General features: G+C 72.2%; 53 protein-coding genes, 1 tRNA gene and 1 pseudogene (2 of these 55 cut by a window edge). 36 read left to right on the forward strand and 19 right to left on the reverse strand.

The genetic code is table 11. The features are described 5' to 3' along the window. Positions 1-825: the 3' portion of a folate-binding protein YgfZ gene (locus tag M8H82_RS08195; RefSeq protein WP_250071821.1), read on the forward strand. It extends 141 nt beyond the left edge of the window; 825 of the gene's 966 nt are visible here — the last part of the coding sequence; the start codon falls outside the window, past its left edge; its stop codon occupies positions 823-825. Positions 826-872: 47 nt separating this feature from the next. On the opposite strand, the gene dtd is transcribed toward M8H82_RS08195, so the two are convergent. Next, positions 873-1,298, reverse strand: a complete 426-nt coding sequence (gene dtd, locus M8H82_RS08200; protein ID WP_250071822.1) for a D-aminoacyl-tRNA deacylase — start codon at positions 1,296-1,298, stop codon at positions 873-875. A gap of 159 nt (positions 1,299-1,457) precedes the next feature. Here dtd and M8H82_RS08205 point away from each other — a divergent pair, with 159 nt between their 5' ends. The 3 genes from M8H82_RS08205 (at position 1,458) to M8H82_RS08215 (ending at position 4,573) form a co-directional block, all read left to right on the forward strand. Then, positions 1,458-2,069 (forward strand): aerial mycelium formation protein, encoded by a 612-nt coding sequence (locus M8H82_RS08205; RefSeq protein ID WP_250071823.1) that lies wholly within the window; start codon positions 1,458-1,460, stop codon positions 2,067-2,069. A gap of 74 nt (positions 2,070-2,143) precedes the next feature. Then, positions 2,144-3,388: a GNAT family N-acetyltransferase gene (locus M8H82_RS08210; protein WP_250071824.1), complete on the forward strand. Its 1,245-nt coding sequence runs from the start codon at positions 2,144-2,146 to the stop codon at positions 3,386-3,388. A gap of 282 nt (positions 3,389-3,670) precedes the next feature. Then, entirely contained in the window at positions 3,671-4,573 is a 903-nt protein-coding gene (locus M8H82_RS08215; RefSeq protein WP_374211631.1) for a winged helix-turn-helix domain-containing protein, read from the forward strand. A 36-nt stretch (positions 4,574-4,609) separates the two neighbouring features. On the opposite strand, the gene M8H82_RS08220 is transcribed toward M8H82_RS08215, so the two are convergent. Next, positions 4,610-4,798 (reverse strand): hypothetical protein, encoded by a 189-nt coding sequence (locus M8H82_RS08220; protein WP_250071825.1) that lies wholly within the window; start codon positions 4,796-4,798, stop codon positions 4,610-4,612. A gap of 151 nt (positions 4,799-4,949) precedes the next feature. Here M8H82_RS08220 and M8H82_RS08225 point away from each other — a divergent pair, with 151 nt between their 5' ends. The 6 genes from M8H82_RS08225 (at position 4,950) to M8H82_RS08250 (ending at position 12,143) form a co-directional block, all read left to right on the forward strand. Further along, on the forward strand, positions 4,950-5,828 hold the full coding sequence (locus tag M8H82_RS08225; protein WP_250072046.1) for a GntR family transcriptional regulator: 879 nt from the start codon (positions 4,950-4,952) through the stop codon (positions 5,826-5,828). After that, entirely contained in the window at positions 5,828-6,574 is a 747-nt protein-coding gene (locus M8H82_RS08230) for an HAD family hydrolase (RefSeq protein ID WP_250071826.1), read from the forward strand. The genes M8H82_RS08225 and M8H82_RS08230 overlap by 1 nt, the downstream gene beginning before the upstream one ends. 178 nt (positions 6,575-6,752) lie before the next feature. Then, positions 6,753-8,921, forward strand: coding sequence for an aminoglycoside phosphotransferase family protein (locus M8H82_RS08235; protein WP_250071827.1), 2,169 nt, complete (start codon positions 6,753-6,755; stop codon positions 8,919-8,921). Between the two features lie 29 nt (positions 8,922-8,950). Beyond that, positions 8,951-9,568: a TetR family transcriptional regulator gene (locus M8H82_RS08240; protein WP_250071828.1), complete on the forward strand. Its 618-nt coding sequence runs from the start codon at positions 8,951-8,953 to the stop codon at positions 9,566-9,568. Between the two features lie 41 nt (positions 9,569-9,609). Next, positions 9,610-11,616, forward strand: a complete 2,007-nt coding sequence (locus M8H82_RS08245; protein WP_250071829.1) for an ATP-binding domain-containing protein — start codon at positions 9,610-9,612, stop codon at positions 11,614-11,616. 32 nt (positions 11,617-11,648) lie between these two features. Continuing rightward, positions 11,649-12,143, forward strand: a complete 495-nt coding sequence (locus M8H82_RS08250; protein ID WP_250072047.1) for an HAD domain-containing protein — start codon at positions 11,649-11,651, stop codon at positions 12,141-12,143. On the opposite strand, the gene M8H82_RS08255 is transcribed toward M8H82_RS08250, so the two are convergent. Further along, the gene (locus M8H82_RS08255; protein WP_250071830.1) at positions 12,112-13,005 is read right to left on the reverse strand and encodes an NAD(P)-dependent oxidoreductase; all 894 of its coding nucleotides are present in this window, start codon (positions 13,003-13,005) and stop codon (positions 12,112-12,114) included. The genes M8H82_RS08250 and M8H82_RS08255 overlap by 32 nt on opposite strands. Before the next feature lie 42 nt (positions 13,006-13,047). Here M8H82_RS08255 and M8H82_RS08260 point away from each other — a divergent pair, with 42 nt between their 5' ends. From M8H82_RS08260 to M8H82_RS08290, 7 genes are all read left to right on the forward strand, one after another. Next, complete coding sequence (locus M8H82_RS08260) at positions 13,048-13,386, forward strand: helix-turn-helix domain-containing protein (RefSeq protein ID WP_250071831.1); 339 nt, start codon at positions 13,048-13,050, stop codon at positions 13,384-13,386. 144 nt (positions 13,387-13,530) lie between these two features. Further along, complete coding sequence (locus tag M8H82_RS08265; RefSeq protein ID WP_250071832.1) at positions 13,531-14,454, forward strand: RNA polymerase sigma-70 factor; 924 nt, start codon at positions 13,531-13,533, stop codon at positions 14,452-14,454. Positions 14,455-14,583: 129 nt separating this feature from the next. Next, positions 14,584-15,732, forward strand: coding sequence for an NAD(P)/FAD-dependent oxidoreductase (locus M8H82_RS08270; RefSeq protein WP_374211637.1), 1,149 nt, complete (start codon positions 14,584-14,586; stop codon positions 15,730-15,732). Positions 15,733-15,761: 29 nt separating this feature from the next. Continuing rightward, complete coding sequence (locus tag M8H82_RS08275; RefSeq protein WP_250071833.1) at positions 15,762-16,658, forward strand: RNA polymerase sigma-70 factor; 897 nt, start codon at positions 15,762-15,764, stop codon at positions 16,656-16,658. An 84-nt stretch (positions 16,659-16,742) separates the two neighbouring features. Next, on the forward strand, positions 16,743-17,249 hold the full coding sequence (locus M8H82_RS08280; RefSeq protein ID WP_250071834.1) for a helix-turn-helix domain-containing protein: 507 nt from the start codon (positions 16,743-16,745) through the stop codon (positions 17,247-17,249). Between the two features lie 84 nt (positions 17,250-17,333). Further along, a complete protein-coding gene (locus M8H82_RS08285; protein WP_250071835.1) occupies positions 17,334-17,996 on the forward strand; it encodes a hypothetical protein in 663 nt (220 codons plus the stop codon). Positions 17,997-18,128: 132 nt separating this feature from the next. Further along, entirely contained in the window at positions 18,129-18,464 is a 336-nt protein-coding gene (locus M8H82_RS08290; protein WP_250071836.1) for a DUF2516 family protein, read from the forward strand. Between the two features lie 24 nt (positions 18,465-18,488). Here M8H82_RS08290 and M8H82_RS08295 read toward each other — a convergent pair whose 3' ends face one another. The 3 genes from M8H82_RS08295 to M8H82_RS08305 form a co-directional block, all read right to left on the reverse strand. Continuing rightward, a complete protein-coding gene (locus M8H82_RS08295) occupies positions 18,489-19,835 on the reverse strand; it encodes a PP2C family protein-serine/threonine phosphatase (RefSeq protein ID WP_250071837.1) in 1,347 nt (448 codons plus the stop codon). A gap of 282 nt (positions 19,836-20,117) precedes the next feature. Next, complete coding sequence (locus tag M8H82_RS08300; protein ID WP_250071838.1) at positions 20,118-21,197, reverse strand: C40 family peptidase; 1,080 nt, start codon at positions 21,195-21,197, stop codon at positions 20,118-20,120. 251 nt (positions 21,198-21,448) lie between these two features. Beyond that, positions 21,449-22,261 (reverse strand): class I SAM-dependent methyltransferase, encoded by an 813-nt coding sequence (locus tag M8H82_RS08305; protein WP_250071839.1) that lies wholly within the window; start codon positions 22,259-22,261, stop codon positions 21,449-21,451. Between the two features lie 206 nt (positions 22,262-22,467). On the opposite strand from M8H82_RS08305, the gene mshA reads away from it, so the two are divergent. The 3 genes from mshA to M8H82_RS08320 are packed head-to-tail and all read left to right on the forward strand — an operon-like array spanning position 22,468 to position 25,137. Further along, positions 22,468-23,805, forward strand: a complete 1,338-nt coding sequence (gene mshA, locus M8H82_RS08310; RefSeq protein WP_250071840.1) for a D-inositol-3-phosphate glycosyltransferase — start codon at positions 22,468-22,470, stop codon at positions 23,803-23,805. After that, the gene (locus tag M8H82_RS08315; RefSeq protein WP_250071841.1) at positions 23,798-24,289 is read left to right on the forward strand and encodes a YbjN domain-containing protein; all 492 of its coding nucleotides are present in this window, start codon (positions 23,798-23,800) and stop codon (positions 24,287-24,289) included. Before mshA ends, M8H82_RS08315 begins: the two co-directional genes overlap by 8 nt. A gap of 56 nt (positions 24,290-24,345) precedes the next feature. Next, on the forward strand, positions 24,346-25,137 hold the full coding sequence (locus M8H82_RS08320) for a hypothetical protein (protein ID WP_250071842.1): 792 nt from the start codon (positions 24,346-24,348) through the stop codon (positions 25,135-25,137). Between the two features lie 27 nt (positions 25,138-25,164). On the opposite strand, the pseudogene M8H82_RS08325 reads toward M8H82_RS08320, so the two are convergent. Next, positions 25,165-25,953, reverse strand: a pseudogene (locus M8H82_RS08325) (AraC family transcriptional regulator); the annotation flags it as partial. Positions 25,954-26,002: 49 nt separating this feature from the next. Here M8H82_RS08325 and M8H82_RS08330 point away from each other — a divergent pair. Then, entirely contained in the window at positions 26,003-26,446 is a 444-nt protein-coding gene (locus M8H82_RS08330) for a DUF2000 domain-containing protein (RefSeq protein WP_308293237.1), read from the forward strand. Between the two features lie 16 nt (positions 26,447-26,462). On the opposite strand, the gene M8H82_RS08335 is transcribed toward M8H82_RS08330, so the two are convergent. Further along, a complete protein-coding gene (locus M8H82_RS08335) occupies positions 26,463-27,719 on the reverse strand; it encodes an MFS transporter (protein ID WP_250071844.1) in 1,257 nt (418 codons plus the stop codon). 151 nt (positions 27,720-27,870) lie between these two features. Between M8H82_RS08335 and M8H82_RS08340 the strand changes: the two genes are divergently transcribed. Next, entirely contained in the window at positions 27,871-28,632 is a 762-nt protein-coding gene (locus tag M8H82_RS08340; protein WP_250071845.1) for a phosphoglyceromutase, read from the forward strand. Positions 28,633-28,692: 60 nt separating this feature from the next. On the opposite strand, the gene M8H82_RS08345 is transcribed toward M8H82_RS08340, so the two are convergent. The 3 genes from M8H82_RS08345 to phoU form a co-directional block, all read right to left on the reverse strand. Further along, complete coding sequence (locus M8H82_RS08345) at positions 28,693-28,941, reverse strand: SCO4226 family nickel-binding protein (protein ID WP_250071846.1); 249 nt, start codon at positions 28,939-28,941, stop codon at positions 28,693-28,695. 112 nt (positions 28,942-29,053) lie between these two features. Then, complete coding sequence (locus tag M8H82_RS08350) at positions 29,054-29,218, reverse strand: hypothetical protein (protein ID WP_250071847.1); 165 nt, start codon at positions 29,216-29,218, stop codon at positions 29,054-29,056. 102 nt (positions 29,219-29,320) lie between these two features. Further along, positions 29,321-30,010, reverse strand: a complete 690-nt coding sequence (gene phoU, locus M8H82_RS08355) for a phosphate signaling complex protein PhoU (protein WP_250071848.1) — start codon at positions 30,008-30,010, stop codon at positions 29,321-29,323. 232 nt (positions 30,011-30,242) lie between these two features. On the opposite strand from phoU, the gene M8H82_RS08360 reads away from it, so the two are divergent. Both M8H82_RS08360 and M8H82_RS08365 read left to right on the forward strand, forming a co-directional pair. Then, positions 30,243-31,520 carry a cell wall metabolism sensor histidine kinase WalK gene (locus M8H82_RS08360; protein ID WP_250071849.1) on the forward strand — a complete coding sequence of 426 codons (1,278 nt, stop codon included), beginning with the start codon at positions 30,243-30,245 and terminating at the stop codon, positions 31,518-31,520. Next, on the forward strand, positions 31,517-32,197 hold the full coding sequence (locus M8H82_RS08365; RefSeq protein ID WP_127179272.1) for a response regulator transcription factor: 681 nt from the start codon (positions 31,517-31,519) through the stop codon (positions 32,195-32,197). The genes M8H82_RS08360 and M8H82_RS08365 overlap by 4 nt, the downstream gene beginning before the upstream one ends. A gap of 71 nt (positions 32,198-32,268) precedes the next feature. Here M8H82_RS08365 and M8H82_RS08370 read toward each other — a convergent pair whose 3' ends face one another. Beyond that, a complete protein-coding gene (locus M8H82_RS08370) occupies positions 32,269-32,949 on the reverse strand; it encodes a DUF461 domain-containing protein (RefSeq protein WP_250071850.1) in 681 nt (226 codons plus the stop codon). Between the two features lie 636 nt (positions 32,950-33,585). Here M8H82_RS08370 and M8H82_RS08375 point away from each other — a divergent pair. From M8H82_RS08375 to M8H82_RS08400, 6 genes are all read left to right on the forward strand, one after another. Next, the gene (locus M8H82_RS08375) at positions 33,586-34,068 is read left to right on the forward strand and encodes a CarD family transcriptional regulator (RefSeq protein WP_003953493.1); all 483 of its coding nucleotides are present in this window, start codon (positions 33,586-33,588) and stop codon (positions 34,066-34,068) included. Between the two features lie 270 nt (positions 34,069-34,338). Beyond that, positions 34,339-35,100, forward strand: coding sequence for a 2-C-methyl-D-erythritol 4-phosphate cytidylyltransferase (ispD, locus tag M8H82_RS08380; protein WP_250071851.1), 762 nt, complete (start codon positions 34,339-34,341; stop codon positions 35,098-35,100). Beyond that, positions 35,090-35,587 carry a 2-C-methyl-D-erythritol 2,4-cyclodiphosphate synthase gene (ispF, locus tag M8H82_RS08385; protein WP_250071852.1) on the forward strand — a complete coding sequence of 166 codons (498 nt, stop codon included), beginning with the start codon at positions 35,090-35,092 and terminating at the stop codon, positions 35,585-35,587. Before ispD ends, ispF begins: the two co-directional genes overlap by 11 nt. Positions 35,588-35,639: 52 nt before the next feature. After that, a complete protein-coding gene (gene cysS / locus M8H82_RS08390) occupies positions 35,640-37,040 on the forward strand; it encodes a cysteine--tRNA ligase (RefSeq protein WP_250071853.1) in 1,401 nt (466 codons plus the stop codon). Between the two features lie 88 nt (positions 37,041-37,128). Further along, positions 37,129-38,070 (forward strand): 23S rRNA (guanosine(2251)-2'-O)-methyltransferase RlmB, encoded by a 942-nt coding sequence (rlmB, locus tag M8H82_RS08395; protein WP_250071854.1) that lies wholly within the window; start codon positions 37,129-37,131, stop codon positions 38,068-38,070. 117 nt (positions 38,071-38,187) lie between these two features. After that, positions 38,188-39,798 (forward strand): DoxX family protein, encoded by a 1,611-nt coding sequence (locus M8H82_RS08400; protein WP_250071855.1) that lies wholly within the window; start codon positions 38,188-38,190, stop codon positions 39,796-39,798. 106 nt (positions 39,799-39,904) lie between these two features. On the opposite strand, the gene M8H82_RS08405 is transcribed toward M8H82_RS08400, so the two are convergent. The 3 genes from M8H82_RS08405 to M8H82_RS08415 all read right to left on the reverse strand — a co-directional run bounded on the left by M8H82_RS08405 (position 39,905) and on the right by M8H82_RS08415 (position 42,567). Continuing rightward, positions 39,905-40,636, reverse strand: a complete 732-nt coding sequence (locus M8H82_RS08405; RefSeq protein ID WP_250071856.1) for a nucleotidyltransferase family protein — start codon at positions 40,634-40,636, stop codon at positions 39,905-39,907. A gap of 106 nt (positions 40,637-40,742) precedes the next feature. Continuing rightward, a complete protein-coding gene (locus M8H82_RS08410) occupies positions 40,743-41,198 on the reverse strand; it encodes a hypothetical protein (protein ID WP_250071857.1) in 456 nt (151 codons plus the stop codon). A gap of 232 nt (positions 41,199-41,430) precedes the next feature. Next, the gene (locus M8H82_RS08415; protein WP_250071858.1) at positions 41,431-42,567 is read right to left on the reverse strand and encodes an ABC transporter ATP-binding protein; all 1,137 of its coding nucleotides are present in this window, start codon (positions 42,565-42,567) and stop codon (positions 41,431-41,433) included. A gap of 205 nt (positions 42,568-42,772) precedes the next feature. Between M8H82_RS08415 and M8H82_RS08420 the strand changes: the two genes are divergently transcribed. The 3 genes from M8H82_RS08420 to fxsT all read left to right on the forward strand — a co-directional run bounded on the left by M8H82_RS08420 (position 42,773) and on the right by fxsT (position 48,681). After that, positions 42,773-42,846: transfer RNA gene (locus M8H82_RS08420), tRNA-Thr, on the forward strand. A gap of 124 nt (positions 42,847-42,970) precedes the next feature. After that, positions 42,971-44,392 carry a hypothetical protein gene (locus M8H82_RS08425; protein WP_250071859.1) on the forward strand — a complete coding sequence of 474 codons (1,422 nt, stop codon included), beginning with the start codon at positions 42,971-42,973 and terminating at the stop codon, positions 44,390-44,392. Between the two features lie 419 nt (positions 44,393-44,811). Continuing rightward, positions 44,812-48,681, forward strand: a complete 3,870-nt coding sequence (fxsT, locus tag M8H82_RS08430) for an FxSxx-COOH system tetratricopeptide repeat protein (RefSeq protein ID WP_250071860.1) — start codon at positions 44,812-44,814, stop codon at positions 48,679-48,681. Positions 48,682-48,688: 7 nt separating this feature from the next. Here the strand turns inward: fxsT and M8H82_RS08435 are convergent, their stop codons facing one another. Both M8H82_RS08435 and M8H82_RS08440 read right to left on the reverse strand, forming a co-directional pair. Beyond that, complete coding sequence (locus tag M8H82_RS08435) at positions 48,689-50,470, reverse strand: HEXXH motif domain-containing protein (RefSeq protein ID WP_250071861.1); 1,782 nt, start codon at positions 50,468-50,470, stop codon at positions 48,689-48,691. 316 nt (positions 50,471-50,786) lie between these two features. Then, positions 50,787-51,713, reverse strand: a complete 927-nt coding sequence (locus M8H82_RS08440; RefSeq protein WP_250071862.1) for a trypsin-like peptidase domain-containing protein — start codon at positions 51,711-51,713, stop codon at positions 50,787-50,789. A 179-nt stretch (positions 51,714-51,892) separates the two neighbouring features. On the opposite strand from M8H82_RS08440, the gene M8H82_RS08445 reads away from it, so the two are divergent. Both M8H82_RS08445 and M8H82_RS08450 read left to right on the forward strand, forming a co-directional pair. Further along, entirely contained in the window at positions 51,893-52,069 is a 177-nt protein-coding gene (locus tag M8H82_RS08445) for a hypothetical protein (RefSeq protein WP_250071863.1), read from the forward strand. Further along, on the forward strand, positions 52,066-53,727 hold the full coding sequence (locus M8H82_RS08450) for an HEXXH motif domain-containing protein (RefSeq protein WP_250071864.1): 1,662 nt from the start codon (positions 52,066-52,068) through the stop codon (positions 53,725-53,727). The genes M8H82_RS08445 and M8H82_RS08450 overlap by 4 nt, the downstream gene beginning before the upstream one ends. On the opposite strand, the gene M8H82_RS08455 is transcribed toward M8H82_RS08450, so the two are convergent. Together M8H82_RS08455 and M8H82_RS08460 are read right to left on the reverse strand one after the other, a co-directional pair. Further along, a complete protein-coding gene (locus tag M8H82_RS08455) occupies positions 53,711-54,184 on the reverse strand; it encodes a GNAT family N-acetyltransferase (protein ID WP_250071865.1) in 474 nt (157 codons plus the stop codon). The two genes, M8H82_RS08450 and M8H82_RS08455, sit on opposite strands and share 17 nt — an antisense overlap. A gap of 9 nt (positions 54,185-54,193) precedes the next feature. Further along, entirely contained in the window at positions 54,194-55,000 is an 807-nt protein-coding gene (locus M8H82_RS08460; RefSeq protein WP_250071866.1) for an aminoglycoside phosphotransferase family protein, read from the reverse strand. Between the two features lie 96 nt (positions 55,001-55,096). Between M8H82_RS08460 and M8H82_RS08465 the strand changes: the two genes are divergently transcribed. After that, on the forward strand, positions 55,097-56,249 hold the 5' portion of the coding sequence (locus tag M8H82_RS08465; RefSeq protein WP_250071867.1) for an FAD-binding oxidoreductase. Its footprint extends 251 nt past the window's final position; only the first 1,153 of its 1,404 coding nucleotides appear in the window; it begins with the start codon at positions 55,097-55,099; its stop codon lies off the right edge, out of view.

Genomic DNA, 56,249 nt, shown 5'->3' on the forward strand with positions numbered 1-56,249 from the left:
GGGGTCGTCGCCGTGACCGGAGCGGACCGGCTGAGCTGGCTGCACCTGCTGCTCACCCAGCACGTCAGCGAGCTGCCCGCGGGCGAGGCCACCGAGGCGCTGATCCTCTCCGCGCACGGCCACATCGAGCACGCGCTGTACCTGGTCGACGACGGCACCACGGTGTGGGCCCACGTGGAGCCCGGCACCCAGGACGCGCTGATCGCGTACCTGGAGTCGATGAAGTTCTTCTACCGGGTCGAGGTCACCGACCGGACCGCCGACATCGCCGTGGTGCACCTGCCCGCCGGGTCCATCGCCGAGGTCCCGGACGGTGTCGTCGTCCGCGAGACGGCGTACGGCCGTGATCTGTTCCTGCCGCGCGCGGACCTGGAGACGTACGCCGGGAAGGCCGGTCCCGCGGCCGGGCTGCTCGCCTACGAGGCCCTGCGCGTCGAGCGCCACCGCCCGCGCCTCGGCTTCGAGACCGACCACCGCACCATCCCGCACGAGCTGGGCTGGATCGGCACCGCGGTCCACCTCCAGAAGGGCTGCTACCGGGGCCAGGAGACGGTCGCCCGGGTCCACAACCTCGGCAAGCCGCCCCGCCGGCTGGTCTTCCTGCACCTCGATGGCAGTGACGTCCACCTGCCGCCCGTGGGCACGGAGATCCGGCTCGCGGAGGAAGGGCCCGACGGCCGCAAGATCGGCTTCATCACGACGTCGGTACGCCACCACGAACTGGGCCCGGTCGCGCTCGCGCTGGTGAAGCGGAACGTGCCGACGGACGCGCCGCTGGTGGCCGGGGACACGGCCGCGGCACAGGAAGTCGTCGTAGAACCCTAGAACCCGGAACCCGGAACGCCGACGGGGCCTGAACTGTCCAGCCGGGGCTAGATCTCCAGCAGGACGGTGAACGGGCCGTCGTTGGTGAGGGAGACGCGCATCCGGGCGCCGAAGCGGCCCGTCGCCACCGTCGCGCCGAGGGCGCGCAGTTGGGCGACGACCTCCTCGACCAGCGGCTCGGCCACCTCGCCGGGGGCGGCGGCGTTCCAGGTGGGGCGGCGGCCCTTGCGAGCGTCGCCATAGAGCGTGAACTGGCTGATGACCAGGAGCGGGGCGTCGATGTCGCTGCACGACTTCTCGTCGTGCAGCATGCGGATCGACCAGAGCTTGCGGGCCAGTTGGGCCGCCTTCTCCTTGGTGTCCTCGTGGGTGACCCCCACCAGGACGCACAGGCCCTCCCCCTCGATCTCCCCGACGGTCCGTCCCTCGACCACGACGCTCGCGCCGTCCACCCTCTGCACCACTGCACGCATGGGCCCCATCATGCCGTGCGGCCGGAAGCGGTCCGCGAAGGGCTTCTTTTTTTGCTCTTAACCCCCCATCTGGGGCCGATCGGGGGCACTCGGTCACATAGCGGCCACTTGGGGTGGCACGATGCTTCCACACGCCGGTCGAGGGGACGGTAGAGGCACATGAGCACACCGAGTACGGGACAGCCCCCCGGGGTTGTCTCTTTGACCCACACAGGCGCCCGGAGCCGGCTCCGGCCGCCCGCCCAGCGCACCGCGGCGGAACAGCAGCCGCGGGCGGCCGCCGATCCGCCCGTGCGCGATCTGACGCCGCTGAGCCTGCCCGAACTGCGCGCCCTGCGCCGGGACGCCCAGCGCGACGAGGCCGACCTGAGCTATGTACGGAGGCTGCTCCAGGGGCGGATCGACATCCTGCGCGCGGAACTGGCCCGGCGTTCCCCGCTGGGCGCGGCGTCCGTCGTGGACCGGCTCGCGGAGATCCTCCGGGACGCCCCGGCCCGCCACCGCTCCTCGGCCCGCCACGTCACGCTGGGCACGCCGCACAGCGAGGAGTACCGGCGGCTGGCCGCGGAGATGCTGGGGGAGGTCGAACTGTCCGACCTCGGCGCCCGCACCGACCTGGAGCTGACCGAGGCGATGGCCCGGCTGGTGCGGTACGAGCAGCAGGTCTCCCTGCGCCGCCACGTCCTGCAGCGCACGGCGGACGACTGCAGCGGGGAGATCGCCCGCCGGTACCGGGAGGGGGAGGCGCAGGTGGACGATCTGCTGGTGTGAGTCGTGCGCGGGGGGCGAGGGGGGCCGGCGAAATCGCCGCGACACCCTCACCGGCCCCCGCCTACCGTGAAGGCATGACCCGCGCCGCTGACATCGACGTCCGACCGATCACCGAGGCCGAGTTCCCCGACTGGAACCGGGCCGTGAACATCGGCTTCCTGCGCGAACCCACCCTCACCGAGGACCAACTCGCCACCCGGGAGCCCTGGTTCGTTCCCGGCAGGCTCCTCGGCGCCTTCGACGGCGACCGGTGCGTCGCCACCTTCCGCTCCTTCGACCAGCAGCTCACCGCCGTCGGCGGCGCCGCCGTCCGGGCCGACGCCGTCACCAACGTCACCGTCTCCCCCACCCACCGCCGCCGCGGCATCCTCGGCCGGATGATGGAGCGCGACCTGGCCGCCGCCAAGGAGCGCGGGGACGTCGTCGCCACCCTCATCGCCGCCGAGTACCCGATCTACGGCCGCTACGGCTTCGGCCCCGCCACCACCGCGGCCGAGTGGACGATCGACGTGCCCCGCACCGGCCTCGACCCCCGCTGGTCAGGACCCGACGACGGCGGCCGGATCGACCTCGTCGACGCCCCCGACGTCCGCAAGCTCGGCCCCGAGCTCCACGACCGCCTGCGCCGCGTCCAGCCCGGTGCCGTCAGCCGCGACGACCTGTGGTGGCAGATCACCACCGGCACCGTCCAGTTCTTCCACGCCTTCGTCGAACCCCACTACGCCGTCTACCGCTCACCGGCGGGCGAGGTGGAGGGCATGGTCGCGTACACGTCCGACGACCGCTGGGGCGACGGCAAGCAGCCGCTGAACACGGCGAAGGTGAAGTGGCTGATGGCGGTCTCACCGGCCGCCGAACGGGCGCTGTGGCGGTATCTGTGCTCGATCGACTGGATCACCGCCGTCAGGACCGGCTGGCGGGCCCCCGACGACCTGGTCCCGCACCTGTTCCCCGACCCCCGGGCCGCCCGCATCACCGGCCAGGCCAACTGGCTGTGGGTGCGGATCCTCGACGTGGTCCGGGCCATGGAGGCGCGCACCTACGCGGGAGCGGGGTCGCTGGTGCTCGACGTCGTCGACGGCGGCGGGCGGTACCGGGTGGAGGCGGACGCCGACGGCGCCGGGGCCTGCGCGGCCACCACCGACAGCGCCGACCTCACGATCACCCTCTCCGACCTCGCCACGCTCTGGCTCGGCGACGAGTCCGCCGTACGGCTCACCGCGCTCGGCCGGGCCGTGGAAGAACGAGCGGGCGCCGCCCGGGTGGCCGACGCCCTGCTGCGTACGTCCAGGCGGCCTTGGTGCCCGGACGTGTTCTGAGCTCCTCCCGCCGGTGACAGGCCCTGTCCTGCGTGCTCATCCGTAGCGTGCTCTTCGGTTGTGGTTGTTGATCGGTGGAGCCGGCTGCCCGGGCTCCCGGCTCCCCTCCGGAGGGGAGCCCGGCCGGCCGATACGGATCTCCGGATCGCCAACCCCGTGAACGTGCAACCATGTTGCTCAAGTTGGCGACCAACTTCACTGTACTTATCACCGTATGGAAGCGGCTCATAACCACCTTCCGCCGAACTGCCCAAAGATGGCGGGAAGTTGTACTGTTTGGTCGTGGACCCGAAACCCGCCTCCGCCAATGGGCGGAAGAGGTCGCCTCGGCCACAGACGTCACATCATGAGGTGGCCGACGAGCTGCGCGCCCGGATCAGGTCCGGCGCACTGCGGCCCGGCCAGCGCATGCCCACCCAGGCCCAGCTGGCGGACGAGTTCGGCGTGGAGCGGGGAGCCGTACGGCAGGCGCTGCGGACCCTCCAGTCGGAGCGGCTGCTCACCAACGTCTCCAAGGGCAGCCCGGCCACCGTCGCCCCCGACCTCGGCAGCGCACTGACCGGCCCCGGAGCCCCGCCGCTGCCCACTACGGTGGCCCTCGGGCCCCGGACGACGGCCGCCTTCGCCGCCCCCCACGTGGAGATCGACGCCCTCTGTCTGACCGCCGTCTCCCTCACCCTCGCCATCGGTGAACCACTGCGCCAGATCCACGCCGGACGGCTGAAACCGGCCAAGGTCGACGTCCGCGTCCTGCTGCCGAGCCGCCATATCGCGCTCGCCTTCCCGAGCCCCGTCGACGCCTCGGCCGCGGGCCGGCTGCGCCGCCACTGGCTCGCCCAGCGCAACGCCCAGGGCCAGGTCCTCCGGCACAATCTGCTGGCCCTGCGGGCGACGCACGGCATCGACGTGCGGGTCACCTTCCGCGCGCTGCCCTTCACCCCGCCGGTCAAGCTGTATCTGCTCAACGGCGCGGAGGCGCTCTTCGCGTACTACACGGTGACGCGCCGCGAGGAGGAGATCGACCACGAATCCCTGGAGCTGTACGACGCCGAGGGCACCCGGTCCATGCTGTTCGCCTTCGAGCAGGGCGCCGGGCTGCGCGACACCACGTTCGTGGAGCAGTCCCATCTGTGGTTCGACTCACTGTGGGAGACGATCAGTTCGGAGCTGGAGCTCACGAGCTGATCGTCCCCCGCGGTGTGTGACCCGGGTGCGGTGCGGTCATAGGGCGGGCCCCGAGACCAGCAGGGCGAGCACCACGGCTCCGGCGGAGCTGACGGCCGGGCTCTTGGCCTTGATGCCGATGGTGAGCAGGAGCAGTCCGACGATGCCGGTGGTGCCGTACTTGACTTCGATAGTCTGTTCGATGCCGACGATCACGATTGCGGCGAGGAGAGCGAGGACTGGCACGATGGTTCCCCCTTCTGGTGTCCCAACCTGAGGTAAAGCTTCCGCCAACTCGGCCAAGTTGGTACCAACTCTGCTTATGTTGTCCCCACTTGGTTACCACTCATAAACAAGTCGCCCTCAACTCCAGCCAGGTAAAGCGGAGTTGTAGCGTCTGGTCGTGACTCAGGAGAACGTGGCAGTGAACGGCAGCAGAAGGCTCTCGCCCCAGGAGATCGCCGACATCCTGCGGGAACGGATCCACGCCGGAGAACTCAGGGCGGGCGACCGGCTGCCCACCCAGGCCGAACTCGCCGGGGAGTTCGGCGTGGAGCGCGGCACCGTCCGCCAGGCCCTGCGCTCACTCCAGGAGGACGGCCTGCTCAGCAACGTCAGCAAGGGCAGCCCGCCGCGGATCGCCGCCCCGGACCCGGTCAGCGGCGGCCCCCAGCCGACGATGGTCGGACTCGCCCCGCGCCTGGTGGAGGCGTTCGCCGCCCGGCATGTGCGGGTGGACGTGGTCTGCCACTCCGCCGAGACGCTGATGCTGGCCCTCGGCGACCCGCTGCGCCGGATCCACGAGGGCACCCTGCGCCCGGAGTCGATCGACGTGCGCATCCTGCTGCCGTCCCGGGACATCACACTCGCCTTCCCGGTCCTGATCGAGGGCGACGCCGACGACGACTCCCTGCACCGGCGCTGGCTGGGCATCCGCAACGCCCAGGCACAGGTCCTGCGCCACAACCTCCAGGCGGTGCGCGCCACCCACGGCATCGACGTGCACGTCACCTTCCGCGCCCTGCCCTTCACCCCGCCGCTGAAGCTGTACCTGCTCAACAACGAGGAGGCGCTGATCGGCTACTACGTGGTCACCGAGCGGGAGGAGGAGTACGAGAGCCGGACCCTGGAGATGTACGACGCGGTCGGCGCCCAGTCACTGCTGTTCTCCTTCGCCAGGCGTGCCGCGGAGCGCGACGAGGCCTTCGTGGAGGAATCGCAGAAGTGGTTCGACGCCCTCTGGGAAACCATCACCAAGGACCTGACACTCTCCTAGTGACCTCTGAGACGCGGACTGAAGCGGTGACCGAGCGGCCCGAGCAGGACCCCGGCGCACTCCGGGACCTGATCGGCAAGGCCCGTGTGGTGCTCTGGGACTTCGACGGCCCTGTCTGCGGGCTGTTCGCCCGGCACAAGGCGGAGCGGGTGGCGACGGAGCTGGTGGAGTGGCTCGAGGGGCGCGGTCTGCGCGATCTGCTGACCCAGGAGGAACGCAGGACCCTCGACCCGCAGATCGTCCTGCGCGCCGTGGACCGCCGGCACCCCAACAGCGACCTGGTCATCGATCTGGAGGAACGTTTGACCAATGAGGAGCTGAAGGCCACCTCCACCGCGATGCCGACCCCGTACGCGGACCCCCTGATCCGCACCTGGACCGCCGTCGGCGCCCGGCTCGCCATCACCACCAACAACTCCGCGCGGGTGGTGCGCACCTATCTCGCGAGCCGGGACCTCACGCTGTGCTTCAGCCCGCACATCTACGGCCGCACCCAGGAGCTGAACCTCCTCAAGCCCGATCCGCACTGCCTCGGCCGCGCCCTGAACGCGATCGGCGCGGCGCCCGGGTCGGCGCTGATGATCGGCGACGCCCCCACGGACTTCCTCGCCGCGCGGGCGGCGGGCGTTCCGTTCCTGGGTTACGCGCGTAACGAGCGCAAGGCGGGCCTGCTGCGGGAGGCCGGGGCGTCGGTGATCGTCGACTCGCTGGAGCCGGTGCTGCGGGCCGTGAAGCAGCAGGGCTGACCCCCGGCGTGCGCTAGGCTGCGCGCACCGCTGAGCGAACACTCTCCGACCGGTGTTGCGTGAACAGCCGCAAACCACCCGATGCGGTTACTCCAGCCCGCCTCCGGTCGTGCCTGCTACAACCCGCACTTACCGTTTGCCATACCTCCCGTGTCCTGCGCGAATTCCGGAGCGGCCCGTGGGCGCACCACCTCTTCCCGGTCCCTTCTCCGGGGAACGCGCAGCGAACGCCGCCGTCCGGGCCTTCGTGGCGCAGGCCGCCCGGCGGGGCCGCGCCACCAGCGGCCACCACAACCGGAACTACGTCCTGCCGCTCACCGAGGACATGGCCCGCAGACTCGGCCGCCCGGCCGGCACCCAGGTGACCGTGCGGATGCGGCGGCCCGGGGCGCTGCCCGTGGTGATCAGGACCTGGCAGGACGAGACGGAGATCCTCGGCGCCGTGGGCCGGCTGCTGCCGCATGTCCCGCAATGCCTCGCGAGGGGACCCGGCTTCGCGATCCACAGCTATGTGGAAGGCACCGCGTTGTCGACCGTGTGCGCGGACGACAAGCCGCTCGACACCCTGCTCGTGAAGGCGCTGGCCGACGTGTTCGCCCGGATGGCGCAGGTGCGCCGGGAGGCCCTGCCCCGCCTCCCCGCCTGCTGGCCGCGCAACGACAAGGACAGCCAGGGCTTCCTGCGGACGCTGGCCCATCTCGCGGACCAGCAGATCCACCGGCGGAACCGGCAGGAGTTCGGCGGCCTGTTCGCCGCCCTCGGCATCCCCGAGGACGCCCTGCTCCGGTTCGCGGAGCGGGTCCCGTCGATGGCCAGGCGGCCGTACGCCCTGCTCCACACGGATCTGCACCGCGCGAACCTGATCCTGCCGTTCAGCCCCGAGCCGCCGCTGTTCTGCGTCGACTGGGAGCTGGCCGGCTACGGCGATCCGCTGCACGACCTCGCCACGCATCTGGTGCGGATGCGCTACCCCTCCCATCAGTGGGAGGAGGTCGTCGAGGCGTGGGCCGAGGCGATGCGGCCGGTGCGGCCCGCCGCCGTCAACGGCCTCGCCAAGGACCTCGGCCACTACATCGCCTTCGAGCGGGCGCAGTCCCTCTACCCGGACGTCCTGCGCGCCGCGGCCTCGCTGCGGGACCTGACCGACGAGCGGAGCCTGCACGCGGCGGCGGCGCGGGTGCACGGGGCGCTGCGGAGGGCGGCCCGGCCGCTGGGGCTCAGGGACATCCCGGGCGAACCGGAGATCGGGCGGATCCTGTTCCGCTGGCGGGAGGCCAGGACCGGCGGGCACGGGCTGCACGCCCGGATCCGGGACTGGGACCCGGTGCACCGGATCGCCGAGCATCCCCGGTTCCCCCGCTCGGCCGTCCGCGAGGCCCTGTACGCGGAGGGCGCGGCGCCCGCCGGGCGGGTCTTCAAGGGCACCGGGCATCTGAACTCGGTCGTGCGGGTGCCCGGGGTGGACTTCGCGGTGGTCGTGCGGCGCAAGGTGGCGAACGTCTGCCGGCGGGAGCGCGGCTTCCTGAGCGAGCATGCCGTGCTGCGAGCCATCGAGCGGTCGCGGGTCGAGGTGGCGGCGCCGAGGTTCCTGGCCCTGGGCGCGAGTTATCAGGGGGAACCTTTCGCCATTCACACCTACGAGGGCCCGCGGGACATCGGGCGGCCACCCGGGCACCCCGTGCACGGGCTGCGGCCGCACGAGGCGGACCGGCTCGTCGACCAGCTCGGGGCGCTGACCCGGGTGAACTACCGGGAGGTCGACCCGGCCGCGGGCGAGGGGCTCTTCCACTCCTGGCTCTGCGAGCAGCTGGTCCTGCTGGTGGCCGAGCTGCCGAAGGAGTCCCAGCGGCTCGCCCGGCTGCTGGGCCTGCCCGACGCCCCGCGCCTGCGCCAGATCCTCGCCCGCCACCGGGTGGGCGAACGCCGGCCCGCCCTGCTCCACGGCGACCTCAACCCGTGGAACCTGGTGCGCCGCTCCGACGAGCTCGCGCTGACCCTCATCGACTGGGAGATGGCGGTCGTCGGTGATCCGCTGTACGACCTGGTCCGGCACATGCATCTCACGCCGACGCGGCCGGAGATCCGCGACCGGATGTTCCGGCGCTGGGCGCAGCGGCTGGACCCGGAGTTCACGGCCGACTGGCAGCGGGACTGGCGGGTCTACCGGTGGATCGAGATCGTGCGCTCCGCCTACATCGACCTCGACCGCCTGGTGACCGGGGAGAGTCTGGACGCGCCCAACGTCCGGCGCGCGGTCGACTCGTACGCCATGACCCTCGCCTCCGCCATCGGTTCCCTCGGCCTGCCCCACCGCCCGAACCCGCACCTGCCCCGTGCCCTGACCTGAGGGGGCGAGGGCCTGCGTAGGCTCGACCCATGAGCGAGGGCGGGCTGCGGGAGCGGAAGAAGCGGCGGATGTACGAGGCCGTGTCGGAGGTGGCGATCCGGCTGTTCCTGGAGAAGGGCTTCGACGCGGTGTCGGTCGCGGAGGTGGCCGCCGCGGCGGAGATCTCCAAGCCGACGCTCTTCCGGTACTTCCCGGCGAAGGAGGACCTCGTCCTGCACCGGATCTCCGATCACGAGGACGAGGCGGCGCGGGTGGTCGCGGAGGCGGCGGGACCGCCCGTGGACGCGCTGCGGCGGCACTTCCTCGACGGGCTCGAGCGGTGCGACCCGGTCACCGGGCTCAATGACGATCCGCAGGTGCTCGCCTTCCACTCGCTGCTGTACGGGACGCCCTCGCTGGTCGCCCGCGCGTACACCCATCAGCAGCGGGCCGAGGCCGCGCTCGCCGAGGTGCTCGGCGGCGACCTGGACGCGCGGCTCGCCGCGGGGCAGATCATCGCCGTACAGCGGATCCTCGCGCTGGAGAACTGGCGCCGGATCGCGGCGGGGGAGCGGCTGGAGGACGTGCGGGGGGATGCGGTGGCGGCGGCCGAGCGGGCGTTCGGGCTGCTGGCGACGGGGCTGCCGCCGATGGGTGAGTCTCGGTAATAAATTTAACTCGGTTACGTTTTTCGCGTACGCTCGGTGGCATGACGTCCGCCGAGCCCGCCCTCACCGACCTCCTCCAAAGCGAACGCGCTCACCACGACCGCTGCCGTGCCGCCCTCGACGCGATGGTCGCCGGGGCCGGGGAGCAGGTCGTCGCGGGCGAGGACGTCTCCGCCTCCGGCGCCGATGCCGAAGCGCTCGGGTACCGGCTGCGCAGCCGGGCGAAGGAGATGCGGGAACTGCCCGAAGGGCCCCTGTTCTTCGGGCGGCTGGACTTCGGCGACGGCCCACACGCGGGGCAGGGCTATCACGTCGGCCGGATGCGGATCACCGAGCATCCGGCCGCCCCGCCGCTCGTCGTCGACTGGCGCGCGCCCGTCTCCCGCGCCTTCTACCAGGCGAGCGCGCGTGATCCCCAGGGCGTGGCCGTACGGCGGCGGTTCGGGTGGGCGCCGGGCAGCCGGGGCGACTCCGCCGACCTCACCGGACTGGAGGACGAACACCTCGGGCGGGGGGAGTCGCGGGTCAGCGGGATCGTCGCGCGGGAGATCGAACGGCCCCGGGTCGGACCGATGCGGGACATCGCCGCGACCATCCAGCCCGAGCAGGACGACCTGGTCCGGGCCGACCTCGCCGTCTCCCTCTGTGTGCAGGGCGCCCCGGGCACCGGAAAGACCGCGGTGGGCCTGCACCGGGCGGCCTACCTCCTCTACACCCACCCCCAGCGCATCCAGCGCTCCGGCCTGCTGATCCTCGGCCCCAACCGCACCTTCCTCGGCTATGTCCGCGAGGTGCTCCCGGCGCTCGGCGAGACGGGCGTACGGCAGTCGACGCTACTGGAGGAGATCGCCCGGCAGCCGGTCACCGGCGCGGACGAGGAGCGGGCGACCGCGCTCAAGCACGACGCGCGGATGGCGGACGTGCTGCGCCGGGCGCTGTACGCACGGGTGGCCGAGGCGGCGGGCACGCTGGACGTGCCGGACGGCTCGTACCGGTGGCGGGTTGCGGAGGATGAACTGGCACGGATCGTGCGGGAGGTGCGCGCCGACGACCTGCCCTACGACCGGGGGCGGGAGCGGGTACGGACGCGGATCGTGGCGGCCCTGCGCCGGCAGGCCGAGCGGCGGGCGGGGCCGCGGCCGAACGCCTGGGTGCGCCGGATGTCGGGGGCGCGGGGCGTCGGGCCGTACGTCGACGTGGTGTGGCCCCGGGTCCGGCCGGAGGAGGTGCTGGCCGAACTCCTCACGGATCCGGCCGCGTTGGCGTCGGCGGGCGAGGGGCTGCTCGGCGCCGAGGAGCAGAAGGCGCTGCTGTGGCCGAAGCCGCCGGCGTCGTGGAAGTCGGCGCGCTGGTCCCCGGCGGACCTGGTCCTCCTCGACGAGCTCGCCGGGCTCCTCGACCATCCGCCGGGCTACGGCCATGTCGTCGTCGACGAGGCGCAGGACCTGTCCGCCATGGAGTGCCGGGCGATCGCGCGCCGGGTGCCCTTCGGCTCGCTGACGGTGCTGGGGGACCTGGCCCAGGGGACGACACCCTGGGCGGCCCGCTCCTGGGGCGCCCTGCTCGGGCACCTGGGCAAGCCGGACGCGGTCCAGGTGCCGCTGACCACCGGTTTCCGGATGCCGGCGGCCGTCGCCGAACTGGCCAACCGGCTTTTGCCCCGCCTCGGCGTGGACGTCCCGGCGGCCCGTTCGCTGCGTACGGACGGCGAGTTGACGTGGCGCCGGACGCGCCCCGGGGAACTGCCCGGGACGGTCGCGACCGCGGTACGGGACGCCCAGGCGCGGGAGGGTGCCGTCGGGGTCATCGCCGCCGACTCCGACGTCACCGCCGTGCGCGCGGCCCTCACCCGGGCCGGTGTCCTGACCGAGCGCGTGACGGTGATCGCGGCGAGCGCGGTCAAGGGCCTGGAGTACGACCACGTGGTCGTCGTGGAGCCGGCGACGATCGCGGAGTCCGAGGAACGCGGCCTGCACCGGCTGTACGTGGCGCTGACCCGCGCGGTCTCACGCCTGGAGGTGGTGCACGCGAGGCCACTGCCCTTCTGAGTGCGCTGCCCTTCTGAGGGATGCTGGTGGCGATGCTCCTCTTCCTCGACGTCGACGGCACGCTGCTCCCCTTCGGGGGCCCGGGTCCGTACCCGGAACACACCCCGCCGTGCCCCGGGGCGCCGCTCGCCCACCCCCTCCTCGGCCGCGTCGACCCCGCGCTCGGGCCCCGCCTCGCCGGCCTGGGCTGTGCGCTGGTGTGGGCGACGACCTGGATGGAGGACGCCAACGCCTGTCTCTCGCCCTGGCTCGGGCTGCCTCCGCTGCCGCTGGTGGACTGGCCGGACGGCGAGGGCGGTCCGCCGGGCCTGCACTGGAAGACCCGGCCGTTGATCGAGTGGGCGGGCGGGCGGCCCTTCGTCTGGGTCGACGACGAGATCGGGGAGGCCGACCGCCGTTGGGTCGCCGAGCACTGTGCCGCGCCCGCGCTGCTCCACCGCGTCGATCACCGCACGGGGCTGACCGACGCGGACTTCGGCGTGCTGGAGCGGTGGGTCAGTGGGCGTGCCGGGTCAGCAGCTCGGTGACACGGAGGTAGCCGTCGGTGCCGTGGCCCTCGGCGACGACCCGGCGGGCCTGGCCCTCCACGACGCGCATCAGGCTCGCGTCGATGCCGTGGGACTCGGCGGTGTGGACGATGTGGGCCATGGAGGAGACGGCCGAGGTGATGGGGTTGATCTCGCCCGAGTAGGTGCCGTCGTCGGTGTCCCCGGCGAACTCCGCGAACAGCGGCGGCAGGATCGCGCCGATGCCCTGCGCGAAGGGGGCCAGCTCCCGGGCGGTGACGCCCTCGGCGCGGGCCACCGCGAGGGCGTGCGCGTAACCGGCCATCGCCGTCCAGAAGATGTCGAGCAGGGCGATGTCGTAGGCGGCGGCCCGGCCGATGTCCTCGCCGAGGTGGGTGTGGGTGCCGCCGAGGCCGGACAGGACGGGCAGGGTGCGGTCGTAGAGATCCTTCGGGCCGCTGAGGATGAAGACCGCTTCCGGGGTCCCGATGCTCGGCGCCGGGGTCATGATCGCGCCGTCCAGGTAGCGGATGCCGTGCGCGGCGGCCCAGTCGGCCGTGTCCCGGGCGCGGTCGGGGGTGTCGGCGGTGAGGTTGACGACCGTACGGGCCTTGAGGGCGTCGGTGACCTCGTCCTGCCGCAGGATCGCGTCGGAGGCGTCGTAGTTCACGACGCAGACGACGGTCAGGGGCGCGGCGGCGACGGCCTCGGCGGCGGTGGCGGCGGACCTGGCCCCGCGGGCGACGAGGTCGCCGTCCCGGCCCGGCGTGCGGTTCCAGACGGTGGTGGCCACTCCCGCGTCCAGGAAGGCGCCGGCCAGAGCGCGGCCCATGGGGCCGAGGCCGAGGACGGTGACGGCAGACTGGTCGTCGTACGTGGACATGCTTCTCCCATACGTGAACATATGTGAACAAAAGGGGCGATGATGACGCGCAGCCGGGCTCTGGATCCGAACGTCTGCGGAGTGACCGCCGCCATCGCGGTGATCGACGGCAAGTGGAAGACGAGCCTGCTGTGGCTGCTGGAAGCGGGCCCGCACCGGCCCGCCGAACTGCGGCGCCGGCTGCCCGGACTCAGCGAGAAGGTGCTGACGCAGGCGTTGCGCGAGATGGAGGAGGACGGTCTGGTGCACCGGGAGGTGCACGACGTGCTCCCGCTGAAGACGGTCTACTCCCTGACCGGCTTCGGCCGTGAACTCTCCGTACTCCTCGGCCCCCTCTCCGACTGGGGTCACCGCCGGCTGGAGCGGCTGGCGGCTTCCTGATCACCTGCGTCCAGCTTCTCGGGCGGACGCGGTGCTGCCAAGTACGCACAAAAAAGTGGGTACGGCCGCCCCCGGTGTCACAGCCGGGTGGGGCTGTCTCGTCTCAGGGAGGAGCGGCGACCGGGCCGCTCGGGAGGGAGTCGCGTGACCCGTACGGAGGAGTTCGAGGAGCTGCGGCCGCTGCTGTTCGCCATCGCCTACCGGATTCTCGGCAGTGTCGGCGAGGCGGAGGACGCGGTGCAGGAGACCTGGCTGCGCTGGGAGACCACCGACACGCGCCCGGCGTCCGTGAAGGCGTACCTGTCGGCCGTGGTCACCCGGCTCTCCATCGACGTGCTGCGCTCGGCGCGGGTGCGCCGGGAGCAGTACGTCGGCCCCTGGTTCCCCGAGCCGCTGCTGAACGACCCCTACGAGGACCCGGAGCGGTCGGCGGAGCTGGCGGACTCCCTGTCGATGGCGGCGCTGGTCCTGCTGGAGCGGCTCACCCCGCTGGAGCGGGCGGTGTTCGTGCTGCGGGACGTGTTCGGGTTCGGCTTCCCGGAGATCGCCTCGGCGGTGGACCGCTCGGAGTCGGCCTGCCGCCAGCTGGCGGTACGGGCGCGGCGGCACATGGACGCGGGGCGGCCGAGGTTCGAGGCGGACCGCAAGGAGCGGGAGGAGCTGGCGGAGCGGTTCTTCGAGGCGTTCCGGGAGGGGGACGTGGACGGGCTGCGTCAGTTGCTCGCCGGGGACGTGCAGATGGTCGGCGACGGCGGCGGCAAGGCTCCGCAGTGGGCGCGGGCCATCGTGGGCGCCGAGAACGTGGCACGGCTGCTGGTCGCGCTGACCCGGCCGTTCGAGCTGATCGGCGTCACGGCCGAGCCGCACGAGGTGAACGGGCAGCCCGGGCTGATCTTCCGGGACCGCGACGGCAAGGTCGTCAACATCATGGCGATCGACATCGCCGACGGCCGCGTCCGGGCGATCCGCTCGGTGATCAACCCCGAGAAGCTGACCCATGTGGGCCCGGTGGCGGACGCGTTCGCGTTGATGCGGGAGGCGAACCGGGCCCGCCGGGCGGAGTTGTGATCCGGCTCACGTCCTGTCACAGCGGCCCCGGGCCCGGTGTCTGAAGGTCGTATCCCTGCAATCGGAGGAGGCATCGTGGCTGTCGTGGCGAAGAACGTGGTGGTCGTGGGAGGCGGGTACGCCGGGGTGATGGCGGCCAACCGGCTCACCCGGAGCGGGGACGTGGACGTGACGCTGGTCAATCCGCGGGCGGGCTTCGTCGAGCGGATCCGGCTGCACCAGCTGGTGGCCGGGACCGACGACGCCGTCGTCGAGTACCGGGAGGTGCTGGCCGAGCGGGTCCGGCTGGTCGTCGACGCCGTCGAGCGGATCGACGCCGCCGGGCGGCGGCTCGAGTTGGCCTCCGGGGACAGCCTCCCGTACGACTACCTCGTGTACGCCGTCGGCAGCGGCAGCGCCGAGCCCGGCGTTCCCGGTGCCGCCGAGTTCGCCCGTCCCGTCGCCACCGCCGAGGAGGCGGAGCGGCTGCGGAGCCAGTTGTACGACACGCCCGTGTCCGCCCCGGTCACCGTCGTCGGCGCCGGACCGCTCGGCATCGAGGTCGCCACCGAGCTGGCGGAGGAGGGGCGGGCCGTCACGCTGGTGTGCGGCGGGCAGCTCGGGCCGTATCTGCACGCGCGCGGGCGGCGGTCGGTGGCGAAGCGGATGGCGGCGCTCGGGGTGACCGTCCTCGACGGGCCGGGCAGCACGGCGACGGCCGTGACGCGGGACGCCGTACGGCTGGAGGACGGCCGTGAGGTGCCGAGCGCGGTGACCGTGTGGGCCACCGGGTTCGGCGTCCCGGATCTCGCCGCGCGCAGCGGCCTGAGCACCGACGCCCTCGGCCGCCTGCTCACCGACGAGACGCTGACCAGCGTGGACGACGTACGGATCGTCGCGGCCGGTGACAGCGCCGCCCCGTCGGACCTGCCGCTGCGGATGAGCTGCCAGGCCGCGATACCGCTCGGCGCGCGCGCCGCGGACACCGTGCTCAGCCGGATCGCGGGGGAGGAGCCGGCCACCCTCAACCACGTCTTCGCCGGGCAGTGCGTCAGCCTCGGGCGGAAGGCGGGCATCTTCCAGTTCGCCCGCCGGCACGACGTGGCCGTCTGGTTCCACATCGGCGGCCGGCTCGGCGCGCGGGTCAAGGAGTTCGTGTGCAAGGGGACCGTCGGGCACCTGGCCGGCGAGGCCACCAACCCTGGCTCGTACCGCCTGCACAACGTCTCGGGTGGCCCCCGGCGCGCCGAACAGTTGGCGGCCCGGAGCGCCGACGCCACCGCCGAACACGTGGCCTAGAGCGGGCCCGCACCGGGGAGACAACGATCATGACTGAGCACGTCACCGACCCGGCGACCGAGATCTTCGTCGCCCACCGCAGCCTCCTGTTCACCGTCGCCTACGAGATGCTCGGCTCGGCGGCCGACGCGGAGGACGTGCTCCAGGAGACCTGGCTGCGGTGGGTCGAGCTCGACCTGGACCAGGTGCGCGACCCCCGGGCGTACCTGGTCCGGATGACCACCCGGCAGTCGCTCAACCGGCTGCGCACCCTGAAGCGCCGCAAGGAGTCCTACGTCGGCCCCTGGCTGCCCGAGCCGCTGCTCACCTCGCCGGACGTGGCCGAGGACGTGGAACTCGCCGAGAGTGTCTCGATGGCGCTCATGCTCGTCCTGGAGACACTCTCGCCGACGGAACGCGCCGTCTTCGTCCTGCGCGAGGTCTTCGACGTCGGCTACGACGAGATAGCGGCCGCCGTCGACAAGACCCCCGCGGCCGTGCGCCAGATCGCCCACCGGGCCCGGCAGCACGTCGAGGCCCGCCGCCCCCGCGAGGCGGTCTCCGCCAGCCGCACCCGGGCGGCGCTCGACTCCTTCCAGCGCACCCTGGAGACCGGCGACCTCCAGGGCCTGCTCGACGTGCTCGCCCCCGACGTGGTCCTGATGGCCGACGGCGGCGGCATCAAGCAGGCCGCGGTGCGGCCGATCCTCGGCGCCGACCGGGTGGGCCGCTACATGATCGGCCATCGGGGAAAGGCCGACTTCACGGTCACCTACGAGCCCACCGTGGTGAACGGCCACCCGGCACTCGCCCTGAGCGTGGACGGCGAGACCGACGGCATCCTGGCGATCAGCCTGGAGGGAGACCGCATCACCGGCCTCTACTACGTCCGCAACCCGGAGAAACTCACGCACATAGGGTCGGAGTACCGGCTCACCCTGCGCTGAACACCGCTGGACCCCGGCATGACATGGCGCACTATTGCAAGCGGGTGCTTGCAATAGTTAGCGGCGGTGGTGCAAGGTGGGGGTATGGCAACGCTCAACGTCGGCAATCTCGGTGAGTACCTGCGCGAGCAGCGGCGAAACGCCCAGCTCTCGCTGCGGCAGCTCGCCGATGCCGCCGGGGTGTCCAACCCGTATCTGAGCCAGATCGAGCGCGGGCTGCGCAAGCCGAGCGCGGAGGTCCTCCAGCAGGTCGCCAAGGCGCTGCGGATCTCCGCCGAGACGCTGTACGTGCAGGCCGGAATCCTGGACGCCGAGCGGGACCGGGACGAGGTGGAGACGCGCGCCGTCATCCTCGCCGATCCCACGCTGACCGGGCAGCAGAAGCAGGTGCTGCTCCAGATCTACGAGTCCTTCCGCAAGGAGAACGGACTCGGGATCGCGGCGGCCGAGGACGCCCTGTCGGGCACGGACCCCAGCGCCGACGCCGGGCCCGTGCGGCTCGACGACGGCCCCCGCGCCACGGACGCCGGCAAGGACGCCGGCGCACCGGACACCGAGGACCCGCAGGAGCCGCGGCAGTCGGCCGGCTGAGCCGGGCGACCGGCCGCCGTCGCACGCGCCCACGGGACCGCACCCACCCACCCTCATCAGCAGTAACCCGGGAGGACCAGCACCATGGCCATCACCGACGACCTCCGCAAGACCCTCAGCGACCCGACCCCGCTCTACTTCGCCGCCGGCACCGCCGACCTGGCCTTCCAGCAGGCCAAGAAGGTCCCCGGCCTGGTCGAGCAGCTGCGTGCCGAGGCCCCGTCCCGGATCGAGGCCGTACGCAACACCGACCCCAAGGCCGTCCAGGAGAGGGCCGCCGCCCGCGCCAAGGAGGCGCAGGCCCGGGTCAAGGAGACGCAGGAGACCCTGCAGTCCAGGGTCAGCGAGTTCATCAGCTCCCTCGACGGGGACCTGAAGAAGCTCAGCACCACCTTCGACGCCGACCTGAAGAAGTTCGGCGAGAGCGCCCAGGACTTCGCGCTGCGCGGGGTCGGCGTGGCCGCCGAGTACGCCGTGAAGGCCCGGGAGACCTACGAGAAGGTCGCCGAGCACGGCGAGCAGGCCGTGCGGACCTGGCGCGGCGAGGCGGCCGAGGAGATCGAGGAACTCGCCATCGTCGTGGAGCCGAACGCCAAGCCCGTCGCGGTCGAGGAGGAGGACAAGCCGGCCGAGGCGAAGCCCGAGGTGACGGCCGAGGCGACGGCCGCGCCGAAGAAGTCCCCCGCCGCGAAGAAGACGGCGCCGCGCAAGCCGGCCGCCAAGAAGACGACCCCGCCCGCGAAGTAACCGGGCAGGGCGATAACCGGACGGGTCGGGCACTTACCGGGTGCTCGGCCCGTTGCACGGGTAGCGGGCCTGCGGTTGCGGGTACGGTGACCGCGTAGGGACGAGCCGAGTCGGGTGGTGGACGTTGTGCTGATGCAGGGCTTCGCAAACTTCATGTGGCTGCTGAGCATGGCCCTGATCCTTTTCAGCGGGTTCGCGCTGATCGACGCCGCCATCCGCCGCGAGGACGCCTACCGCGCGGCCGACAAGAAGACCAAGCCGTTCTGGCTGATCGTCCTCGGGCTCGCCTTCGTGGTGAACCTGATCTTCAACATCCTGTCGTTCCTGCCGATCATCGGCCTCATCGCCACGATCGTCTACATGGTGGACGTCCGCCCGGCGATCCGCTCCCTGCCCGGCGGCGGCCGCAACACCCGCCGGGGTTCCAGCAGCGACGGCCCGTACGGCCCGTGGAACGGCGGGCGCTGACCCCGCCCGGAGCGAGCCCCCGGCTCAGCGCTCCCGGTCCAGCAGCAGCACGGCCACGTCGTCCGTCAGCTCGCCGCCGTTGAGGTCCCGGACCTCGTTCACCGCCGCCCCCAGCAGCGCCTCGCCGCGCAGCCCCTCGGCCAGCTGGCGGCGGACCATGGACACCATCCCGTCCTGGCCCAGCCGCTCCTTGCCCTCGCCGATCCGGCCCTCGATCAGCCCGTCGGTGTAGAGCATCAGGCTCCACTCGGCGCCCAGCTCCACCTGCATCCGCGGCCAGCGGGCCCCGGGCAGCAGCCCGAGGGCCGGCCCGTTGTTGTCGTACGGCAGCAGCTGCGCCGCCCTCCCGGGGCGGGCCAGCAGCGGTGAGGGGTGCCCGGCCAGGCACAGCCCCGCCCGGCGGCCGTCCGGCGCGATGTCCACCGTGCACAGCGTCGCGAAGATCTCGTCGTCCGGCCGCTCGTGCTCCAGCACCTGCTGCAGGGTCCCGAGCAGCTGGTCCCCGCAGAGCCCGGCCAGCGTCAGCGCCCGCCAGGCGATCCGCAGCTCGACACCGAGCGCGGCCTCGTCGGGACCGTGGCCGCAGACGTCGCCGATCATGGCGTGCACGGTGCCGTCGGAGGTGCGGACCACGTCGTAGAAGTCCCCGCCGAGCAGCGCCCGCGACCGGCCCGGCCGGTAGCGCGCGGCGAACCGCAGGGGCGAGCCGTCCAGCAGCGGCGTGGGCAGCAGGCCCCGCTCCAGGCGCCGGTTCTCCTGCGCCCGCACCCGTCCCTCGGCGAGCCGGCGCTCCGCGGAGTCGGAACGTTTCCGCTCCACCGCGTACCGGATCGCGCGGCTCAGCAGCCGGCCGTCCAGCTCGTCGCGGTAGAGATAGTCCTGGGCGCCCACCCGGACCGCCTGCGCGCCGCGCTCGGCGTCGCCGGAGGCGGTGAGGGCGAGGACGGCGTGCCGGGGCGCGAGCTCCAGCACCTGCTTGAGCACGGCGAGCTCGTCGCCGTCGTCGCCCCGGCCCGGCGCGGGCAGCGCCAGGTCCAGCAGGATGCAGTGGACGTCGTCGGTGAGCAGCCGCTCGGCCTCGGTGAGGTTGCGGGCGGAGCGCACCCGGATCGGCCTGCCGGACCGGTCGAGCAGTTCGGGCAGGACCGTGGAGCCGCCCGGGTCGTCCTCGATGAGCAGCAGCGTCAGCTGGGTGTGGGCGGCGCCGGCGGCACCGGTGTGGGGCGTGTGCGTCCTGTCGGTGTGCTCGACCGTGGCGTCCTTGCGCGGGGCCTCTCCGGCCGAGGGGCCGCCGGCCAGGGGTGCGGCTGTCTGCGCCTGACCACTCTCCACGGCCGGGATCGCTCTCTGCCGCGGTACGGGTACGGGCATCGTCTTGGGTTCCTTCCCTCCCCCCGAGGGCATGGCGGGGACGAGGGACCTCGACCCACCGACGGGGACCATAGCGGTAGTCGGCACCGCAAAGGAATGGCGCAGGCCACGCCGTTCGGCGGCTGGCCACAGTCATATGCCGCGTTATGTACCGCAGTTGGGCAGCGCGGCGGGCCCCGGGGGATGACGAACGTCACGTCCGCCCCCGGTTTGCACGGTTGTTGGCGTGCGGTGCATCACGTGGCCCCGGTCACCCGGGGCCCGGTATGGGTGACTCCGGTCTCATACGTCCGGTCGTACGACCGCCAGGATCGGCATGGAACCGGCCCCCGCGACGGTCACCGTGCGCCCGGGGCGCGGGGCGTGCACGATCGCGCCGTCGCCGACGTACATCGCGACATGACTGGCGTCGTCGTTGTAGATGATGAGGTCGCCGGGGCGCATGTCCGCGGTGTCGATGCGCCGCAGCTGCTTCCACTGCTCCTGCGAGGTGCGCGGGATCGGCACTCCGGCCGCCGCCCAGGCCTGTGAGGTGAGCCCGGAGCAGTCGAAGGTGCCGGGCCCCTCGGCGCCCCATTCGTACGGCTTGCCCAGCTGGGCGGTGGCGTACGCCACGGCCTTCTTGCCCTGCGCGGACGCCTTGCCGTCGATCTCGTCGAGTATCCCGGAGTCCAGCCAGGCGGTCTGCGCCTGCTGGGCGGCCTGTCGCTCCAGCTCGGCGAGGCGCTCCTTCTCCTCCGCCTCCAGCTCCGACTCCAGCTTCTCGGCGGCGGCGATCTGCTTCTTGACCTTCGCCTTCGCCTTGGCCTTGGCCTTGCGGTTGGCCTCCAGCTTCGTCCACTGGGCGGAGGCGTCCTTCGCGTACTGCTCCAAGTCCTGCTGGGTGCGGGTCAGTTCGCCGAGGAGCCCCTTGGTGGCGCGCTCGCCCTGGATGACCCGGCCCGCGCCGTCGAGGAACTCCTGCGGGTCGTCGCTGAGCATCAGATGGGCCTCGTCCGGCAGTCCGCCGTTGCGGTACTGCGCGGCGGCCGCGGCGCCGGCCCGCTTCTTGAGCTCGTCCACCTTCTTCCGGCCCTGGACGATCTTCTTGGCCAGGGCCACGATCTCGGCGGACTGCTGCTCGGCCTTCTCCTCGGCGGAGTTGTACGCGTCGGTGGCCACGGCGGCGTCGTGATAGAGCCGGTCCAGCTTCTTGCGTACCGCCTCAAGGTCCTTGGTGGTCGCCGGAGTCGAGGTCGCGCTGGGGGCCGGAGCCGGTGTCGGGGTCGGACTCGCGAACGCGGTGCCCGGGGCCGCCAGCACGGTCACCGCGCAGACCACGGTGACTGCGGCGGTGATGAGGCTGCGCCTGCCCGTACCCATACCACTTCCCCCAACCTGATTTACCGTCAGTAACTTACGGTCGCCCGGGGGATCGTGCCATGCCGCCGCGGAAAACGACAGGGGCCGCGCACCCTGCTGCTTTCCCCCCGTCCCCGCACCGCACCACAATCTCCCCGCCTGTGTGACGAACAACTCACGGAGATCGTTCCCCGCAGGTCAGTGCCGCGGCCCGGCCGCACCGGCGCTCAGGGGACCGGCTCTCAGCGGACCGGCGCTCATTGGACCGTTGCTCAGCGGACCGGTGCCAACGCCCCCCACGCCACCGTCACTTCGCCCTGCCGCCAGCGCACCGGCCCGTCCAGCACCGGCCAGTCGGCCGTCAGTTCCCGTACCGCCCGGATCCAGCGCTGCCGGGCGCCGAAGGCGGCGTAGGGCGCGGCGGCGGCCCAGGCGCGGTCGAAGTCCCGCAGGAAGGCATGGACCGGCTCGCCGGGGACGTTGCGGTGGATGAGCGCCTTCGGCAGCCGCTCGGCGAGATCCGAGGGCCGCTCCAGGGAGCCGAGCCGGGTCGCGAAGGTCACCGTCCGCGGCCCCTCGGGCCCGAGCGCGACCCACACGTGCCGCCGCCCGATCTCGTCGCAGGTCCCCTCGACCAGCAGCCCGCCCCGAGAGCCGGCGCCGGCCGGGGCCAGCCGCGCGCACAGCCGCTCCCACACGGCGGCGACCTCGGCCTCCTCGTACTGGCGCAGCACATTGGCGGCCCGGATCAGCAGCGGCCGCTGCGGGACCGGGATCTCGAACCCACCGTGCCGGAAGACCAGCCCGTCACGCTCGTAGGGCCGGGCGGCCGCCACCCGGGCCGGTTCGATCTCGACGCCGACCACGCGCGCGCGGGGCGCGACGGTGCGCAGCCGGCCCAGCAGCTCCACGGCCGTCCAGGGCGCGGCGCCGTACCCGAGGTCGACCGCGACGGGGTCCGGGGCGCGCCGCAGCTCGGCGCCGTGCGTCGCCGCGATCCAGCGGTCCATGCGGCGCAGGCGGTTGGGGTTGGTGGTGCCGCGCGTCACCGTTCCTACGGGGCTGGAGGCGGCGCGGGCTGTCATGTCTACGAGGGTATGCGGCCCGCGCGGGGCGAGCAGTCGTCCCCTCGCCCGGCCACGCACTCCGCCCTCGAACGGTTGAGCGACTCGCGGTAATGATTCGGCAAAGAACCCCGGGCGGGAAATGGAGCCGGACCGTCCGGTGTTCACCCCGGTGGAGGGCCCGCACGTCCTCCCTCAGGCATGCCCGCAGCGAGGAGGAACGCCCCGTGAGCCACTACGTCGGCAGGCTCGGGCGTCGCTCCGCGGTGACAGCCCCGCGGTTGCGTCTGCACCGCAGGCCCCGCCGTATCGCGATGCTCTCCGTGCACACCTCACCGCTCCACCAGCCCGGCACCGGCGACGCCGGCGGCATGAACGTCTACATCGTGGAACTCGCGCAGCGCCTCGCCGCGATCAACATCGAGGTCGAGATCTTCACGCGCGCGACCACCGCCGCCCTCCCGCCGACCGTGGAGATGGCCCCGGGCGTCCTGGTCCGGCACGTCGACGCGGGCCCCTACGAAGGCCTCGCCAAGGAAGAACTCCCCGCCCAGCTCTGCGCCTTCACCCACGGCGTGATGCAGGCCTGGGCCGGCCACCGCCCCGGCCACTACGACCTCGTCCACTCGCACTACTGGCTCTCCGGCCACGTCGGCTGGCTCGCCGCCCAGCGCTGGGGCACCCCCCTGGTGCACGCCATGCACACCATGGCCAAGGTCAAGAACGCCAACCTCGCCGAGGGCGACACCCCCGAGCCGGCCGCCCGGGTCATCGGCGAGACCCAGATCGTCGCCGCCGCCGACCGCCTCATCGCGAACACCGCGGAGGAGGCCGACGAGCTGGTACGCCACTACCACGCCGAACCCGGCAAGGTCGCCGTGGTCCACCCCGGCGTCAACCTCGACCGCTTCTCGCCCGCCGACGGCCGCGCCGCAGCCCGGGCCCGCCTCGGCCTGCCCCAGGACGCCCTGATCCCGCTCTTCGCGGGCCGCATCCAGCCCCTGAAGGCGCCGGACATCCTGCTCCGCGCGGTCGCCGTCCTGCTCGACCAGCGCCCCGAGCTGCGTTCCCGCATCCTCGTGCCGATCGTCGGCGGCCCCAGCGGCAGCGGCCTCGCCAAGCCCGAGGGCCTGCAGAAGCTGGCGGCCCGCCTCGGCATCGCCGACGTCGTACGGTTCCGCCCGCCCGTCGGCCAGGACCAGCTCGTGGACTGGTTCCGGGCCGCCTCGGTGCTCGTCATGCCTTCCTACAGCGAGTCCTTCGGCCTGGTCGCCATAGAGGCGCAGGCGGCCGGTACGCCGGTGCTCGCGGCGTCGGTCGGCGGACTGCCGGTGGCCGTGCGCGACGGACGCACCGGCTTCCTCGTCCAAGGGCACCAACCGGCCGCCTACGCGCGCGTGCTGCGCGACTTCGCCGACCGGCCGGAGCTGTCCGCCACGATGGGCGCCGCCGCGGCCCGGCACGCCCAGTCCTTCGGCTGGGACACCGCGGCCGCGGCCACCGCGGACGTCTACACGGCGGCGGCCCAGGCCCACCGCCGTCGCGTACGCTCGCACCATGGGTGATGTGCAGCAGACCGTCGAGGACTTCCTCCGGGACGCGGAGCTGGAGTGGGAGAGCCCCGACCCCGGTACCTACGTCGTCAAACTCCCCGGCACGCGCAAGCTGTCGACGACGCTCTCCCTGCGGCTCGGCCGCCACTCCCTGTCGCTCAACGCCTTCGTCATCCGCCACCCCGACGAGAACGAGTCCGGCGTCCACCGCTGGCTCCTGGAGCGCAACCTGAAGCTCTACGGCGTCAGTTACGCCGTCGACCGGCTCGGCGACGTCTACGTCACCGCCAAGCTCCCCCTGTCGGCCGTCACCCCCGACGAGCTCGACCGCCTCCTCGGCCAGACCCTGGAGGCCGCCGACGGCGCCTTCAACACCCTGCTGGAACTGGGCTTCGCGAGCGCCATCCGCAAGGAGTACGAGTGGCGGGTGTCCCGCGGCGAGTCCACCCGCAACCTCGAAGCCTTCACCCACCTGACCCAGCGTCCCAGCAGCTGAGAGCCCGCTGCTAGCCTGCCGCAGCCCCAACCCACCAGCACCTGAAGAGGTTGCGCATGCGCGCAGGCAGAACCGGCTCCGCGACCGCGCTCGCGGGAGCGCTCGCCCTCGTGGCGTTCACCGCCCCGGCCGCGGAGGCGGCGGACACCGGCATCTCGGTGTCGAACCTGGTCATCAACAACGGCAAGCCCATCGTGGTGGGCACCACCGCGGAGGTGACCCCCGACTTCACCTTCCGCGTCACGAGGCCCGCGGCGTACGAGTACAACGAGATAGAAGCGTCCCCTTTCCTGTACCACGGCGTCACCGCCGCCCAGGGAGCCCAGGACGGCGGCATCTACTCGGGCAGCGAGACCTACTACGAGGACGGGTACGTCGAGGGCGAGCTCTACATCGACCCGCCGTACCGGCTGGACTCCAACAACGACGCCACCACCTGGAAGATCGCCGTCTCCGCCCGTACCTGGGGCTCCGACGGCCAGCCCGACGCCGAGGAGTACTTGACCGGCTTCGGCACCGTCCAGGTCAAGCGGATGGCGCGGGCCACGGTCAACGCCTCCCCGGAGCCGGTCGCCAAGGGCAAGGCGCTCACCGTCACGGGCAAGCTGACCCGCGCGGACTGGGTCAAGCACGCCTACGTCGGCTACGGCGGCAAGTCGGCCAAGCTCCAGTTCCGCAAGGCGGGAACGAGCACCTACAACACGGTCAAGATCGTGCAGGCGGGCTCCACCGGCTCCCTGAAGACCACGGTCACGGCCGCCGCCGACGGTTACTGGCGCTGGACGTTCAGCGAGACGTCCACGACGGGCGGGGCGACCGCCGCGGGTGACTACGTCGACGTCACCTGAGCCGTGCCCCCCCGGCCGGTGCCCGGCGCCCGTCCCGGTGTATCGCCCCGGGGTCGTGCCGACCAGCTTGCGGAAGTGCCGGGTGAGGTGGGCCTGGTCGTAGAAGCCGGTCGTTGTCGCGACCTCGCCGATCGGGCGGCCGTCCAGGAGCAGCCGGCGGGCGCGGTCGACGCGGCGGGAGTTCAGGTACTGGTGCGGGGCGATGCCGTACGCGGTGCTGAACGCCCGTACCAGATGGGCGGGATGGGCCTGGAGCAGTCCCGCCGCCTCCTGGAGCGAGAGCCCTTCGACGACCCGTTCGTCGAGGAGTTCGCGCAGATGGCGGGCGAGGGCGGGGCCGGAGCGGGCTCCGCTCTCCGGGCGCGCCCGCAGGTGCGTGCGCAGCCGCTCCCCGACGAGCGTCAGCCGGCTCTCCGCCTCCAGCTCGTCGCCGGGGCGGGCGAGGGCGGTGTGCAACTGGCCGACCCGGTGCCGCAGCAGCGGGTCGCGCAGCTCGGGGGTGTCCACGGCGGCCCCGATGAGGTCGCCGGCGAGCCGGGAGGTGTCGAGGTAGAGGACGCGCTTGCGGAAGCCGTGCGGGGTCGCCGGGGCGCCGTTGTGCGGGACGTCCGGCGGCAGCAGCGTCACCGTGCCGCGCGGGGTGCCGTGCTCGTGCCGGTCGAGGTCGTACCGTACGGCGCCGTCGTCGACGATGAGGAGCGTCCACGCCTCATGGACGTGCATCGGGTAGGCGTACTCGGTGAAGTGCGCGTGGAAGACCTCGACGACACCCGGGACCCGGGGACGCCAGGCGGTCACGTCACGCTGAGCGGCCATGCAAAGAACGTACAAGACGAGGCCGTACGGCGATCGGCAGTCTCGGTCCATGAACGCGACGAACCCGCTCACCGCCGAACCGATCCGCTTCGACACGAAGATCGCCGTGCTGCTGCGCGAGGACCTGGAGCCCTGGCAGCGGCTGAACGTGACCGCCTTCCTGGTCAGCGGCCTGGGCACGCAGGTCCCCGAGGTGATCGGGGAGCCGTACGAGGACGCCGACGGCGTGGCCTACCTGCCGATGTTCCGGCAGCCGGTGCTGGTCTTCCAGGGCTCCAAGGAGACGCTGACGGCGGCTCACGCGCGCGTGCTGTCGCGTGCCCTGCCGCGCGCCCTGTTCACGTCCGACCTGTTCGCCACCGGCAACGACCGGGACAACCGGGCCGCCGTACGGGCGGTGCCGACGCGGGACCTGGATCTGGTCGGGCTGGCCGTGCACGGGCCGCGCAACGCGGTGGACAAGGTGCTGAAGGGGGCCCGGATGCACCCCTGAGGGGCACGGCCGGGCGTCAGGCGGCGGCGGTCTCGGGGCGGGCCGGGGCCGGCGCCCCGGCGACGGTCTCCTGGACCGGAAGGCGGCGCATGAGCACGCCGTACCCGAGCCCCGCGACGGTCCCGATCACCGCGCACAGCCCCCACAGCCACTCCGCGCCGTACCGGTCGATGACGACCCCGGACATCAGCGGCGCGACGAGCGAGGCGACGGCCCACGACATGGTGTACATGCCCTGGTAGCGGCCCCGGCCGTGGGTGGGGGAGAGCCGGACGACCAGGCTGGTCTGGGTCGGGGCGTTGACGATCTCCGCGAGGGTCCAGACGCAGACGGTGAGGGCGAACAGACCGACGGATCCGGCGAAGGCGGTCAGCCCGAAGCCGTACCCGGCGAGCACCGAGGAGATCACCAGCAGCCGCCTCGGATCGCGGTGCTCGATGAACCGGGTGACCGGGATCTGCAGGACGACGATCAGGACACCGTTGACGGCGATGGCCATGCCGTAGTCGGCCGGGGTGAAGCCGGCGTCGCCCATGGCGACGGGCAGTCCGATGGCGCCCTGCTGGAAGACGAGGGCGATCAGGAAGGACAGGCCCACGACCCCCATGAACCGCCCGTCCCGCAGCACGGTCCCCAGTCCTACGGCGGACTCCTGCGCCTTCACCGCCTCCGTGCGCTCGGGCCGGGACTCGGGCAGCTTCAGGAAGACGACGATCGCGCAGGCCAGGGTCATGGCGCCCTCGACGAGGAACCCGGCCCGGTAGCTGTACTCGGCGATGAACCCGGCGGCCATGGAGGAGACGGCGAAGCCGAGGTTGATGGCCCAGTAGTTGAGCGAGAACGCGCGCACCCGGTCCTCGGGCCGGACGATGTCGGCCATCATCGCCTGCACGGCGGGCCGGGAGGCGTTGGAGGCCATGCCGACGAGGAAGGCGACGCCCGCGATCGCGGCAGGGTGGTGCACGAACCCCAGCGCGGCCACGGAGACGGCGGTGGCGGTCTGCGAGATCAGCAGCGTGGGCCGCCGCCCGAGCCGGTCGGTCATCACTCCGCCGGCGAGGGAGGAGATGACACCGCCGAGGCCGTGCAGGGCGACGACGAGACCGGCGTAGGAGGCGGAGTAGCCGCGGTCCAGGGTCAGATAGAGCGCCATGAAGGTGGCGACGAAGCCGCCGAGCCGGTTGACGAGGGTGCTCGTCCACAGCCACCAGAACTCCCGCGGCAGCCCGGAGACGGTCTCCCGGGCAGCACGTCTCAGGGCGGCGACAGACATGAGGATCCCCCGGGTATGTAAGTGGCGTGGGCGGCGATCACACGTTACGAAGCGCCGGGGGCCGGGGGCCACTCAATTAACAGATCCCGTCAACCGTCCGCCTTCTGGTCGGGGGCGCAAGTGATCAGAAGGTTCGATTACGCTCCTTCTCATGGCCGACGCACCGTACAAGCTGATCCTCCTCCGCCACGGCGAGAGCGAGTGGAACGCGAAGAACCTGTTCACCGGCTGGGTGGACGTCAACCTCAACGAGAAGGGCGAGAAGGAGGCAGTCCGCGGTGGCGAACTCCTGAAGGACGCCGACCTCCTGCCCGACGTGGTCCACACGTCCCTCCAGAAGCGGGCGATCCGTACGGCGCAGCTGGCCCTCGAGGCCGCCGACCGCCACTGGATCCCGGTCCACCGCTCCTGGCGCCTGAACGAGCGCCACTACGGCGCCCTCCAGGGCAAGGACAAGGCCCAGACGCTGGCCGAGTTCGGCGAGGAGCAGTTCATGCTCTGGCGCCGCTCCTACGACACCCCGCCGCCGCCGCTCGACGTCGACGCCGAGTACTCCCAGTACTCCGACGCGCGCTACGCGACCCTCCCGCCGGAGCTGCGCCCGCGCACGGAGTGCCTGAAGGACGTCGTCGTCCGCATGCTCCCGTACTGGTTCGACGCGATCGTCCCCGACCTGCTGACCGGCCGCACGGTCCTGGTCGCGGCCCACGGCAACTCGCTCCGCGCCCTGGTCAAGCACCTGGACGGCATCTCCGACGCGGACATCGCCGGCCTCAACATCCCCACCGGCATCCCCCTGTCCTACAACCTCGACGCCGACTTCAAGCCCCTGAACCCGGGCGGCACCTACCTCGACCCCGAGGCGGCGGCAGCGGCGATCGAGGCCGTGAAGAACCAGGGCAAGAAGAAGTAGCCTGCTCGAATCAAGCCTCCTACCAGCGGGTTCGCCCCTGGTAGGGGGCTTTTTCGCGGGCTAGACGGCCAGCGGCACGGCGTGGATCTCGTCCGCCTTGTGTCCCGCGCGTTCGTGGATGCGCTGCACCGCCTCCGCCGAGGGCGCCTCGGAGAGGCAGTAGACGGTGCCCGACTCCGGGTCCGCCCAGGCCCGCTCGAAGTGGACCCCCTCGTCCTTCTCGATGGCGAGGTCCGCCTTGTGGGCCTCGTTCAGCTGGTCCGACGTGATGCCCTGCATCCCGTGGTGTACGTCCATGAAGCGGGCCATGGCACGCCTCCTTCCGGTCCTCCCTCCATGCTGCGCCTCCTCCGGCCCGCGAGCACGACGAAGGGCCCCGGCAGCCGCGCCGGGGCCCTTCACCGTCGTAAGGAAAAAGCACTCAACCGCACTGGCACGGGTTGCCGGACTGGCAGCCGCACTGGCAGCCCGAGCCGCAGCCGCACGCGCCGATGAGCATCAGGTTCTTGATCTCGGCGGGCTGCTCGGTCGGGCGTTCCTGCGTGGGGTCGGGTGTGGTGCCGGGCGTGCCGGGGGAGTCGGCCATGGTCCCTCCTCGTCGAGGCTGGTGCCTGCTCCCCATTGCATGCCCGCCCCACTGGGCGCATCAACGGCGCACGGGGGCTCTCGCGCACGCCCCCGAGCGGTGTCAGACCCCTTCCACGCCCTTCACGGCGGCGATGTCCTGCTGGAGATTGTCCGCGTGCTCACCCGTCACCAGGAACACCACCCGCTTGGCGACCGCCACCGCGTGGTCGGCGAACCGCTCGTAGTAGCGGCCGAGCAGGGTGACGTCCACGGCCGTCTCGATGCCGTGCTTCCACCGCTCGTCCATCAGGTGCTGGAAGAGCGTGCGGTGCAGCAGGTCCATCGCGTCGTCGTCGGTCTCCATCTGGAGCGCCAGGTCGACGTCCTTGGTCACGATGACCTCGGCGGCCTTGGCCATCAGGCGCTGCGCGAGCTGGCCCATCTCCAGGATCGTGGCGTGCAGATCGTGCGGAATGGCCCGCTCCGGGTAACGCAGCCGGGTCAGCTTGGCCACGTGCTGGGCCAGGTCGCCGGAGCGCTCCAGGTCGGCGGACATCCGCAGCGAGGTGACCACGATCCGCAGGTCGGTCGCCACCGGCTGCTGACGGGCGAGCAGGGCTATCGCCCGCGCCTCCAGGTCGTGCTGGAGGTCGTCGACCTTCTGGTCGGCCTCGATCACGCTCTCGGCCAGCTTGAGGTCGGAGTCGAGGATCGACGTCGTGGCGCGTCCGATCGCCGACCCGACCAGGCGGGCCATCTCCACCAGGCTGTCGCTGATCGAGTCAAGTTCCTCGTGGTACGCGTCCCGCATGAGGGTTCCCTCTCGTACGTGTTTCTTGGGGTTCCGGGGGCCGGGGCCAGTGTGCACGTCCTGCTGAACCGGCGCTATCCACCCCACGTTCTCACCGTCCGACCTGCACGCGTCCGTTTCTGCCACCCCAAATGAACCATTGCTGGCACCAAGGTGAACTCTGGGCGACGAGTGTTCGAGCTCGCACTCGGATGGCTGTGGCCAGGACCGAACCCGTGCCTAACCTGGATGCATGGACGTGAACGCGGCGGTCGCCGCAGCGGCAGCGATCGCCGGGGTACTCACCGGCGTCATCGCCATGCTGGCGTTCCGCTGGAGCGAACGCGACCAGGCGCGCCCCACCAGAACCTCCCTGCACACCGATCCGGTACTGCCCCCGGGCGTCGACACGGTCCTGTCCGTGCTCCGCTCCTCGGCGGTCGTACTGGACGAGGCCGACGCCGTCGTCAAGGCCAGCTCCGCCGCGTACGCCCTCGGGCTGGTGCGCGGCGGGCGGCTCTCCGTGGAACCGATGCTCCAGATGGCCCGGGACACCCGGCGCGACGGCGAGATACGCCAGGTCGAGCTGGACCTGCCCCGGCGCGGTACCGGACGCGGCGAGGCCCTCGCGGTCTCCGCCCGGGTGGCGCCGCTCGGCTCCCGCCTGGTGCTGCTGCTCGTCGAGGACCTCACCGAGGCCCGGCGGATAGAGGCGGTACGGCGCGACTTCGTCGCCAATGTCAGCCACGAGCTCAAGACCCCCGTGGGCGCCCTCTCCCTGCTCTCCGAGGCTGTCATGGACGCCTCGGAGGACCCGGAGGCCGTGGAGCGCTTCGCGGGGCGCATGCAGATCGAGGCGACCCGGCTCACCAACCTCGTCCAGGAGCTGATCGACCTCTCCCGGGTGCAGAACGACGACCCCCTGGAGGACGCCGAGCCTGTTCGAGTGGACGAACTGGTGGCCGAGGCCATCGACCGCTGCCGGCACGCCGCCGGCACGAAGCAGATCACGATGGCGGCCGGCGGCACCGCCGACCTGAGCATCTTCGGCCACCGCGGCCAGCTCGCCGCGGCCCTCGGCAACCTCGTCGAGAACGCCGTCAACTACTCGCCCGCCCGGACCCGAGTCGGGATCGCCGCCCGCCGGCTGACCGCACCGGGCGGCGACCACATCGAGATCGCCGTGACCGATCAGGGCATCGGCATCTCCGACAAGGACAAGGAGCGCATCTTCGAGCGCTTCTACCGCGTCGACCCGGCCCGTTCCCGTGCCACCGGTGGCACGGGGCTCGGGCTGGCGATCGTCAAGCACGTGGCCGCCTCGCACGGCGGGGAGGTCACGGTGTGGAGTTCCGAGGGACAGGGCTCCACGTTCACCCTGAGACTGCCGGAGGCGGGCGCGGCCCGCGACCGAGCTCAGCAGCATCCCGCCCTCGACGACGAGGCCGGGCGCCCCGCCGATCCGTCCCACGACACACCCCCCGAGTCAGCCGCGTACCAGACGCTTTCCGCCCCGGAGGTCCATCCGTGACCCGAGTGCTCGTCGTCGAGGACGAGGAATCCTTCTCAGACGCCCTGTCGTACATGCTCCGCAAGGAGGGTTTCGAGGTCGCCGTCGCGTCCACCGGGCCCGACGGTCTCGACGAGTTCGAGCGCAACGGCGCCGACCTCGTCCTGCTCGATCTGATGCTGCCCGGCCTGCCGGGCACCGAGGTCTGCCGCCAGCTGCGCGGCCGGTCCAACGTCCCCGTCATCATGGTGACCGCCAAGGACAGCGAGATCGACAAGGTCGTCGGGCTGGAAATAGGAGCCGATGACTATGTCACCAAGCCGTTCTCGTCCCGCGAGCTGGTCGCCCGCATCCGGGCCGTCCTGCGCCGCCGCGGGGAGCCCGAGGAGGTCACCCCGGCCGCCCTGGAGGCGGGTCCGGTCCGCATGGACGTCGACCGCCACGTGGTCACGGTCTCCGGCTCGAAGGTCGACCTGCCGCTCAAGGAGTTCGACCTTCTGGAGATGCTCCTGCGCAACGCGGGCCGCGTCCTGACCCGTATGCAGCTCATCGACCGGGTCTGGGGCGCCGACTACGTCGGCGACACCAAGACCCTCGACGTCCACGTCAAGCGCCTGCGCGCCAAGATCGAACCGGACCCGGGCGCACCGCGCTACCTGGTGACGGTGCGGGGGCTGGGCTACAAGTTCGAGCCGTAGGCCGGCTGACCGCGGTACGACGAAGGGCGGGACCCCTCAGGGGGCCCCGCCCTTCCGCGTCGTACGGCCGCTCAGTGGCCGGCCGCGTGGGACTCCGTCGCCGAGGCCGAGGCGGCGTCGGTCGGGGTGCCGGTCGCGCCCTCGGCCGGCTCCCCGGTGGCCTCACCCGTGGCCTCGCCGGACGCCTCGCCCGTCGGCTCCGTGGTCGGGGACGCGGTGTCCTCGCCCGGCGCGGACGGGACCTCGGTCGGACCCCAGCCGGTGAAGTAGCTCTCGGCCGGGACGACGAAGGCGCGCAGGTTCACGTCGCCGGTCTCGCTGAAGGTGAAGGTCATCGGCTGGGCATTGCCGTCCTTGACGTTCTCCGGCGTGCCGGAGAGCACGGCGGAGGCGTTGCCCGAGCCACCGAGGGTCAGCGAGCCGCCGGCCGGGATGGACAGGCTCTTGCCCTTGGCGGGCTTCAGCTCGAGGGGCTCGTCCGTCCCCTCGATGGTGACCGACTCCAGGGTCTGGGCGCTGGTGCCGTTGTTGAAGAGGGTCGCGGCGACCACGGCCGGGTCGCTCGCCTCCGGGTCCGGCTGCGTGATGATCACGGCGTTCTGGACCGCGATGTCCCCGACCGTGGTGGCGGCGTTGTCGGGCTTGACTTCCAGGGTCTGTGCGTTGTTGCCGGCTCCGCACGCGGCGAGCGGAAGGATCGAGAACGTGATGGCGGCGGCGGCGATGACGCCGCGTCGAAGGCTGCTGCTCACGGCGGCGGCAACTCCTTGACTCGAACGGGGCGGGCGCATAAAGCCGCCCTAAGTGTCTGTCAGCGGGCTTAGGTTACCGAGCCGTTCCCGCCCCGCCGCACCCGACCCTCCCCTCGGCCCCACAAGAGTCTCCGGCCGGCCCTGCGGAAGCGTCCCGCTTCACCGGTCCCGCCCCTCACAAGTGACCCACGAGTCACTTTGGCGCCAGGGCTGTCTGCCATTCACATAAGTCCCGTCGGCATACCCCCGACACGGCCTCGCGAAATTTCCGTGAAGGAATGCGCGACCCTCCGGAAATTGATCACCGACCGTGCTCGGCGACCCCTGGTGATCAATTCCTGAATCGTCCGGTACCCGCCTCCGGCCACCGAACGGAGTAGCGGAAGTCGCACATGTGGAACCGGACATATCAGGATGTTCGGCCGCCCGGTGGCCCCTCCTGATGGGTGTGACGGCCGCGTTTCGCCCCGCCCGGAGAGCCGCTCCGACCTGCGAATACCTTGTTCCGCTCGGCCCGCGCAGCACGTTCCTGTTGCTGTTGTCAAGCCCCGAGATATGCCCTGACCTGCGAAAACGCCATTCAGAAGCTGCCGTTTCCGTGTTACTCTGGATAGCCACGGAAGGGGTACCTGTCACATGACGTTCAAGGTTGGCGACACCGTGGTCTATCCCCATCACGGGGCCGCGCTGATCGAGGCTATCGAAACTCGCCAGATCAAAGGCGTGGACAAGACCTACTTGGTGCTGAAGGTCGCCCAGGGTGACCTGACGGTGCGTGTGCCAGCGGACAATGCGGAGTTCGTCGGCGTGCGTGATGTGGTCGGTCAGGACGGGCTGGACCGGGTCTTCGAGGTGCTGCGCGCGCCGTACGCCGAGGAGCCCACGAACTGGTCTCGTCGTTACAAGGCAAATCTGGAGAAGCTCGCCTCCGGCGATGTCATCAAGGTCGCGGAAGTCGTACGTGACCTGTGGCGTCGTGAGCGCGAGCGCGGACTGTCCGCCGGTGAGAAGCGCATGCTCGCCAAGGCCCGCCAGATCCTCGTGAGCGAGCTCGCCCTCGCGGAGAACACCAACGAGGACAAGGCCGAGGCGCTCCTCGACGAGGTCCTCGCGTCCTGACGCCCGCAGCCAGCAGGCTCAGCCACTCAGCACACTGAAATGCCGCGGTGCCCGATGACGTCTCCACTGTCGCCGGGCGCTGCGGCATGTTCGCTTCTGCGTGCCGTCCCACGCCGTGCACTCGCCGGGGGGAATCCCCCCGATACTTGGCGTGCCGGGCCCGGGCAGCTGGCCCGACCAGGGTCACGGAAGGGTCCGGTCAGGGCGTCGCGCCCGGCACTTCCCAGGCCATACCCACGCCAGGCCAGCACACAAACCTGACAGGAACCGATGTCTGACGAATCGCGCCCTTCCCCCGAACAGGCCCGTGCGACCCTCCGTACGGCTGCCGTGATTCCGGCCGCCGGCCGCGGTGTACGCCTCGGTCCCGGCGCCCCCAAGGCACTCCGCGTGCTGGGCGGCACCCCCATGCTGATCCACGCGGTGCGCGCCATGGCCGCGTCCCGTGCCGTCTCCCTGGTCGTCGTCGTGGCCCCGCCCGAGGGCGCCGCCGAGGTGAAGTCCCTGCTCGACGCCCACGCCCTGCCGGAGCGCACCGACTTCCTGGTGGTCCCCGGCGGTGACTCCCGCCAGGAGTCCGTGCAGCGGGGCCTGGACGCGCTGCCGCCCGAGTACGACATCGTCCTCGTGCACGACGCGGCCCGCCCGCTCGTCCCCGTGGACACCGTCGACGCCGTCATCGAGGCCGTACGGGACGGCGCTCCCGCGGTCGTCCCCGCGCTGCCGCTCGCGGACACCGTCAAGGAGGTCGAGCCGGCCGGCGCGGGCGAGCCCGAGCGGGTCGTCGCCACTCCGGTCCGGGACCGGCTGCGCGCGGTGCAGACCCCGCAGGGCTTCGACCGGACGACCCTCCTGCGCGCCCACGAGGCGGTCACCGACCAGGTCACCGACGACGCCGGCATGGTCGAGCGGCTCGGCCTCCAGGTCGTGGTGGTGCCCGGCCACGAGGAGGCCTTCAAGGTCACCCGTCCGCTGGACCTGGTCCTCGCCGAGGCCGTCCTGGCGCGCCGGAGGCTCAACGATGGCTTCTGAGGCACCCCTGCTGCCCCAGGTCGGCATCGGCACCGACATCCACGCCTTCGAGGAGGGCCGCGAGCTGTGGTGCGCGGGCCTGAAGTGGGAGGGCGAGGGGACCGGGCTCGCCGGTCACTCCGACGCGGACGTCGTCGCGCACGCCGCGTGCAACGCGCTCTTCTCCGCGGCGGGCCTCGGCGACCTCGGACAGCACTTCGGCACCGGGCGGCCCGAGTGGTCGGGCGCCTCCGGTGTCGTCCTGCTGGCCGAGGCCGCGCGCATCGTCCGCGAGGCCGGCTTCACCATCGGCAACATCGCGGTCCAGGTCGTCGGCCCCCGGCCGAAGATCGGCAAGCGCCGCGAGGAGGCCCAGAAGGTCCTGTCGGAGGCGGCGGGCGCCCCGGTCTCCGTGTCGGGGGCCACGACGGACGGACTGGGGTTCCCCGGTAGGGGTGAAGGTCTGATGGCGGTGGCGACGGCGCTGGTGGCCAGAACACCGGGCTGACAGTTGTCCACAACCGTCGGAGGCACCCGCCCGCGCCTACTACCCTGGACACGTGACTATTCGCCTGTACGACACCAGCGCCCGGCAGATCCGTGACTTCACCCCGCTCACGCCGGGTTGTGTCTCGATCTACCTGTGCGGTGCCACCGTGCAGGCGGCCCCGCACATCGGCCACATCCGGTCGGGGCTGAACTTCGACATCATGCGCCGCTGGTTCGAGTACCGCGGCTACGACGTCACGTTCATCCGGAACGTCACGGACATCGACGACAAGATCATCACCAAGTCGGCGGACCAGGGCCGCCCGTGGTGGTCGATCGGGTACGAGAACGAGCGCGCGTTCAACGACGGCTACACCGCGCTCGGCTGCCTGCCGCCGACGTACGAGCCGCGCGCCACCGGCCATGTCACCGAGATGGTCGAGATGATGCGCGGCCTGATCGAGCGCGGCCACGCCTACGAGGCCGACGGCAACGTCTACTTCGACGTGAAGTCCTTCCCGGAGTACCTGCGCCTGTCCAACCAGGAGCTGGACAACCTGCTCCAGCCCTCCGGCGAGGGCGAGACCGGCAAGCGGGACTCCCGGGACTTCGCGATGTGGAAGTCCGCCAAGCCGGGCGAGCCGAGCTGGGAGACGCCGTGGGGCCGGGGGCGCCCCGGCTGGCACCTGGAGTGCTCGGCGATGGCGCACAAGTACCTGGGCTCCGCCTTCGACATCCACGGCGGCGGCCTCGACCTGATCTTCCCGCACCATGAGAACGAGATCGCCCAGGCCAAGGCCTACGGCGACGAGTTCGCCCGGTACTGGGTGCACAACGCCTGGGTCACCATGAGCGGCGAGAAGATGTCCAAGTCGCTCGGCAACTCCGTGCTCGTCAGCGAGATGGTCAAGACGTGGCGCCCCGTCGTGCTGCGCTACTACCTCGGCACCCCGCACTACCGCTCGATGATCGAGTACAGCGAGGAGGCCCTGCGCGAGGCCGAGTCGGCGTTCAGCCGCATCGAGGGCTTCGTGCAGCGCGTGGTCGAGCTCGCCGGACACGCCGTCGAACCGGCCACCGAGGTGCCCACCGCCTTCGCCGAGGCGATGGACGACGACCTGGGCGTCCCGCAGGCGCTCGCCGTCGTGCACACCACCGTCCGGCAGGGCAACTCCGCCCTCGCCGCCGACGACAAGGAAGCCGCCGTGGCCCGCCTCGCCGAGGTGCGTGCCATGCTCGGCGTCCTGGGCCTGGACCCGCTGGACGCGCACTGGGCGGGCGAGAGCGACCGCGGCGAGGACCTCAGCAGCGTGGTCGACAGCCTCGTACGCCTGGTCCTCGACCAGCGCGAGGCCGCGCGAGCCCGTAAGGACTGGGCCACCGCGGACGCCATCCGGGACCAGCTCAAGCAGTCGGGACTGGTCATCGAGGACGGTCCGCACGGCCCGCGCTGGAGCCTCGGCGCGCGCTGAGCGCAGTGATCGATTGTGCCGCCCGGCCCTCCGGGCGGCACACTGCATAGACGTACGTACTTCACCGCTACACAGAGACGGGTAGGTCATGGCCGCGAACAACCGCCGCATGTCCGGCAAGAAGGGCGCGCAGGTCGGCAGTGGCGGCCAGCGACGCCGGGGCCTGGAAGGCAAGGGTCCGACGCCGCCCGCCGAGATGCGCAAGGGGCACAAGAAGAACCGCCTCGCCACCTCCAAGGCCAAGCAGACGGCACGCCGTCCCGCGCCGCGCGGCCGTGGCGGCAAGGGCACGTCCGAGATGGTCGTCGGCCGCAACCCCGTCGTCGAGGCGCTGCGCGAGGGCGTGCCCGCGGTGACGCTGTACGTCCAGCAGTTCATCGACAACGACGAGCGGGTCCGCGAGGCCCTGCAGCTCGTGGGCGAGCGCGGCGGCATCCACCTGATGGAGGCCCCCCGCCCCGAGCTCGACCGCATGACCAACGGGCTCAACCACCAGGGCCTGGTCCTCCAGGTCCCGCCCTACGAGTACGCCCACCCCGAGGACCTGGCCAGCGCCGCCTACGACGAGGGCCAGGACCCGCTCATCGTCGCCCTCGACGGAGTGACGGACCCGCGCAACCTGGGTGCCGTCGTCCGCTCGGTGTCCGCCTTCGGCGGCCACGGCGTCGTCGTGCCGGAGCGCCGCGCGGCGGGCATGACCGCCGGTGCCTGGAAGACGTCGGCCGGCACCGCGGCCCGCACGCCCGTCGCCCGCGCCACCAACCTCACCCGCGCCCTGGAGGCGTACAAGAAGGCGGGCATCGCCGTCGTCGGCCTCGCCGCCGACGGGGAGCACGAGGTCGGCGAGCTGGCGGCCCTGCACGGCCCCGTCGTCATCGTGGTCGGCAGCGAGGGCAAGGGCCTGTCCCGACTGGTCGGCGAGACGTGCGACTTCCGGGTGCGGATCCCGATGCCCGGTGGCGCCGAGTCGCTGAACGCCGGTGTGGCGGCGGGGATCGTGCTGTACGAGGCGTCGCGCCGGCGCGGCTGAACATCCGTCCGTACCGTCGCCCGTGCGGGGCGTTCCAGCCGTCCAGGGCCCGCTTGACGCTGTCCGGACAGATCCGGCAGGTCAAAGCAGTGTCCTAAACAGACGTCACTCGGTTAGATGAGTGTGGACACCAGAACACCCCGCACACCCACGGGGGACCGCTCGTCGGGTTTCGACGACGCTCCCGCGCTGAGCATGGTGAAGGTGCCGAGCGATCCGGCGCAGATCATCGTCAATCATGCGAGTTTCCGCGTGCAGCTGGGCGCGTCGACGACACGCAGTCAATCGCCGCGGATCGCACGGCACTTGAGCGCCACCGAGGACACCGCCCGCGTCCCCGTGGTCGGCACCGGGGCTGCCGGCCGCCGGCGGCCCGTCGTCTGGAGCGGCAGGTCGGCGCCCGACGACACCGGCGCCCACCGGCTCCTCCAGGCGGTGCGGGGCGCCGGCGTCGGCCACCCGGACGAATCGGCCGACGCCGGCGCCACCCAGGTCATCCCGCGCGTCGACGTCAATGACGGCTACCACGACGACGGTTACGACGATCTCGCGCAGACCGTCGAGACCCCCGTGGTCGGCGCCCAGCGCACCCCGCCCGACGGCGACAGCACCCGGTTGCTGCCCGACATGCGCCAGGCCGGCAGCGCGTACGACGAGGAAGTCGCCTACGACGAGCAGGAGTTCGCGGAGCCGGAGGACGGCTCCCGGCCCCGGCGCCACGGCGACGACCCCGCGCGGCACGCCTACTACCCGGGCCGCCGCATGAACCTGGGCGTCGTCCTCCTCCCGCTGCGCATCTTCCTCGGCTTCATCTCCATCTACGCCGGCATGGGCAAGCTCTGCGACCCCGTCTACTTCGACGGCGGCAAGCGCGGCTCGATGGTGAAGTGGCTGAACACCCTGCACCCCTGGGACGTCGCCGAGCCGCTGCGCCAGTTCGCGCTGGAGCACCCCGTCGGCTCCGGCCTGGTGATCGCCTTCTTCCAGGTGATCGTCGGCGTCCTCACGGTGCTGGGCTGCTGGCAGCGGGTGGCCGCCGTGGTCGGCGCGCTGCTGTCGGCCGCGCTGCTCGTCACCGTCAGCTGGAAGAGCGTCCCCGCCTACGACGCCCCCGACATCATCTACCTGGCCGCCTGGTCGCCGCTGATCATCGCGGGCGCCCCCGTCTACTCCGTCGACGGCCGCCTCGCGGGCAGCGCCTGGCGTCGCCTCGGCCCGCGCGCCGACATCTGGGATCTGCGCGCCTACGTCCTGCGCCGCGGCGCCCTGGTCTCCGCCATCGTCATCGGCCTGACCCTGCTGATCGGCTCGCTGCTCGGCGGTGCCGTCCGCGACGCCGACCGCGTGGTCGTCCCCGGCCCCGGCGAGGCCCCGCGCAACGAACTGCCCGGCTCCCCGCTCCCCTCGGAGCCCGGCGAGCGCCGGAAGCGCACCCCGTCGGCCTCCACGGCCCCGAGCCAGGCCGCCACGTCGGCGCCCTCCACCGGGGCGGCCACCACCCCGGGGGCCACGCGGGACACCAGCACGGCGGACACGCCCAGCGAGACCCAGGGCACCGGAGGAGGCGGCCAGGCACCGCCCCAGCAGTCCTCTCCGGCGGACCAGGCCCCCACCACCACCTCGGGCCCCACCTCGGGCGGCACCACCGGAGGCTCCGGCACGCCGGGCGGCACGGGAGGCGGAGGCAACTCCGGTGAACCGGGCCTGGTAGGCGGCCTGTTGGGGTAGATGGGCCGGTGGGCGGGATTCTGGGTCAGTCCACCGGCGGAACGTAAGAACCCACATGTTCCCCGCACTCCCTCAGGGGTGCGGGGAACTGCGCGTCCGGCCCGCCCTAGGAACGAAGGGCCGACAGTTCCTTCGCGGCCTCGGTGAGATCCTTCGCCGTGTCGATGGCTCGCCAGTACGCGCCCTGCGGCAGCGGGAAGCCGGCCAGCCTGAGCTCCCGGGCCAGCCGCGGGAACGTGGTCCGCTCGTGATCGCCCCGCTCCGGGAGCATCCCGGCGAAGTCGGCGGAGAAGACGTACACGCCCGCGTTGATCTCGTACGTCGTGGGCGGCGCCTCGATGAAGTCGGTGACGTGCCCGAAGCCGTCCGTCTGCACGGCGCCCCAGGGGATCCGGGGCCGGGCCAGCGCGAGGGTGGCGACGGCGTCGCGCTCGGCGTGGAAGTCGGCCATGTCACGCAGCGAGAACCGGGTCCAGATGTCGCCGTTCGTGGCGTACCAGGGCCGGTCGGGGTGCGGCAGATGCGCGGCGGCGTACTTGAGGCCACCGCCGCGGCCGAGCGGCTCGGTCTCCACGACCGTGGTCACGGAGAGGGGCAGGTCGGCACCCGCCAGCCACTCCTTGAGGACGTCCGCGAGGTGGCCGCAGCTGACCACCACGTCGGTCACGCCCTCCTCCGCGAGCCAGGCGAGCTGATGGCCGATGATCGGCGTCCCCGTGCCCGGGATCTCGACCATCGGCTTGGGCCGGTCGTCGGTGTACGGGCGCAGGCGTGAGCCCTGGCCCCCGGCGAGAATCACGGCTTGCGTGGGGCGGGTGGCGGCGTTCGGGTCGGTCATGTGCCGAACTGTATGTGGCGCTGTTGCCTACCGGGGTGGGGGGTGCGGGTTGTGCGCGGATGCGGTGCCGTGGGGGCGGGGCCCGGGGCCCCGCCCCCCTTGCTCGTCAGCGGTGGGCCGCTGCCACCCCCGTGGCGAAGGCGGTGTCGCAGACCGGGCGGGCGTAGGACTGGGCGCGTACCGGGCCGTAGACCCGGACCGCTGCGCGGCCGAGGGCGCGGGCGATGGAGGCGCAGTGCTTGGCGAGCGCCGGGCGGCCGTCGACGGCCTGCTGGAGACGGGTGAGCGCGACGCCCGGGTCCTCCCGGGTGAGCTCGGCGATGAGCTGGTCGCGCAGGACGTCCTGGGGGGTGCGGGAGCCGGAGCCGGGCTTGGCGTCCGACACCGACGCGTCCGACGCCGTGAGCACCGAGTTCGAGGGATTCCCCGACCAGTCGACCCGGGTGACCGCGAGGGTCCCGGAGAGCACCAGGACGACCGGCAGGACGAGGGCGAGGGAGCGGCCGATCCGGCGGGCGGGGCCCCGGCCGCGTCGCGTCTGTTGGTTAGTGGAGTGCTTCACGCGAGTGAGGGTAGCGCCTGGTAATGATTTGGCGACATTTAGTCACCGGTTCGGGGGATGAAGAGGTGCCTCTTTTTGGGTAAGGGGTTGACGCTCACCGCTCGAAACGGGGGGTATGCCGGGGTATTTGTCGACAACGAGAAGGGCCCCGCGGCGGTCCGCGGGGCCCTTCTCGTCAACCTGGGCGATACACCCGATTCGTTCGGGTCGGCCGGAGCGCCGGCCGGAGGGGTCAGTCGGAGAGACGCTCGCCCGTGGAGGTCGAGAACACGTGGGTCTCGCCCGGACGCGGCACGACGTGCAGCGTGGCGCCCTTCTCCGGGACGGCACGGCCGTTGACGCGGACGACGAGGTCCTTGAGGTTGTCGTCGACCTTCGCGCTGCCGTAGACGTAACCGTCGGCGCCGAGCTCCTCGACGACGTTGACGGAGACGGCGAGACCGGCCGGGGCGTCCTCGGTGCTCTTGGCCAGGGCGGTGGCGGCGCCGCCACCCTGCTCGACGATGTCGAAGTGCTCGGGGCGGACGCCGACGGTGACCGTGCGGTCGCCCTTGTCGGCGGCGGCCTTCAGGGCGTCACGGTTGACCGGGACGACGCTGTTGCCGAACTTCACACCGCCGTCGGTGATCGGGACCTCGACCAGGTTCATGGCGGGGGAGCCGATGAAGCCGGCGACGAAGAGGTTGGCCGGGCGGTCGTACATGTTGCGCGGGGAGTCGACCTGCTGGAGCAGACCGTCCTTGAGGACCGCCACCCGGTCGCCCATCGTCATGGCCTCGACCTGGTCGTGGGTGACGTAGACCGTGGTGATGCCGAGGCGGCGCTGCAGCGAGGCGATCTGCGTACGGGTCGAGACACGGAGCTTGGCGTCGAGGTTCGACAGCGGCTCGTCCATGAGGAAGACCTGCGGCTCACGCACGATCGCGCGGCCCATCGCCACACGCTGGCGCTGACCGCCGGAGAGCGCCTTCGGCTTGCGGCCGAGGTACTCGGTGAGGTCGAGGATCTTCGCCGCGTCCTCGACCTTCTGCCGGATCTCCGCCTTGTTGACGCCCGCGATCTTGAGCGCGAAGCCCATGTTGTCGGCGACCGTCATGTGCGGGTAGAGCGCGTAGTTCTGGAACACCATGGCGATGTCCCGGTCCTTCGGCGGCAGGTGGGTGACGTCACGGTCGCCGATGCGGATCACGCCGGAGTTGACGTCCTCGAGCCCCGCCAGCATGCGGAGCGAGGTGGACTTGCCGCAGCCGGACGGGCCGACCAGAACGAGGAACTCCCCGTCCTCGATCTCGATGTCGAGCGCGTCTACGGCGGGCTTCTCCGAACCCGGGTAGATCCGGGTCGCCTTGTCGAACGAAACAGTGGCCATGGTGAAGGGCCCCCTTCTACCGGCAGGAACGTGCCGGACGATCCGTTGTAGGAAGGTGGTGGTGTAGTCCAGACGAGTGGACTGCCCTCGGACGGTACCTGGCGTTCACCTGGTCTGTCAGTACCCGGACCCCTGTGAACTTCGCGGAAATTTTCGACTGGGGCACCGCGGGTCCTGGGTACACTGCTCGGGCACGTACGTGCACGCCTCCTTAGCTCAGCTGGTCAGAGCGCCGCTCTTGTAAAGCGAAGGTCGTCGGTTCGAATCCGACAGGGGGCTCTCCTTTCCCCTGCCGTGGCCCCCTCCGCGGCCGTACCCTGGTCGGCACGGAACCGCGCCGGCTTGGGGAGGTCACGGGGTGAGAGGTCCGGAACGGGTCCGCAACGAATTGGCAGTGGCCATCGTGGACACGCTTCAGGAGTCGGCGACGGTCAAGCAGGCGAGCAGCCGCGAGTTATGGCGGGAGATGCTCGCCGGTGAACTGGGCTCGCCGGTGGAGCCGTTCAGCGGTGAGCGGCTGCGGCCCTGGCTCCTGCAGGTCGTCAAGGCGTGCATGACCGTCGGTGACGGTACGGCCTGTCTGGTGCGGTCGCTGGAGTACGTGGAACAGCAGTCGGCCTCGGTCGCCGCGTTATGGCCGCTCGTGGACGAGTGGGAGGCCGTCGACTTCTTCAACAGCGCCGACCTCGGTCATCTGCGGCCGGTCCTGGAGTCGGTGCGCTCCACCGAGCTGGCGGCCATGGCCCGGCGGGCGAGCCGCTCCCGGGTGCAGGAGCTGCCGTCCTGGTGCCAGACGGGCTGGCAGGTCTTCCTCCGGCTGGCCGGTGAGAACTCCCCGCCCGGCGAGCTGCCGCCGAGCATGGCCTTCCTGGCGCTGTCCGCCGACCGGCTGATGGAGGAGGGCCGCGCGGAGGCCGCCGAGGAGCTGCGCCGGTTCAACCGCGGCCGGGCCCAGGAGCTGCGCGTGGAGGACCGGCTGGCGGAGTGGCAGCACTCGGAGTTCCCGCAGCCCCCGCCCTCGCTGGTGCCCGCCTATCTGATGATCCAGTTCGAACCGGACCGCAACGAGGCCGACCGCTACTACCTCTCGCACTGGCGCCAGTCCGACTCCGAGGGCTGGCACCCGGTGCGCGGCGAGACCGTCCATCTGTGCCGGGCGGACCTGCCCGGCGCGGTGGAGCGGCTGATCGAGGATTCCGAGGAGCGCTGGGCGGACCTGCGCCAGCCGGTGATCCTGGAGTTCGTGCTCCCGTGGGAGCTGCTCAACGAGCCGGTGGAGTGGTGGGCGAAGGACTCCGGTCACCCCGAGCCGACACCGCTGGCCATGGACTACCCGGTGTTCGTGCGCTCGCTGGAAAGGCTGCAGCGTGCCGCCTGGCACCGGGCCTGGCACCACAAGTGGCGGCAACTGAAGGAGCGCCCGGCGGACAGCCATCCGCACTGGGGCCGCCCTCCGCAGGACGGGGCGTACTTCTTCCATCTGGAGCGGGAGCTGAAGGAGGACCGGCAGGCGGTGTGCCTGGTGCTCAGCGAGCCGCCGGGCGACGACTCGGGCACCGGGCGCCGGGAGGTGCTCGCCGGGCTGCGGGCGGGGGTGCCGGCGATGATCTGGCACCGCACCGACTGCTCCGACGCCGACTTCCAGGACGCGATCGGCGAGATCCTCCAGGACCGGGGGCTCGGCTCACTGGCGGAGAGCGTCAACAAGTGGCGCAACGACGCACTCGCCCTCGGACCCGAAGGCTGGGACGGCCATGTGGGCCGGCATCTGGCCATCCTGCTGGACGATCCCGAGCGCAAGCCGGGTCCCACCGGGCCGGTGTAGCGGCGATGACCTCGCAGAGCGGGATCGGACGCCTGATGCCGTCCGGCGTCGGCTCGTTGCCGATCCGCGCAGGGAAGTGGCAGACGGCCTTGCACGCGACTGTGCGCGGTGCCACGCTGGACGCGAGAAAGACCGGCGAGCCAGACACCGCAGGGGGGCGCGTTCCATCCGCCGTTTCATCCGCCGATCGACTGTCCCATTTGTGCTTACTCCCCCTGTGGCCTGCCGTCTTGCACTGTATGCAGACCACTGCCAGGCTTGGCACGTGGATGTCACGCATGCCCGCGGAGTACGGGATTCCTCTTCGGTACCCCTTTCGTCCCCGGGCCTTACCGGACGCTCTGAGAGCGCTTATGCAGTGTGACGATGTCCCACGATCAGCGGCGGAAACGGCGTCTGACGAAGCGTCACTCGACGTCGTGCCGCAGGCCTTGAGCGAACTGGCGCGCTCCCTCTCCGCGGACCCTCCGTCCGTGCTGCTGGTCGTGGACGACCACGCGACCATGGGCGTGTGGCGGGAAACGGTCGAGAAGCTGGCCGGCGATCTCGCCCGCGAGGAGCGGCTGGGCGAGATCAGCACCGTACGGCTGCTCAGTTCGGACGACACCGAGCCGGCCCGGATCCGGCTCGAGCAGCTGCCGCCCGCGCCGTCCGAGCACCGGGTGGTCCTGGTGCTGACCGACGGGCTCGCCGCCGGCTGGCGGTCGGACGCCGTGCTTCCGCTGCTGCGCGAACTCGGGCGCACCGAACCCCTCGCGGTGCTGCACCTGCTGCCCCAGCACCTGTGGTCGAGGGCCGGCCTCGATGTGAACCGGATGCGGTTCAGCAGCACCCGCCCCTGGGCCGCGAACGACACGCTGCGCTGGGAACTGCGCGCCTCCCCCCTCGAACCCGTCGACGACCCGGACGCCCGCACCGGTGTGGTCCCGGTGCCCGTCCTGGAGCCGACCGGGCACTCCCTGTCCGGCTGGGTGGACCTGGTGACCGGGGGCACCGGCGACTGGGCGGAGATGTCGGGAGTCCGCGCCCGGGACTGGAAACGCCGGGCGGACGCGGCGCGCGCCGTGCCCTGGGTGGAGGACGTACCCGACCCGGCGAGCGGCGTACCGCCCTGGGAGCGGGTCTCGGACTTCCGGGCGGCCGCCTCCCCGACCGCGTTCGCGCTGGCCACCCGGCTCGCCGCGGCGCCGCTCACCCTCCCGGTGATGAGCGCGGTGACCGCCTCGGTGCCGGGCGCCGGACCCGCCCATCTGGCCGAGCTGCTGATGAGCGGTCTGGTCCGGCCCCCCGGCGCGGACGCCGAGCGCGCGGCCGACGTGGCGTTCGTGTTCGGGCCCGACATCCGCCAGGAGTTATTGGCGCTGTCCCGGCGCCGCGACACCGCCCGGGTGCTGCACGACGTCCGCGGACTGCTCGCCACCGCGCCCGAGGACGCCGAACCCGTCCTGCCCGCCCCTGAGGAACTCCTCGAAACGGTCGACGTGCCCTCGGTCACCCGGCGCAACGTCGCCTTTCTGCGCGTCGAACTCGCCGCGCTGCGCGCCCTGTCCGGACGGTTCCTCCCCCGCGCCGAACGCCTGGCCCGCGCCCTGCGCGAGTACGACCGGCAGAACTCTGTCAGCCTGCGCAAGGGCGTGGGCTCCCGCACCGCCCCGAGCGAACGCCCCGCCGTCGAACAGGCCCCGACGGGGGCCGGGACAACTTCAGAAGGAGCCACGGCCATGACCGCCACGCATACGCAGCCCGCGGTGGAGAGCGGGCGTTCGACGCCGCGCATCTGGGGCAACATCCCGCCGCGCAACCCGAACTTCACCGGCCGCGTGGACCTTCTGGAGCGACTGAGCGAGCGGCTGCGCGAGGGCACCACCACCGTGCTGCCCGAGGCGATCCACGGCATGGGCGGTGTCGGCAAGACGCAGCTGGCGATCGAGTACGCCTACCGCCATCAGTCGGAGTACGACGTGGTGTGGTGGATCCCCGCCGAGCGGCCGGGCCAGATCGGGCAGGCCCTGGTGGAGCTGGCCCAGCGGCTCGGTCTTGTCACCAGCGCCGAGGCCAACATCGCCGGGCCCGCGCTGCGGGAGGCGCTGCGCGAGGGACGGCCGTACTCGCGCTGGCTGCTCATCTTCGACAACGCCGACAGTCCGGACGTGGTCCGCGACTACTTCCCGACCGGGGGCAGCGGCACCATCCTCGTCACCTCCCGCAACCGCCGGTGGAGCGTGGTCGGGCCCTCCCTGGAGGTGGATGTCTTCACCCGCGAGGAGAGCAAGGAACTGCTGCGCCGCTCCGGGCCCGACGACCTCGACGACGCCGAGGCGGACCGGCTCGCCGACGCGCTCGGGGACCTGCCGCTGGCGCTGGAACAGGCCGCGGCCTGGCGCGCGGAGACCGGGATGCCCGCCTCGGAGTACCTGCGGCTGTTCGAGCACAAGCGTGCCGAACTGCTGGAGGTCTCCCCGCCGCCGGACTACCAGCTGCCGGTCGCCGCCGCGTGGAACGTCTCCCTGGACCACCTGGAGATCCGCAGCCTCACCGCGCTGCGGCTGCTCCAGCTGTGCTCGTACTTCGCGCCCGACCCCATCTCGCGCTCGATCTTCTCCGGCCTCGGCGGCTCCACCATCGACCCGGCGCTCGACCGGGCCCTCAACGACCCGATGCGGCTCGCCCGCGCCGTCCGGGAGATCAACCGCTACTCCCTCGCCCGGATCGACCACCGCACCAACTCGATCGAGATGCACCGCCTGGTCCAGGCCGTGCTGATCCACCGTATGACTCCCGAGGAACAGAACCGCATGCGCAACGGCGCCCACACGCTCCTGGCCGCCGCCGACCCCAAGGGCCCCAACCAGGCCGCCAACTGGCCGCGTTACGCCGAGCTGTACGGCCATGTGATCGCCTCCAACGCGATCGAGTCCGACCAGCCGTGGGTCCGCGAGCTCGTGATGAACGTCGCCAGGTACCTCTGGTACTGGGGCGACCACAAGGTGGCCCGTGAGTTCACCGAGCAGGCGTGGCAGACGTGGCAGTCGCTGTTCGGCGAGGAGGACCAGCAGACCCGGCTGATGGGCTGGTGGCTGTGCTTCCTGTACCTGAAGGTCGGGCGCTACGACGATGCCTCCGGGCTGGTCGCGCAGCTCAAGGACATCTACGCCCGGACCGCGCCCGAGGAGCGGGAGGACACCCGGGAGGACGCGCTGGAGGCGATGATGCTGGAGGCGGCGGTCCGCCGCGTCCAGGGCGACTTCGCCGCCGGTGCCGAACTGGACGAGATGGCCTACGACCGGGCCCGCCGCGCGTTCGGCGACGACGACCCGACGACCCTGGGCACCGCGCACAACCTCGGCGTGAGCCTGCGGCTGATGGGCGAGTTCCAGCGGGCGCTGGAGCTGGACCAGCACACGCACGCGCTGAAGACGCGGCTGTACGGGCGCGATCACCACCAGTCGCTGATCACCGAGGGCAGTATCGCGATCGACGTCCGGGAGACCGGTGACTACGTCGGCGCGCGGTCCCTCCAGGAGGCGGTGGTGGACGGCTTCCGTCCCGTCTTCGGCGCCGGGAACCCCTCCACGCTGCAGACGCTGCGCCAGCTCGGCGAGGCCTGCCGCAAGGAGGGCGACCACGCGACGGCGCTGGAGCTGGCCCGGGAGGCCTTCAACCAGTTCACCCGCCGCTACGGCGACACCCACCCGGAGTCCCTGACGGCGGCGCTGGCGCTGTCCGTCGCGCTGCGGCACAACGGCGAGCTGGAGGCGGCGCGGGACCGGGGCGCGAAGACGAGCGAGCGTTTCCGCCGCGTGTTCCGGGCCGACCATCCCCATGTGCTGGCCGCCGATGTGGACCTCGCGGTGACGTTGCGGCTGCTGGGCCGGGCCGAGGAGGCGCGGGCCCTGGACGAGGAGGCGCTGGCGTCGCTGACGGGCCGGCTGGGCGAGAGCCATCCGATCGCCCTGGCCTGCGCCATCAACCTGGCCAGCGATCTGAGCACGCTGGGGCAGGTCTCCGAGGCGCGGGAACTGGGGGAGCGGACCCTGGAGTTGAGCCGCGGGCGGCTGGGCGAGAACCACCCGACGGCGCTGGTGTGCGCGGCGAACCTCTCCCTGGACCTGGCGGCGCTGGGCCTGGAGGAGGAGGCGGAGCTGTTGCGGGCGGACACGCTGGCCCGGATGGAACAGGTCCTGGACGCGCCCCGGATGCGAGCGGTGGAGCCGGCCCCGCACCCGGCGACGGTGCAGGCCCGGGCGCGGGAGCGGGCGAACTGCGACATCGACCCGATGCCGCTGTAAACCGGCGCTACGTCGCCAGCCAGGCGGCCAGGGCGATGGGGTCCGGCGGTGTTCCGGTGGCCGTGGTCACGGCCCGGTGCACCGCTCGGGCCCGTTCCGGGTGGTGGCGCAGGAAGTGGGCCGCCGTGGGGGACGCCCCCATGAGGGTCAGCGACTGGGACAGGCCCGACCATGCCGTGGGATGGTCCGGATCGGCCAGCAGGTGGGCCGTGTAGGCGTCCCGGGCCGCCGGGGCCTCTCCCGCGGCCAGCAGGGCGTCCGCCCGCAGCGCCGCGGTCACCGTGGCCGCCGCCTTCTCCGGGTCCTCTCCCGACAGACGGTGGCGGGTCAGGACGGCCAGGGTGTCCAGCCAGCGGGCCGACTCGTCCGTCGTCACCTCGGGGGTGGCCGCCAGGGAGCGCGGCGGTGCCGGGGCGCCGGACAGATACGCCCGGGTCGCCTCCTCCACCGCCTGGCGCGGCGGGCGCAGGTGGTGGGCACGCCAGCGGGTGGCATGGTCCGCGGCGCAGATGCGGGCCAGGGCCAGCGGGGAGTCGGGGACCGGTTCGTCCAGCCAGCGGGTGCACAGGGCGTACAGGCGGTCCAGGAGCTGGGCGCCCAGGGGCGTGAGGCGGGCGTGGCGGTGGACCTGGCGCAGGGCCGTGGTGACGTGCGCCCGCCACAGGGCGAACTCGAAGTGCGCCATGGGAGTCGCGGCTCCCGAGGCCAGGCGGTGGGTGCGCCAGAAGCGGGCGATGCCCACGAAGGCGTAGATGCCCTGCAACAGGCCGTCCAGGGGGCGGGGGTCGTCCCGCCAGGGGGCGTACCAGAGCTCGGGGGTCTCGGCCGTCTCCTCGGTCAGCAGCGGCGTCAGGTGGAGCAGGCCGCCCAGCTTGGTGTGCTGGAACTCGTGGATCAGGGTCACCGCCAGTTGCACCGCGTCGTCCGGTTCGGACGATTCGATGCCGCCGAAGGCATCCCCAGCCGTCACACTGCGTGGCCGAAACCTTTCCCTCGCGGGGCCCGGCGTCAGGGACAGCAGCCCTCGGCGCATGGCCTCCGCGGCTCTCGGCTGCTCCTCCAGCAGCACCGTCCAGGCCCGCTCCAGCACCCGCCGCCACTGCTCCGTGGTCTCCTCGGACAGCGGGCGCGGCTCCGTCGGCCGGGGATAGGTGCGGTACGGGTCGACGTCGTCCAGCGCCAGGACCAGCCGGTGGTGGGCGGGGCCGACGGTCAGGCGCCGCAGCGGATGCCAGCCCGGCGCCGGGACGTCCGGCGGTGACGGTACGGCGACCTCGGCACCCGGTGCCGCGACGACCGCCCGGCCCGCCCGGGCGCGTACCGTCGCCGTCGTCCACGGCTCCGCGGCGGGGAGTTCCGCGCAGCCCAGGGTGGGCAGCGGGACCCGGCCGTGCCGCATCGGGACCTCGATCGAGAAGTCCAGCTCCGCGCGTAGCGCCGCCGCCGCGGCCAGCGCCGACACATGGTTCAGCACCACCCAGGGCGGGGGGCCGTCCCCGGGCGCGCTGCCGCGCAGCCGACGCAGCGCCGTGGCCAGCCACATGCCGGTCTGGGGGTACATCAGCAGTTCGTCGACGGCCTCCGGCGCCCGGCGCTGTGCCGCGCTGAGCAGCTCCCAGGCGGGGCCGATGTCGGTGGCGTCGTCGAGCATCCGTAACAGCAGCAGCCGGCGGCTGCGTTCGGCGGCGAGCAGCAGGCCGATCGTGGCCGGACCGCCCTCGCCGCAGCTCAGTTCGTCCAGGACGGTCGACGGCAGACGGTGGTGGGGGAGCGTGGGATCAGCGCGCATCGGCGGCCCTGGGCTCAGTCGTACCGTTCCGCGCTGGGGTTGAAATCGCTGACGCTGGCCTGCGCCAGGTCGATGCGCTGCCGCAGCTCCTCCAGGGATCCGGCGAGAATCTGACAGTCCATGGAGCGCAGCGTTTCAAGAGACACCCCCGCGAGATCGACTAGGTTGGACTCGACGGCGGCCACAGACGGCTCCATGACGGCCAAACCCCTTCCCCCCGGCAGCACTTGGTGATGCGGGCTGCCCACATCCTCCTGATAATGGCCCGCCGTGCAGGCGATGAAACACCGCGCCGGTGCGGCGCCGCGATATCAGGTCAGCGATGGCGCCGGGACAACTCCACCGCCTCCTGGTCCATTCGGGCCACCCCTACGGAGTCGCCCTCCACCAACCGTATCGCTTCCAGGAGTTGGTCCAAGGTCCCGCGATAGCGCAGACAGGTGCGCAGGATGGCGAACACGTCCGGGCGCAGGGCGGGTGAGCGCGGGCTCATGGCCGAGATCACCGGGTCGATGCCGTCGAGGATCAGCGCGAGGCCGTTGCGGTCGCTCACCGAGGGCAGCGCGGTCAACGCCGTGACCAGGCCGTCCAGTTCGCGCAGGGGGAGGTTCTCGGGCAGGTGCGCCAGGCTGGCGGGGCGGCTCAGCTCGGTCAGGGTTGCGGGCAGTCCGGCGTGCTGGTGGAGCAGGGCCACTTCGGTGGGCGTCAGCAGTTCGTACCAGCGGTCCACGCGGACGGCGGCGACGCGGTCCGGGTCGTCGACCCGGTGGGCCGGGCTGACCAGGCCGATCAGGGTGCCGTCGTGCCAGACGGCGGCGCCGGACATGCCTGCCCAGGGCGCATGGCCGCAGCACCCTTCCGCCGGCGCGACGGCAAGTTCGAGGGTGTCCCGGTGGTCGGACACCGCCGAGACGATTCCGCCCGTGCGGCAGGACGGGGGGCGGGTGAACCCCAGGACGGTGCACGGCAGGGCGGCGGCCGGTTGCGGTACGGCACCGTACCGGGGCGGCTCGTGGTCGCCCGCCCCGCGCGTGATCTCCAGCAGTGCCACATCGGCCTTGTCGGAGGCGAACGTCACGTGGGCCGGTGCGGACGTCATGTCGTCGACCCGTACGACCGTCTCCCGCGCCCCGCCGACGAGGTGGGCGGAGGTGAGCACCCAGCGGTCGCGCACCAGGTACCCCGAGCCGTGCGGGCCGTCGTCCGCCCGCACCTGCGCCACTCGCACCGGATCAGGCCCCACCGCCGCGCAACTCCTCGCTCCGCCATGCGACTTCCGTCCTGCCGGGTCCCTACCCCCGCCACCGTCCCGTCACTCGATCCGGGTGGATTCGGCGAGCGGGAACCGGTGCGGTGTGCGTGATGCACTAGGGTCGCGCTGGAAACCACGTAAAACACCTGAAACAGTGAAATGGACGGGCCATGGACAAGTCCGGAGTCGAGTCCGAGCTGGTCGACCTGAGCGGTGTTCCGCTGGACGCCTGGCCCTCCCTCCCCCTTCTCCCGGCCGCCGACGGCTCCCTGCGGCGGCTGCTCAGCCGTATCGACGACCCGGCCGGCAGCCTCGGCGGCTACAACCCGCAGCGCGACGAAGCGTGACCGCCCCGCACGTCCTCGCCGCCGACTCCTTCGGTGAACTGCTCGGCGGCGGGGGCGGGTCCGCGGCCGTGGCCGCGCTCCGGGCGAGCGAGCGCAGTTGGCGGCTGCTGGTCGTACGGGCCCTGCTGGACGCCTCCGCCGCGCAGGCGCCGGCAGCTGCCTGGGACCTGCTGATGCGGGCCCGGGCCGCGGACGAGGCCGCCTTCGAGGAACTGCTCGCCTATCCGTCCGTCGGGGTGTGGGCGGCCCACACCCTGCGGCGGCTGCGCGGGACGGCGGCCGGGGACGCGCCCCCCGACACCGGCTATCTGGACGCCGTCGCGGCGAGCGCGGCGATCCGGGCCGGGCTGGACTTCCGTACCGTCATCCCGGTCCGGGACGGGTGGGCCGTACTGCCCGCCCTCGGTGCCCTGCACGTGCCCGGTGCCGTCACGGCGGAGGTGACCGCCACCGAGGGGCGCGTGCTCGTCGCCGGACGCCCGCTCGACGGGCCCGGCTGGCACCCGCTGACCCGGCTGAGCGCCGACGGGTGCGCGCTGCTCCTGGACGACGCCGACCCGTACCGCACCCTGCGCACCCCCGCCCCCGCCGAGCCCGTCGCCGCCGGGGTCTGGCAGGAGCTGTTCGGGGAGGCCTGGGAGATCCTGCGCGCCCAGGACGCTGAGGAGGCCGCGGCGTTGGGGGCCGGTCTGGTGGCCCTCGTGCCCCGCCCCCGTGCCGAACGCTTCCGCCCGCACAGCGCCTCCTCCGGGGACGCCTTCGGCGCGGCCCTCGCCTCCGTCCCGGACGACGGCGAGCAGCTCGCCTCGACGCTGGTGCACGAGTTCCAGCACAACAAACTCAGCGCCTTCATGCACCTGTTCACGCTCTACGACGACCAGAGCGGCGGCCGGCGGCTGTACTACGCGCCCTGGCGCGACGATCCGCGGCCGCTCGGCGGGCTCTTGCAGGGGGTGTACGCCTTCCTCGGGGTCACCGGGTTCTGGCGGCGGCGCGAACACCCCCTCGGGCGCTTCGAGTTCGCGCTGTGGCGGACCCAGACCGCGCACGCCCTGCGGGGGATCGCCGCGGCGGACGGGCTGACCGAGCAGGGTCGGCGGCTGGTGGCCGAGCTGGAGCGGCGGCTCGCACCCTGGCTCGCCGAGCCGGTGCGGACGCCGGCCCTCGCCGCCGCCGGACTCGCCGCGGCGGATCACCGGGCCACCTGGCGTGCGTATCACCTGCGTCCCGACCCGCGGGTGGTACGCGCACACGTGGACGGCCGCCCGCCGGTGGCGGGGGAACCGGAGCTCGTCCCCGGCGCTCCGGCGCGCGGGCTCGACACCCGAGCGGTGCTGCTGCGCTGGCTGCTGGCCGACCCGGCCGGCTTCGAGGCCCTGCGCGAGGACCCCGGAGCCACCGTCGAGGGCGCCCGGCCCGAGGACGTCGCCCTGGTCACCGGGGACACGGAGGGCGCGCTGCGGGCCTGCCGGGAGCGGATCCTGAGCGGTGGGGGCGACCCCGAGACATGGGTCGGACTCGGGCTCGCGGCCCGGGCGGCCGGGGATCCGGCGGGCGCGGCGCTGCTGGAGCGGCCCGAGCTGGTCATGGCGGTCCATGCCGAACTCGGCGGGGATCCGCTGGCGCCGGCCCGGGGACTGCTCAGCCGCCCAGCGTGAGCAGCGCCTCGTCCGTCAGCCGGTACACCGTCCACTCGTCCTGCGGACGGGCGCCCAGGGACTCGTAGAAGGCGATGGACGGGGTGTTCCAGTTCAGCACGGACCACTCCAGGCGCTGATAGCCGCGCTCCACGCAGATCCGGGCCAGCTCGGTGAGCAGGGCCTTGCCGTGGCCCGCGCCGCGGGCGGTGGGGCGGACGTAGAGGTCCTCCAGGTAGATGCCGTGGACGCCGCGCCAAGTGGAGAAGTTCAGGAACCACAGGGCGAAGCCGACCGGTTCGCCGGTGGTGTCGTCGACGGCGATGTGGGCGTAGGCGGCGGGGCGTTCGCCGAAGAGGGCCTCGTGGAGCTGCTCCTCGGTCGCGTTGGCCTCGTCCGGGGCCTTCTCGTACTCGGCCAGCTCGCGGACGAGGGCGTGGATGACAGGGATGTCGGCGGGGGTCGCGGTGCGGATCATGCCCGGAGGTTAACCGCTGCCGCCGCGCAGGCGTTGGGCGATTTCCAGCTGCGCGGGCGCGAGCGGCTCGCCGTCCTCGAGCTGCCACACCGCGTTCTGCAGCACCCGGCCCAGCGTCCAGGCGCGCGCCCGGTTCCGGTCCAGGCCCATGACGTCCGTCATCGCGTCGAAGCGCCAGCGGACCTCGTCGGCGTCGAAGCGGTTCCACAGGGCGGGCAGGAGCTCGAAGCCGGGGTCGCCCGCGAGCGGCTTGGGGTCGATGGCGAGCCAGGGGGCGCGGTCGGCGGCCAGGACGTTCTCGAAGTGCAGGTCCCAGTGGAGCAGCCGGTCGCCGGGTTCGTCCGCGACCTCCCGCACCGCGGCCGCGCAGTCCCTGAGCAGGGCCGGGTCCGGCAGCCGGGGGAGCAGGGCCGTCGCACGGTCCAGGAGCCGCGGCGCGATGTCGGCGAGGCGGCGGAGTTCCGGCGGGGCGGGGGTGGCGGTCAGATGGGCGAGCAGCCCGGCGACGACCAGGGTGGCCTCGCGGCTGTCGGGGAGGCCGTCCAGGTCCCGGCCCTCGTCGAGCCTTTCCAGGAGGAGGGTGCCGTTGTCGGCGGCCAGGAGCCGTGCCGCTCCGTCGCCGTTCCAGGCCCGCAGCGCGACCGGCTCGCCCACGGTCTCGTCGTCCACGTCCTGGAGTTTGAGCACGGCGGGGGTGCCGTCCGCCTGCAGCACGGGGAGGACCAGGGCGCAACGGCCGCTCATCGGCGGGCCGTCGGGGCGCAGGTCCCACTGCTGGAGGAACCGTTCGGCACGGTCGGCGAGGTCGGCGGTCACGGGGTGACGGTAGTGCCGTAGCCCCGTCGCCCTCCAGGCGATTTCGACGGAATCCGAAGGAGACAGTGGCCGTCGCCCCGGGTTAACGTCCAGGTCATGAGCAGCTCGGGCAGCGATGTCGTCAACGGCGGCATCTCCTTCTGGTACGCGGACGACGGCCTTCCTGCGGTGCGGGAGCCGCTGCCCGGGGACGCCTCGGCCGATGTGGTGATCGTCGGCGGCGGGTACACGGGACTGTGGACCGCGTACTACCTGAAGAAGGCGGCGCCTTTCCTCCGGATCACCGTCCTCGAGCAGAAGTTCTGCGGCTACGGCGCCTCCGGGCGCAACGGCGGCTGGCTGTACAACGGCATCGCGGGCCGCGACCGGTACGCCGCCCTGCACGGCCGGGACGCCGCCGTACGGCTGCAGCGGGCCATGAACGAGACCGTCGACGAGGTCGTCGCCGTCGCCGCCGCGGAGGGCATCGACGCCGATGTGCACCAGGGCGGAGTGCTCGAAGTGGCGCGCACGCCCGCGCAGTTGGCACGGCTGAAGGCCTTCCACGAGGCCGAGCTGGCGTTCGGGGAGAAGGACCGGGAGCTGTACGGCGCCAAGGAGAGCGCCGAGCGGATCCGGGTCGCGGACGCGGTGGGGGCGTCCTGGACCCCGCACGGGGCCCGGGTGCATCCGGTGAAGCTGGTGAAGGGCCTCGCGGCGGCCGTCGAGGCGCTCGGGGTGGTCATCCACGAGCAGACGCCGGTCACGGAGATCCGCTCCAAGCACGCGGTGACGCCGTACGGCACCGTCCGCGCGCCCTACGTCCTGCGCTGCACCGAGGGCTTCACCGCCGCGCTCAAGGGTGAGCGGCGCACCTGGCTGCCGATGAACTCCTCGATGATCGCCACCGAGCCGCTGACCGACGAGCAGTGGGCGTCGGTGGGCTGGGAGGGGCGCGAGACGCTCGGTGACATGGCCCACGCCTACATGTACGCCCAGCGCACGGCCGACGGGCGGATCGCGCTCGGCGGGCGCGGGGTGCCGTACCGCTTCGGCTCGGGGACCGACAACGACGGGCGCACGCAGGGCGCGACGATCGAGGCGCTGCGGGAGATCCTGGTCGGCTTCTTCCCCTCGCTGGCCGGGGTGCGGGTGGAGCATGCCTGGTCGGGGGTGCTGGGGGTGCCCCGGGACTGGTGCGCCACGGTGACGCTGGACCGGTCCACGGGGCTCGGCTGGGCGGGCGGGTACGTCGGGTCGGGGGTGGCCA

The organism is Streptomyces sp. YS415, from assembly GCF_023544665.1.
GTDB lineage: Bacteria > Actinomycetota > Actinomycetes > Streptomycetales > Streptomycetaceae > Streptomyces.

Bases quoted from the DNA above. Each gene is read 5' to 3' on its own strand.
- M8H82_RS08245 (WP_250071829.1), top strand. From the start codon at position 9,610: ATGACGTCCGCCGAGCCCGCCCTCACCGACCTCCTCCAAAGCGAACGC.
- phoU (WP_250071848.1), bottom strand. From the start codon at position 30,010: ATGCGGGACGCGTACCACGAGGAACTTGACTCGATCAGCGACAGCCTG.
- dtd (WP_250071822.1), bottom strand. From the start codon at position 1,298: ATGCGTGCAGTGGTGCAGAGGGTGGACGGCGCGAGCGTCGTGGTCGAG.
- M8H82_RS08255 (WP_250071830.1), bottom strand. From the start codon at position 13,005: ATGTCCACGTACGACGACCAGTCTGCCGTCACCGTCCTCGGCCTCGGC.
- M8H82_RS08375 (WP_003953493.1), top strand. From the start codon at position 33,586: ATGACGTTCAAGGTTGGCGACACCGTGGTCTATCCCCATCACGGGGCC.
- M8H82_RS08250 (WP_250072047.1), top strand. From the start codon at position 11,649: ATGCTCCTCTTCCTCGACGTCGACGGCACGCTGCTCCCCTTCGGGGGC.
- M8H82_RS08455 (WP_250071865.1), bottom strand. From the start codon at position 54,184: ATGATCCGCACCGCGACCCCCGCCGACATCCCTGTCATCCACGCCCTC.
- rlmB (WP_250071854.1), top strand. From the start codon at position 37,129: ATGGCCGCGAACAACCGCCGCATGTCCGGCAAGAAGGGCGCGCAGGTC.
- M8H82_RS08260 (WP_250071831.1), top strand. From the start codon at position 13,048: ATGACGCGCAGCCGGGCTCTGGATCCGAACGTCTGCGGAGTGACCGCC.
- M8H82_RS08315 (WP_250071841.1), top strand. From the start codon at position 23,798: ATGGGTGATGTGCAGCAGACCGTCGAGGACTTCCTCCGGGACGCGGAG.
- M8H82_RS08300 (WP_250071838.1), bottom strand. From the start codon at position 21,197: ATGGGTACGGGCAGGCGCAGCCTCATCACCGCCGCAGTCACCGTGGTC.
- M8H82_RS08240 (WP_250071828.1), top strand. From the start codon at position 8,951: ATGAGCGAGGGCGGGCTGCGGGAGCGGAAGAAGCGGCGGATGTACGAG.
- M8H82_RS08350 (WP_250071847.1), bottom strand. From the start codon at position 29,218: ATGGCCGACTCCCCCGGCACGCCCGGCACCACACCCGACCCCACGCAG.
- M8H82_RS08295 (WP_250071837.1), bottom strand. From the start codon at position 19,835: ATGCCCGTACCCGTACCGCGGCAGAGAGCGATCCCGGCCGTGGAGAGT.
- M8H82_RS08405 (WP_250071856.1), bottom strand. From the start codon at position 40,636: ATGACCGACCCGAACGCCGCCACCCGCCCCACGCAAGCCGTGATTCTC.
- M8H82_RS08415 (WP_250071858.1), bottom strand. From the start codon at position 42,567: ATGGCCACTGTTTCGTTCGACAAGGCGACCCGGATCTACCCGGGTTCG.
- M8H82_RS08335 (WP_250071844.1), bottom strand. From the start codon at position 27,719: ATGTCTGTCGCCGCCCTGAGACGTGCTGCCCGGGAGACCGTCTCCGGG.
- M8H82_RS08290 (WP_250071836.1), top strand. From the start codon at position 18,129: ATGCAGGGCTTCGCAAACTTCATGTGGCTGCTGAGCATGGCCCTGATC.
- M8H82_RS08360 (WP_250071849.1), top strand. From the start codon at position 30,243: ATGGACGTGAACGCGGCGGTCGCCGCAGCGGCAGCGATCGCCGGGGTA.
- M8H82_RS08305 (WP_250071839.1), bottom strand. From the start codon at position 22,261: ATGACAGCCCGCGCCGCCTCCAGCCCCGTAGGAACGGTGACGCGCGGC.
- M8H82_RS08340 (WP_250071845.1), top strand. From the start codon at position 27,871: ATGGCCGACGCACCGTACAAGCTGATCCTCCTCCGCCACGGCGAGAGC.
- ispD (WP_250071851.1), top strand. From the start codon at position 34,339: ATGTCTGACGAATCGCGCCCTTCCCCCGAACAGGCCCGTGCGACCCTC.
- M8H82_RS08345 (WP_250071846.1), bottom strand. From the start codon at position 28,941: ATGGCCCGCTTCATGGACGTACACCACGGGATGCAGGGCATCACGTCG.
- ispF (WP_250071852.1), top strand. From the start codon at position 35,090: ATGGCTTCTGAGGCACCCCTGCTGCCCCAGGTCGGCATCGGCACCGAC.
- M8H82_RS08210 (WP_250071824.1), top strand. From the start codon at position 2,144: ATGACCCGCGCCGCTGACATCGACGTCCGACCGATCACCGAGGCCGAG.
- M8H82_RS08275 (WP_250071833.1), top strand. From the start codon at position 15,762: ATGACTGAGCACGTCACCGACCCGGCGACCGAGATCTTCGTCGCCCAC.
- M8H82_RS08280 (WP_250071834.1), top strand. From the start codon at position 16,743: ATGGCAACGCTCAACGTCGGCAATCTCGGTGAGTACCTGCGCGAGCAG.
- M8H82_RS08270 (WP_374211637.1), top strand. From the start codon at position 14,584: ATGGCGGCCAACCGGCTCACCCGGAGCGGGGACGTGGACGTGACGCTG.
- M8H82_RS08205 (WP_250071823.1), top strand. From the start codon at position 1,458: ATGAGCACACCGAGTACGGGACAGCCCCCCGGGGTTGTCTCTTTGACC.
- M8H82_RS08320 (WP_250071842.1), top strand. From the start codon at position 24,346: ATGCGCGCAGGCAGAACCGGCTCCGCGACCGCGCTCGCGGGAGCGCTC.
- M8H82_RS08445 (WP_250071863.1), top strand. From the start codon at position 51,893: ATGGACAAGTCCGGAGTCGAGTCCGAGCTGGTCGACCTGAGCGGTGTT.
- M8H82_RS08330 (WP_308293237.1), top strand. From the start codon at position 26,003: ATGAACGCGACGAACCCGCTCACCGCCGAACCGATCCGCTTCGACACG.
- M8H82_RS08400 (WP_250071855.1), top strand. From the start codon at position 38,188: ATGAGTGTGGACACCAGAACACCCCGCACACCCACGGGGGACCGCTCG.
- M8H82_RS08435 (WP_250071861.1), bottom strand. From the start codon at position 50,470: ATGCGCGCTGATCCCACGCTCCCCCACCACCGTCTGCCGTCGACCGTC.
- M8H82_RS08285 (WP_250071835.1), top strand. From the start codon at position 17,334: ATGGCCATCACCGACGACCTCCGCAAGACCCTCAGCGACCCGACCCCG.